Origin of the sequence: Marinococcus halotolerans DSM 16375, from assembly GCF_000420725.1 — a bacterium.
Taxonomy (GTDB): Bacteria; Bacillota; Bacilli; order Bacillales; family Marinococcaceae; genus Marinococcus; species Marinococcus halotolerans.
The window spans coordinates 171,430-227,156 of sequence record NZ_ATVM01000004.1; the positions used below are offsets into that span (position 1 = coordinate 171,430).

The window sequence follows — 55,727 nt, forward strand, 5'->3', positions numbered from 1 at the left end:
CTGTAGCTCTCAAAGTCATCCGGCTGCAGTGGGCGCAGAATTAAACGCTCCGTTTTTCTATTTCTTTGCTGAAGCTTCATTTTATACCTCCTGTTGCTCATGCAGAAATATTAAAGTTCTCACGATTGAAATGAAGGTAAAAGAGAGAGGGAAATAGTTCGATTTTATTATATTAATATATTTTATTCTCTGTGTTTTTCTATAATGAAAAAGCCCCGTCTCTTGGAGCGAAGAGAGGAGCTTAAGGATGCTGTGAATTTAATGAATATGTTTGACGCGTCCTACCTGACCGTCCTCAAGCCGGACTTTAATACCGTGTGGATGGCTCGGAGAATTGGTTAGTAAATCTTTAACGGTTCCACGGGTCAGCGCACCGCTCCGCTGATCTTTTTTTAATACAATATCTACTTCTGCTCCCGGGGTAACATCTTTACGCTTTGTGCCGTCCATAACATGTCCTTCCTTTCAAAGGTGATGCTTTATTATAGCAGACAACCGAAAAGAGAAAACAATAAATTCTCTTTTCCGTATTGCTGCACCACCGGATTAAATAAGAATGCCGAGCCATACGGCACTTAGCATGGCAATCAGCAACAGAGTCTTTTCTACAGCTGATACGTGCTCGGGATTGGAGTTATCCATGCGGAGGACCAGGATAAGAGATACTGCCATAAGTACAGCAAGCCCTGCTGCCGCCCAAAAACGGTCGGTGCCGAGCCAAAAGATAGTGAGCCCCGAAATCACTAAATAACATACAGCAGGCATGTGAGCGTAAGGTGAGCCAAATTTACGGGTGAACCAGACTACAGTGGTACGCTTTTCGGGAGAGGCCTGCATGTCCGCTTTTCGGTCCGGAATGTGATGGACCATCACCCAGGCCAGGCAGATCATGGCATTTATAAATGCGTTCTGCAAAGCCCATTCCGGAATGGTGCCGAGCGCCAGCCAAGCCCCGCCGAGACCGAGCGAAAATATGGAGGGAAACAGACTCAGCCATTCTCCGAGAAATGGTTTGTAGCTGAGGCTGAGCGGCAGGGAATAGGAAGCTGCTGCCCAGACGCCTATAACAAGAAGCACGCCTACTTTGATATAACCAAAGATAAAACAAAGTACGGCGGTGCCAATCAATGCAATAGCGAGCCATTTTCCCACCAGCCATAACGATTTTAACGACATGGCATTGGTCTGCAGAACGCGGCTCCCTCCGGAAAGAATAGCAGGACTGTGTTCATCCGTGCCTGAAAGATAGTCAGCATAATCATTAAAAGCGTGGGTGAGAAGCCCATGAATAAGAAAAGCGCCAATGGCGAGGAGAATAAAAATAGCTGTCAAATAAGAAGCAGAGAGAGACGAGTATAAAAAAAGCGGAAGCATGGTAGATACAATTGTAGCGATGCTTGAAGATATAACAGCAATGGCACGAACAAGCATCCACGCACTGCGCAGCGTCCCGGCGAACTGATTGGCCATTCACATCTTTCCTTTCTGATTCCTGAGGATTTCAATTTTTCTGGTACCAGTATCCCATTTCCTGGCGGTTTCGTACAGCATCCAGGGAAGAGAAGCCGGCTGAGAGCAGAAAAAAGGCGCTGTTCTATAAAAGAACAGCGCCTGCGGCTGCGCCGCTGACAACGATTACCCACGGCGGAAGCTTCCAGAAGGCAAGCATTGTGAATAGAAAAGCAGCGAGTATAAAATCAAGCGAAGTCGTAATGGATGACGTCCAGATTGGATTATAAAAGGCAGCCAGAAGGATACCTACTACAGCAGCATTTACCCCGGTCAATACGCCTTTCATATGAGTATTTTTACGGAGCAGAGACCAAAACGGCAGCGCCCCGATAATTAAAAGAAAAGCCGGTAAAAAGATGCCCGCAGAGGCCACCAGGGCTCCCTGCCATCCGGAGAGGACCGTGCCCAGGTAGGAAGCAAAGGTGAATAAAGGTCCCGGCACAGCCTGAGCCGCACCGTAGCCTGCGAGAAAGGTCTCTTCACTCAACCATCCGGTCGGGACGAACTCCCGCTCCAGCAGAGGAAGAACAACGTGACCGCCGCCGAATACGAGTGACCCTGCGCGGTAGAAGCTGTCAAACATGGCTACGAAGGTAGAACCGGTCCACTCCCGTAGAAGCGGCAGCGCAGCGAGCAAAACAAAAAAGAGTGCCAGGCAGAAAACACCTGTTTTGCGCGAAACGGTTTCGATGACCGCTGTATTATCTGCCTCCTGGACCGAGCGGTACAACACCCATCCAGCACCGCCGGCTGCGAGTATGACGAGTACCTGGGCAAGGGATGTCTGCCATAAAAGAGTACCGCTCATGGCGAGAAGGGCAATGGTGCGCCTCTGAAGATCAGGTGTGAGCTTCTGGGCCATGCCCCATATCGCATGCGCAACAACTGCCACAGCAACAATTTTCAGCCCCTGGAGCCAGCCGGCATCGCTGACGTCGAGGCCTTCAAGTGCGAGGGCGAAGATTACTAAAGCAATAACGGAAGGGAGGGTGAATCCGAGAAAGGAAATAAACCCTCCAACGAGACCGCCCCGGACAATGCCTATCCCTATACCGACCTGACTGCTGGCAGGGCCGGGAAGAAACTGGCATAAGGCGACCAGATCCGCATAGCTCTGCTCGTCGAGCCACTTTCTGCGTCGTACGTATTCTTCATGAAAATAGCCTAAATGGGCGATAGGGCCGCCAAAAGAGGTCAGTCCGAGCCGCGTGGAAATCAAAAATATTTCCAGCCATTTTTGCCCCAATGTTTTTTCCATGGCGTTCTCTCCTGTCTTTACTTGATTTCTTTAAACAACTCATAGGCTTTTGCGCGGGCTTCCTGCAAAATTCCGGCGCCTTTATCTGTAGTCGTGTAATATTTGCGGATTTTTCCGTTCACATTTTTATTTTCTTTGTGTAAAAGGCCGTCTTTTTCCATAGCATGAAGAATGGGGTAAAGAGTGCCAGCGCTCATGGAATAGCCGTGTTCCTGCAGTTCCTCAAGCATCCATTGCCCGTATACGGGATGCTCGGAGGCATGGTGCAGAATGTGAATGTGAATAAAGCCTAAAAAAAGCTTTCGAAGCGTTTTATCTTCCATGATCAATCATCCTTTCGGATTTCGATATCGAAATCCGATATCGAAAGAATAACAATTAATTTTTATTATAGCAAGAGGGGAAAAGAAATTTGAAACCCTGCCGGGAAAATGAAAAAACGGCTCCGCTGGCTGGCCGGCGGAGCCGTTTTATGTGCTTAAAGACTGTTGCTCTGCTCGAGTTCTGCCTCTACAATGTAACGGTCAGGAGCGCTGCCGATATAGTCAAATGGATAGCAGGTGGTGAGCGTAAGCGTTGGTTCATCTTTGTCTACAATGACAGAACGGTCCTCTGCGTCGGTTACCCATGTTTTCTGCAGACGATAAACGTACTGCGTGTTTTCATACTCGACAATAAGAGAGTCCCCATCTTCAAGCTCATCAAGCCCGGTGAAAACCGTGTCACGGTGACCGCTTAGCACCGTGTGGCGGGACTCGTCGGGAGTGGTCGTCCATTCGCTGACATACATACCAACGCCCTGGTCAAGCGCTTCATCATCTGTACCCCAGTAGACGGAATAAGAGTTTCCAAGCTCCGGAATTTTTAATTTGGCTACATTTTCGCCTTTATCCCATTGATCTATTTCATCGCTCATTACCGCCGAATCCCTGCTGTTTTCGGAGGAAGCTTTGTCCGGATTCCTGTCTGTATCGTTTCCTTCAGGCAGCGTATAGGCTTCTGATTCCCCGGCGGCTTCCACACTGGAAGAATCACCCTGCTTTTCGGAATTGTTTTTTTCCGGAGCCTCCGCTGAGTCATTGGCAGAATCAGTAATAACGTCTTCTTCGTCGGTGGAAATTTTATCTACTCCTGCTCTGGCGTCGAACCACTGGTATCCGAAGTACCCCGTAACACTCAGGCCGATAACAATCATCGCAATAAATACTTTTTCCATAGATGCTCACTCCATTAAAAGGACATAACAGACCACAATAGACATTACTATTATTTCCATAATACACGGCTGATGGAGAAAAAAACAACCTTCACCAAAGAGGTGAAGGCTGCGTGATTGAAAGGTTATTATGCCTGCTGGCGGCGTCTTGTCCAAAGCAGGGCTCCGCCGGCCAGGCCGGCAAGGGCCAGGCCGCCAGCCATATAGGCAGGCTGGGCGCTTGCTGTTTCAGGCATTTCTCCGCCTTCAGCGCCTTCTTCCATTGAAGCCTCGTCCTCGGCCATACCTTCTTCAGGCATGTCTTCCATGCCGTTCATCCCGTCCATGCCTTCCATTTCGTCCATTGGTACCGCCTCATTCATGACTTCCTCCGGTACAGTAATGTCACCGACGCTGTTGAAATTGGAATAGGTGGAATCGGCTGTCAGGTTCATATCTGTGGTAATCTCTTCCATCTCATAGGAAGCATCCAGATTAATGGTGCTCGCTGTCATGTAATGAGTTTCCTTGTCCACGGTCAGGCTCATGGATACGTCCTGAATGTCGATCATGCTCCATGTTTCCTCCATCATTTCCTCATCAGCCATACCGCTGCCCATATCCGACTGCATCATTTTACTGGCTGCTTCTTCTATCTCTTCACCGCTCCCTTCGTAAGTGAGCACGTAGGAGTCCTCTGTCTCTTCTACGTCCATTTCGTCAGCAAAGGACTCTGAAGCTCCCATATGCATACCTGGGTTTGTGGTCATCTCTTCCATACCGCCCATCATGTCACCGGGCATCATCGTCCAGCTGCCATCCGGCATTTCTACATAGTAGCCGTCTTCTGTCCAGTACATTTCTGTGGATACTTCTTCACCGCTGACCGGGTCGACTGTATTAGTTGTCTGGTGGAGGGCGAAAGGATCCATCGTAATATCCTGTTTAGAGGTGGAGCTGTTCGTTATTGTTTCCCCTTCGCCGGCGGCGTTTGTAATTTCCTGTGAAATTTCGGTAGTAGCAGAATAACTGTCGAGCCCGGCCATAGTCTCGTTTGACTGCTGCAGAACGTCCCCTGCGTTCATTTCCTCTGCCTGGGCGGGTACGGCGATTACACCGAGAGCTAAAAAACCGGCACTGCTTCCTGTTATCCATTTTTTCATCATTATTCGTCCTTTCTTTTCTTTCATGTATTCGGCAAAAGCTTATGTGGTAAACCACTGGCTTCTGGTATTCTATGGTAATTTTACCTTATAAATGTCGGAAATAAACGCATTTTTTAAAAATTTGTGAAAAAATATGAGAAAAAAAGCCCATGCAGCCATATTTTGTAGGGGCTTCGGGCTTAAAAACAGGCGGAAGCTTAAGCATGCCGGGCACGGGGGAAATGTCTGCTTTTTTTCGTGCGGCGGCTATTTTTCACATGAAGAAGAATAAGCCCGGAAATGACTAAAAATAAGCCGGCAGCTTTCATCCATCCAAATGATTCCTGAAAAAGCAAAATGCCCGCAACGGCTGTTAAAGCCGTGCCAAGACCTGCCCATACAGCATAAGCCACAGATAACGGAATCGATTTTAAGGCGAGACTCAGGAAGAAAAAAGCCCCAATAAATGCTATAAAAACGGTCAGAGAGGGAATAAGGATGGTAAAACCTTCTGAAAGCTTTAAGGACGTAGAAGCAATAACCTCAAATAAAATCGCAGCAAACAGTAGAAGAACAGCACGCATAAATTGTTCCTTCCTTTCATCCTAAATTCATCATAAGAATACCAATCACCAGGCAGACAATACCTAAAGTGTTCGTTTTATTCATTTTTTCCCTAAAATAAAAAACGCCGATGAAGGTAGTTAAAATAGTGCCAAGGCCGCTCCACGTAGCATAAACAACACCGAGCGGAAGGGCCTGGAGAACGAGCGACAGCAGGTAAAAAGCAACGCCCATACCAACTGCAAAACCAAGAGACGGAAGCAGTCTGGTAAAGCCATACGAAAGCTTGAGCATGGAGGAAGCAAATACTTCGCATATGACAGAGATAATAATGAGCACGTAAACCATTACACTTCTCCTTCGGCAAAGCGCCCCAAAAGATTTTGAAGTAAGTTCTCAGCCTGTGAAAGGGGCATCGTATTAATTTCAAAAATATGTGAAAACCATATGCCGTCACTCAACAGCCGGATCATCGAGGCTTCATCAGTACGAAAAGCGTCGGAAGCAAAAAGCTCCTGCCAGCGTTCATTGTATTCCTTCCAAAGACCGAGCACCTCTTTGTGATCGGCAAGAGTAGCAAGCAGGCTCGCATTGATTAAAAAATTGCTTCCCGAGCGAAGCTCTTCGAGTGTTGCTTCCGCGTAAGCTTTAATATAGCTGCCTGAATCGCTTCGTTTTTCTTCGATTAATTCATGAAACCGGGCCAGCGCATAAGCGTTCATTTCATATACGAGCTGTTCTTTATTTGGAAAATGATAAAGCAGACCACCTTTACTCACTTCTGCTTCGTCTGCCACAGCGTGCAGGGCAAGGCGGTTAAAGCCGTCTCTGCGGATGATGCGGGCGGCAGAATGCATAATTTCCAGTCGTTTACTCATCATTGATTCTCCTTTATTAATTAACAGTCTGGACGGTATAGTAAAAAGTGTAACAGAGGAATGGACAAAAGGCGAAGAGAAGTCAGCTTATCCATAACTGGTATAAAGGGCTGTACAAAAAAAGATTGAACCGCGGAGCGCAGATGCGCAGACGGGGCCTGAATGGTGGGAGGAGGGCCGTGGTGTTTAGTCAACTTTTTGTTAATTTAACTATTTTAGTAACGTTCCTTTTTTTTTATTACCAGGTGTTCCGGGAGCATTCCTTTTCGCGGGTAACCTCTATACCGATGAGGCTGTTTACCGGTGTACTGTTTGGAGTGCTCGGCATGGTATTAATCGGGTTTGGCATCAGAGTTAACGAGTACACCCTGATCGATCTGCGTCATATCCCAATTATGCTCAGCGCTTTGTTTGGCGGGTGGATACCTGCAGTAACGGCTGCGGTCATTATTTCGTTTTCCCGTCTCGCCCTTGGTGGAGGAGTCATTGTTTTATACCCGATCAGCATGATTATTTTCAGCACGGCGGTGTATATTTTTATTGCCCGGCTGGTTCGAAATCCGTGGCTTGCCGCATTTTATATGCTTCTATGCTCCAACACTTACTTTCTCATTATTATGGTATACCAGTTGAATACTGCGACTCTTTACACGGAAGTGACACTCAGCTATTGGTTTGTTTCGTTTGCCGGAGCATTTGCCGCAGTATATATGGTGAAGCGGCTGACTTATTCCAATCAGCTGCTTCATAAGTACCGGGCGGAGTCTTTAAAGGATCCGCTTACGGGCCTTGATAATCCGAGAAGCTTCGCCTATTCGTTAACAAAAAATCTTGAACAGGCTTCGAAAATGAAGCAGGCGGTCGCATTGCTCATTATCGATATCGATCATTTTAAAGATATTAATGACCGTCACGGGCATGCAGCCGGAGATGATATTTTACGTCAGCTCGGAGCTGTACTGCTTGAAATGGTCCGGCCGGAGGATTCGGTATACCGCAAAGGCGGAGAAGAATTTACAGTTATATTGTCCAGCTGTCCAGCTTCTAAAGCATTCGATATCGCTGAACGGATACGGGAGCGCGTGGAAAAATATCCTTTTCTCACAGATCATCAGACGTTGTATATTACTGTGTCGACCGGGGTATCCATATTTCCTGAGACAGCTGTAGAAGAAAGAGAGCTGTTTAAGCAGGCAGATGATGCTTTGTATCAGGCAAAAAACCAGGGTCGTAACCAGACATGCATGTATTCTAAAAAAGACCTTATAAAATAGGTCTTTTTTATTGTTTATAAATAATTGAGTCTTTTTTATAAATATGTATTACAAAAAGTGTTTTTAAAATAGCGTATTGGGTATAAAGTATTAATATAATATAATAAAAAAGAACTAGAGAGGTAAACACTATGCAAAAAACAAAAAATAATGAGCAGGTTTTAGACGCTTCCCAGGTTTTACGTGCGTTGGAACAATCGCTTGCCATCATTGAATTCGATCTCAATGGAAGAGTGCTGTGGGCAAACCACCATTTTGCTGCGGCGATGGAGTATCATGAAGAAGATATGGCAGGGATGCATCATCGGCAGTTCTGCACTCCGGATTTTGCCTCAAGCCGGGATTATGAAAGATTCTGGCAGGATCTGCGCGCGGGAAGATCCTTTCAGGATAAAATACAGCGGATGACGCGAAGCGGTAAGCTTGTAAGGCTTGAAGCTACGTACATGCCTGTGCTCGATGACGCTGGGAATGTACACGCGGTGTTGAAGGCAGCAACAGATATTACCCTCCGGGAGGATGAAATGACTAAGGTGTCAGATTCTGTGCAGAACATGTCTGAGGAGCTGTTAAAGAGGGCGGAAGATGGTATGACAAAAAGCCGGGAGATTACTGAAAACTCCCGGCAGGTAGTAGAAGAGGCAAATAACAATCTTTCGATTCTGGAGTCATTGGAGCGGCAGGCGGATTCTATCCGGGGAATCGTAAAAACGATCCGTGAGATTGCCGACCAAACAAATCTTTTAGCTTTAAACGCAGCAATTGAGGCTGCAAGAGCCGGTGAGCAAGGGCGGGGGTTTACAGTAGTGGCAGATGAAGTGCGGAAGCTGGCAACGAGGGCCCATTCCTCTATTCAGGAGGTAAACAGTCACGTCGAGGGAATAACTGGAGAAGTGAGTAAGATTAGTGAGGGCACAATTCGTTCCCAAAAAGGAATGGAAAACAGTCAGGAACACATCAGGCACGCGGTAAAAGAGTTCGAACACATTGGTGCAGCAGCGAAAGGCCTGGAAGAAAAGGCAAAGCAATTCCGGCACATTTTATAAAAGCAGTGGATCACAGCATCCCTGCTTTTTTATTTGTGTAAAAGTAATGTAAAACTTTAGATTTGGTTCAAAAGAACTAACTCAAAATATACGCCGTGATATAATAAATACATTTCCAATTAATTGTATTAAACATTGTAGTAAGGAGAGAGCACATATGGCGGTACGTCCTGAATTACTTATGCGTCTTCGAATCGAACAGCCTATTATTCAAGCCGGGATGGCCGGCGGGGTCACCACGCCGGAATTAGTGGCAGAAGTCACAAAAGCAGGCGGGCTTGGGACTATAGGAGCCGGATATATGACCGCAGAGAATCTTCGCTCTGCTGTTCAACTCGTAAAAAAGCAGACATCGGGGCCGTTTGCGGTAAATGTCTTCGTGCCGGAAGCTCCGGACGTAGTTTCTGAAGATGTACATGCCGCCAATGAAAAGCTCTCCCTGATTCATAAAGAATTAAAATTGACTGCTCCATCGGTGCCGGAAAGGCTGCCTTCTTTCTTTGAAGAACAGCTTGAAATTATTATAGAAGAAGAAATTGCGGTTTGCAGTTTTACCTTCGGGATTCCTTCTGCTCTGCAGATTGAGCGGTTGAAAGCCCACGGCGTCTTTTTGATTGGCACTGCCACCACAGTTGAAGAAGCCGTTCAAAATGAGCAGGCAGGTATGGATGCGGTGGTCGCCCAGGGGAGTGAAGCCGGCGGGCACCGGGGAACCTTTGCAGAGTCCTTTGAAAAAGCGATGATCGGAACGATGGCTTTAGTGCCCCAGGTCGTGGACGAGGTCGACATTCCTGTGATTGCAGCTGGTGGGATTATGGATGGACGCGGTATTTTGGCGGCTCATGCCCTGGGAGCAGGAGCGGTTCAGATGGGTACTGCTTTTTTAACAAGCAGGGAAAGCGGCGCCCCGCAGGCCCATCAGCAGGCGGTGTTGATAAGTAAAGAAACAGACACCGCTGTTACTTCGATATTCAGTGGCAAGCCGGCCAGGGGAATTACAAACAAAATGATGATATGGATGGAGGAACTCGAGCACAGGTGGCCGCCGTATCCGATTCAAAATATGCTTACACAGCCGATTAGAAAAGAAGCGGCCAGGCAAAACGAACCTGCATTTATGTCTCTCTGGAGCGGCCAGGGAACGCGTATGAGCGTACAGGAGCCGGCAGGGGCCATGATTAAGCGCCTTATGGAAGAGGCGGAAGAAACGTGGGAAAGCCTTTAAAAAGACCTCATCTGCTCTGTTTGTTAAAATAAGAATATCAAAAAGCAAAGGAGCAGAACGAATGGCGTCATCGAAGGAATATAACGAGAGGCTTGCCGGGGAAAAAGAAGGACTAACGTACCGCGACCCTGTTGGTGAATTGATTCGGGAGCACGAAAAGAAGGGCGGCTTTGACAATCTGCCGGGTCGCGGCAGGCCGCTCCCTAAGGAGTATCTGCAAAGCGACACCTTCGACACTCTTTTAAAGCGAAATGGATTTGTGCCTTCGTGGGTCCGGCTGCAGCGGGAAATCCGGGAGGCTCTCGGGCAGGTGCTGAAAGAGCAGACGGATGAAGCAATCTCTGAGCGCCGTATAAAAAAAGAAATCAGTAAAATCAATAAGAAAGTCCGCCGGTACAACCAGCTTTGTCCAGCGCCAAGTCTGCAAAGGTGTTTAATAGAAAAAGAGAGCCTGTATAGACAGTATGAAAGCTGGCGTTAAAATTTACCGGAAAAACGTGGGTCAGTTCCATGTGAAACATCGGTTTGGATTATAGTATTCTGTGCTTTTAGTCTCCGGCCACTGGCGGGGGCTTTTTAGTTATTCCAACGCTTAAAATACCTGGAACTTTGAACCCTCTTCCATTAAAAACAGGAAAAGAAGATTATTGTTATACTCAAGAGGGTAAACGGGAATGGATTATAAAATTTTTAAGATTCCATGTTATGGGTTGTGAACAGACGGAAGGAGTCAATGCTTTATTACCGCTACTCTATCAATTGTTGCATTTATACTCTCTGCTGCAGTTTCAGTGTTTTCAGCTGTGAAATTGTCAGGCTACGCAGATATCATCAGCAGAAATACGAAGATTGGCGGGCTGCTCGCGGGCACTATTCTGCTTGCCGTTGCTACCTCTCTTCCTGAATTGACCGCAACTATTTCGGCAAGTGTGATCGGCAATGCCGATATTGCGGTAGGCAATGGACTCGGAAGTATTATTTTCAATATTTTCTTTTTGTTTTTATTGGATATTTACTTTCGAAACAAACGGCTGTTTCTTAAAGTATCAGACGATCATCTCTATACGGCTGTTATCGCGCTTTTGCTTTGTGTGGTAACTGCTGGCGGACTAATGCTTCATTACCCGCTTTCCTTTTTTGGCATAAGTGTTATCAGCTTGCTGGTAGTTGTTATTTATGTCGGCGGTATGTTCTATATATCAAAAAAGCAGAATGATGCGGCCGAAGAAGAGGGAAAAAAAGCTTCGCCGGACGAGAATGTGAATATCCGTCGCACCTTGATTAAATTTATTACGTTTGCTGCGATTATCTTTGTATCGGGAAGTGCGCTGTCTATATCCGGAGATGTGATGTCAAATACTACAGGTATCAGCGCTACGGCAGTCGGCAGTATTCTGGTCGCAACCGCCACCTCCCTGCCGGATGCTGTCAGCGTATTTGTAGCGCTTCGGCTGGCCAATGTGAATATGGCAATCGGTACGATTCTTGGGAGTAACATCTTTAATGTACTTGTAACAGCGATCGGGGACGTATTTTACCGCGACGGCAGTATTTGGATGGATACAAGCGATCAGACCACCATTATCGCCATTGCAGGGTTTGTGCTCACGGGGCTCGTGATGATTATTGTGAAAAGGGATAGGACCAGAAATGCGTTCACCTACATGGTGCCCTCACTTGTAGTCGTGCTCGGTTATATTATTATGATTGCTTCCATTTTATTTTATAACGGAAGCACGTAGAAGCAGGCAGCCGCCTGCTTTTTTTAGTACCAGAAGAGCATGATCAGGCATATTAGTTGCATGTGCAACTAATTATTTATATGGTAGATAGAGTAAATTCAGACAAAGGAGTAATCAAAGTGTCTCAAAAACTGGCCATTTTATCCATTTCATTGATTACCGTTATGGCAGGAGCTACTATTTCTCCGGCGCTCGGTTCTATTTCTGAAGCTTTTCCGGACGCCAACGAGACTTCAATTAAACTAATCAATACCCTGCACGCATTGTTCATTATCCCGTTTACTTTTATATCAAGCCGTCTCACGAAACGAGTGTCCAAAAAATCTGTTTTAGCAGCCGGGCTCATCCTGTATGTTATTGGAGGTTTGGGGGGAGCTTTTGCTCCAACGCTTTGGCTGCTGCTCGTTTCAAGAGCGGTGCTCGGTATTGCCGTCGGGTTGATCATGCCGATATCGACGAGCCTGATCCCGGATTTTTATGAAGGTAAAGAAAAAACAGTCATGATGGGACGGGTAAGCGCCTCCAATCAGCTGGGCGGTATTATCTCCATTGTGCTTGCGGGCATACTGGCAGGTATTTTATGGAGGCTGACGTTTGCTGTTTACGGCCTGGCCCTGCTGGTGTTCGTGCTGGTGCTGCTTTTTCTTCCGAAACAGAAGCCTGAAGCAGTATCAGCGTCAGATGGCAGCGCATCGCGGGGAGTGGAAAAGCAAATTTTTGCTCTTGCCGGCGGTATGTTTATTGTGTTCTTATTCTTTTATTCCATTCCGACGAATATGGCAATCTTTCTGCAGGAAAACAATATTGCCTCTGCTTCCCTTGCTGGTGTAATGATTGCTTCGTTAAACGTAGGAGGGTTTGCAGCAGGCTCCATGCTCGGCAGTATCACAAGCCGGCTGGGGAGATGGACAGTGCCTCTGCAGCTGGCGGTAACCGGCCTCGGTTTTATTCTTATCGCTTTTGGCGGGCAGGCAGTATTGATTACGCTAGGCATCGTTTTGATAGGTATTGGACTTGGCACAGTTATTCCGCTGATTTTTGACCGTGTGACGAAAGTGTCAAGCGCTGTCCAGATGTCTTTGGCAATGGCAGTGGTGCAGAGCTGCATGTATTTCGGACAGTTTATGTCGCCACTCGTGCTGGATTTTGTCGGCCGTCTGGCGGGTGGTTCGATTGGTACTAATCAGTTCATATATGCTTTTTCCGGCATCACGGCTCTTGTAGTGGCAGCCATGGTTTTTCTGTTTAAAGCTTTCGGGAAACGTAAAGCTCTGGAGGAGGAAAAGTAGTATGACTGTTTATTCTGTTGGTAAATGGGCGGCGGTTATTCAGCGTTACACTCACCAATATATTGAGAAACGATTCAATCATTTTGGTTTAGGGAATACAGAAGTGCTGGTACTTTTAACGTTATACGATCAGGAAAATGTGCCCCAGGAGTACATCACCAGGCAGATAGTGATGGATAAAGCTACAATTACGCGCGCTATGAAACGCCTCGAAGAAAAAGGGTATCTTTACCGAAAAGAGAGCGCCGTGGACCGGAGGGAAAAGATCGTTTTTCTTACTGAAGCGGCCAGGAAAATAGAAGTGGAGATTTCAGAAGCGATGCGGGAATGGACAGATATTATGACAAAAGAGTTTACAAAGGAAGAAAAACAAACGCTTCTCAGGCTCATGGAAAAAGCAGCAGATGGGGCGAGGGACGAAGTGGAGCCCAGGTAGAGTGTTTGTGACAGCAGGAAGCTCATGGTAGCATAATAGTATATACTTCGTACAATTCTATTATTCCCCCGGCGTTTATTGCCCTTCATCGTTATTCTTAATTAATTTCCGTTTGTGTATATTCCATATATAGGAGGTGTATAGCTACTTGCGAAGAGAAACCAAATTTTTATTTTCTTTTATGCCTTTTACTACCTACGATAAAGAAAAAAGCCGTTTGAAGGAGCAGCGTCAAAAAGGATGGCAGGTTCAGGACTGCTCTCTTCTCGGCTATTCTTTGTCGGAAGCCAGAGAAGAAGAAAAGGAATATCAGTTTATCATGTCGAAAGATTACCAGGGATTGCGGAAAATTTCTGAAGAGGAATGGACACTTCTGTGTTCCTCTCCGGTACTTCACGTATTTGAAGGGGATAAAGATGCTTTGTCCTTTCAGGACCACTGGACGCTTTATTTTTTGGAGGAATACCGAAAAAAGTGCCGGAGGTGGGGAATTACAGCTGCAGTAAGTGCTATTTTGTTTATAGTATTTCTGCTTTTAGTGATAACTGAGATGAACCTGCCGGTTGTGGCGGTGAATTTCGCCTTTTTTATGCTCTCATTGTTCACGGGAATAGTAGCCTTTACCGTGATCCGGTGGCTACGGACGCTTGCTGTTATCAGCCAGGCTAAGCAGATTGTCAGTACCGGCACAGAATGATATTTTATCCTGTACATGAAAGGACGGCCTTCATGGAAGAAGAGCTTCGTTATTTGAATGAAGAGGACAAAGAACGATTTAAGGAAATTCAATCAATGCTTGAAGGAAATATCTCGTATGAAGACCAGAAAAAGCTTGTGACAGAGCTGGCAATACTGCGTGAAAGAAATGAACTCAGAAAAAGATCCCGGCCCCAATAGGCACGGGATCTTTTTTTATTCATCCCTCTGGTTTAGTACATACAGCAATGCCGAGAGGGTAGTGAACCTCCGCACGGGCGGGACGTTCGAAGGCTACTCCCTGCTGGTAGTATAACTCCAGCTTTTCCCACGGCCAGTCTTCACTTGATAAGAGCTCTTCCCATTCTTCTGGCGTTAACTGGTGGTAATGAAAAGGGGAGTTGCTGGGCTTGTGTCTTCCCCGGCCGAAGGGCGTAGAGACGATGAGCGTACCGCCAGGGCGGAGCAGAGCGTACATGCGTTTCATAAAGATACGGTCATCGGGCACGTGCTCAATGGTTTCAAAGGAAACAACCGTATCGAACGTACCTATCTGCACGGGGATATTCTCATCAAGAGCATCTCCTGTCTGGAAGGAAAGCTTAGGATGATAATAGTGCTTTTGGGCAAAGACGATAGCTTCAGCGTCAATGTCGACGCCGAGTACATGGTCTACCTCCCGTTTTTTCCCTTTAGCTGTCATCTGAGCCCCGTAGCCGACTCCGCAGGCAATATCAAGCACACGGCCCCTTGCGTAAGGCATAGCAAAATAATAGCGGGCCAGATGCTCAAGCAGCATACCGTTGGTCGGTTTCATTTCTGAAGGGATGATTCGTTCTCCTGTGTCTTTTAACACGAATAGTCACCGCTATCTGTATAGTTTGGTCTTCTCATCATATAGAAAAAAAGAAGGAAATTGCAAGGCTAAAGGTGCCACGGGGAGGCAGCGGCTGCCGGAGCGCAGCATATGATAAGTGTTTGACAAACAGGAAAGCATCCTTTATATTTTTCATATACCCATTAGGGTAATATAAAGAGATAAAAGCAAGTAAATAAATACCCTTTTTGAAAGGAGGAGCCTTTCATGGAATATAATGATCAAATGAAAAACCGGGTAAAACGGGTAGAGGGGCAGGTCCGCGGCATTCTTCGGATGATGGAAGAAGAAAAGGACTGCAAAGAGCTTGTTTCGCAGATGAATGCTGCACGTACAGCGCTTGATCGCGCGATTGGTCTGGTAGTGAGTACGAATCTCGAGGAATGTGTGCGTGAACAGATAGAAAAAGGAGAAGACAGCGAAGAGCTGATCCAGGAAGCTGTTAATCTGCTGGTTAAAAGCAGATAATAAAACAGTGTTAATAAAGTTTAAAAGAAATAAGGGAGTATATTGAGCATATACTGAAAAAAAGAATAGCTTAAATCGTTTAATGACTAAAATCCGCGTTCTTCCATGAAGAGCGCGGATTTTTTAGAATGACGTGAAAATTCAACTGTATCCCAAGTGTAGGAAGCTTTCTACAACAGCTGTTTCACGTGAAACAGAGTTCGTGCCCTAAATAAATATTTTATCAATTTTGATCGTATCAAGAGGGAGATTCTTTATACGCTCCTTCATAATTTTAAAGAAATATTCCTTTTTTAAAATTTACTGTATGATCACCGGGTAAAAAGGGTATAGCTTTTAGGGCGATTGGCATAGGTTAAACTAAAAAATTAATAAAGGTGGCTTCACAATGCAGGGAGAGGACCGTGAAGTAGTATTTATCTCAGACAAGATCCATGCAATTATTCTTTTTTTGGATGATATTATTATTCAGGAGAAATACCATATGAAGGATATTGAAAAGCTTCAGCCTGAAACGATGGAATCTCAAAAGCATAAATCAGCGATTATCTTAAACATTATGGAACGCTCGGCAGAATTACTCCGCGGACGGTTTCCGGACTGCTGCGAGGCAGGGTCACAGGTTACTTACACCGTGAAAGATCTGGAGAAGGCGAGAGAAGATTTAAAAACAATTCACAACGATACATTTGAAGAATACGGAATTGTTAAGTCCACGTACGAACCGGGAGAGAAAAACGAAGACTCTTTTATTACAAAAACAGTCGTAGGTCTTGTGAACTACAATGTACACTTATTTGAGACGAAATTTCTGGACTATATAGACCCCCATGCTCTCTAGGCGAAAAGAGGGAGTTTGCCGGGAGATGGTTTAAATAACGACGGAATTGTTTATTAGGATAGCAGTAGCCAATAAAGGGAGGTTCTTATGAAACCGTTCGTTAGAGAATACACAAATGACGAAGCACTGCAGCAGGATGTTCAGCGCTTAGCTGAAAAGGGCATTGATAAAAGTAACGTGTACGTTATGACCCATGATAACGACCGTACCGGCCGTATCGCGGAGAATGCGAATGCCAATACTGTCGGAATGAAAGAAGAAGGCCTAAAAAATGCGGTAGGAAATATGTTCAGCAAAAAGGGCGACGAGCTCCGGAATAAATTGCAGGAAATTGGATTATCCCAGGAAGAAGCCCATGAGTATGAGGATGAACTCGATGAAGGAAAGATCCTTCTCATTGTGACAGATACTGAAGGCGTTAATACGATTATTTAACAATAATAGAATAGAGCCGCTCTCAAGCCGGGAGCGGCTTTACGTTTGTCGATTGACAAGCTTTTATAATAAGGAATAGAATGGTAATATATTTTCCTTAGGGAAACTTTTTTTAATAGAGTAAAAAGGAGATTATACTATGGAGTGGTTTGCGGAGCTTCATCCTACGCTGCAGGCGCTGATTGGTTCTTTGTTTACCTGGGGGATGACTGCAGCAGGAGCTGCGGTGGTGTTTTTTACAAACAGAAACAATCAGAAGCTGATGGATAGTATGCTTGCATTTGCCGGCGGGGTCATGATTGCTGCGAGCTTCTGGTCGCTGCTTTCTCCCGGCATTGATATGGCAGAGGAGCAGGGGCAGATACCTTATATTCCAGCTGTTATTGGTTTTTTACTTGGGGGCGTTTTTCTGTTGCTGCTGGACAGAATCATTCCTATGATGAACGAAGACACGTATTTTAAGGAAATAAAAGACAAGTATGCCAAGCATCGGACCACTATGCTTGTTTTTTCGATTACCCTGCACAATATCCCGGAGGGGCTCGCTGTAGGTGTAGCGTTCGGGGCACTGGCTTCGGAATTCAGCAGCTCCACGCTCGCCGGAGCAGTAGCGCTTGCGCTTGGCATCGGCATTCAAAATTTTCCGGAGGGAACAGCCGTATCGATGCCGCTGCGCCGGGACGGAGTGTCGAAAAAGAAAAGCTTCTTTTACGGTCAGCTTTCCGGTTTTGTTGAGCCGGTGGCTGCAGTGATTGGTGCTGCCGCGGTTATTATCATCCAGCCGCTGCTTCCATTTGCTCTCAGTTTTGCAGCCGGAGCGATGATATTTGTCGTTGCCAAAGAGGTCATTCCCGGTTCACAGGAAAAGGGCAACGTACGGCTCGCCACCTTCAGCCTTATGATCGGTTTCAGTGTCATGATGATATTGGATGTAGCTTTAGGGTAAAAAGTCGGCTGAAGCAGAGAGGTTTTTTCTGCTTCAGCTTTTTTTATCTCGCAGACTGTCTTTAATAAATTAGGGATAAAACCTATGCGCCCTTTTGTGATAAAGTAGCATAGATGAGCACCCGGACCGGGAGGCTGAATTTTATTTATAGTTTCTGGAGAAAATGGTGAAAAAGGAGCTTCGACATGTGGGCTGATAGACCGAAAAATGGGGCGGGTCCTATTTTTTACGGATGGGCCATTGTGGCATTGTCCGCGTTAAGTATGTTTTTTTCCGGACCGGGCCAGACCTATTCAATTTCTATTTTTATCGATTATTACATTCAGGATTTTTCGTATTCACGTTCCTTTGTTTCTGGTATTTATTCTGTTGGTACTCTGGCTGCCGGCATTACTCTTTTTTTCGTCGGTCGCGCAATTGATCGTCTTGGCCAGCGCCTGGTCATGGGGGCCGCGGGAATTCTTTTGGCGCTCGCTTGTATTTGGAACGCCTTTTTAACAGGTGCTGTAATGATGTTTATTGGTTTTTTTGCTATTCGACTGTTCGGCCAGGGATCGTTGACCCTGGTTCCCAATACGCTTGTGCCGCAGTGGTTTGTGCAGAAGCGTGGCCGGGCCTTAAGTGTCATGGCGATTGGCGGTTTCGTTGGCGCCGCTGCCCTGCCTCCATTGAATACATGGCTGATCCATATGGTTGGCTGGCGTGATACATGGTTAATTTGGGCCGGGTTGTTGCTTATTGTTTTCGTGCCGCTGGCCTTTTTAGTGGTGCGGAATCAGCCGCAGGATGTCGGCCAGGAGCCCGATGGGGGAGGGCCGGGGGCCCACGGGGATACACGGACGCAGCGGACAGCGATCCAGGAAAAAAGCTGGACCCTTCAGGAAGCCCGGAGGACCAGAGCGTTCTGGCTTATTCTTTTTTGTGTCAGCGTTCCGGCACTTGTAAACACAGGGGTTACCTTCCATTTAGTATCTATTGTAGAAGGCAAAGGTCTTTCGATTTCGCTTGCGGCATTAATTCTTTCATTAATGGCGTTTATCGGTTTTCCGGTAACATTTGCTGTAGGGTATTTGGTGGACCGCATTGCGGTGCATTATGTGCTTGCGATGACGTTTGGGGTACATATTGTTTCACTTTTGGTGCTTTTAACGGTAAATTCCTGGACAGGAGCTATTATTTTTGGAGTGCTGTGGGGCATAGCGCACGGCTTTGAGCGTATTGTGTTAAGCATTGTGTGGCCCAATTATTTCGGCCCCAGGCATTTAGGAAGTATTAAAAGCATTGCCCAGACAGTGATGGTTATTGGCTCCGCTCTCGGGCCGCTGCCGTTTGGTATTTTTTACGACTGGTTCAATAATTATACGGCCATATTATGGCTTATGATGCTTCTGCCGGCTACGGCTTTGGTTTTTGCTCTTTTGTCTCCGAAGCCCTCCTAGGTATTTCCTTACTAATATTTTTGATCCGCGGACTTATGGGTTCGCGGATTTTTTGCGCTAAAACAGGAGCAGGAAGTCTTTGCACATTAAACAAGGGTGAGAGATAATAAATACATATTAAGTAAACGTTTTCAGTAACATAAAAGCTTCTAAATAAATACGGTGGTGAGGATATGATTTCAAAATTCATGGCACCCGAGATCATTTTCGGAGATCATTCGATTCAGCAGACGGGTGAAAGCTTTTTACGCCTGGGGGCGCAGCGTGTACTGGTAGTAAGCGATCCGGGCGTCAAAGAAGCCGGCTGGACCACACAGGCTGTAGAAAATATACAAGCTTCCGGCCTTGATTATCACCTGTTTTCAAATATCAGTACGAACCCTGACACAAATCAAGTAGCAGAAGGTGTAGAGGCTTATCATGAAGCCCGGTGTGACGCCGTACTTGGCATTGGGGGAGGAAGTGCGCTGGATGTGGCGAAAGCGGTGGCTGTCATTGTGAGTAATGGCGGAAAAATCGAAGAATACGAAGGGATAGATCATATCCACAGCCCGCTTCCGCCGGTCATTATGGTACCGACAACGGCGGGCTCAGGCTCTGAAGTCTCGCAATTTTCCATTATTGTGGACCCGGTGCGGAAAAAGAAAATGACGATCGTTTCGAAATCGCTCGTGCCGGATATCGCGATTGTTGATCCGTTTGTATTAATGACCAAAGATCATCTGCTGACAGCAGCTACCGGTCTTGATGCCATTACCCATGGCATAGAAGCGTATGTAAGTGCGGCAGCGACGCCGCTGACGGATGTGCATGCGGTTAATGCGATGAAACTGGCGGCTGAATTTCTGCGGCCGTCGGTGGCCTCGCACACAAATGTGGAAGCCAAGCGTGCGATGGCGATGGCAAGCATGCAGGCGGGACTTGCGTTTTCCAATGCCATTTTGGGAGCTGTACACGCGATGTCCCACGCGATTGGCGGACGCTATGCTCTTGCGCACGGAGAGATTAACAGTATTTTGCTTCCGCACGTCATGGAATTTAATCTCATTGCCTCGCCTCCCCGATTTGCTGCTATCGGCGATATTTTCGGCGCTTCTGCGGACGGGGAAGAAATGGTTCGTGCCAGACACGGCATTCAGGCCGTCCGCGCTCTCGCAGATGATATCGGTGCTCCAAAGACTCTGCGCTCCGTCGGCCTGAGAGATCCTGATTTTGAAAGTATGGCCCGGATTGCCCTTGAGGATGCATGTATGATAACCAATCCCCGGGACGTGGCCCTGAAGGATATCGAAATGCTGTTCAAAAAGGCTTACGAATAAAGGAGCGTCTTTATGTTTACAGAAAAGGAAATGGTGATTGAAAAATTAACCGGGGTCCGTGCCTCGAAAAAAAGCTATTATACAGACCTGAAAGCAACGATTGCGGAGCTTGAAAAAAAGAACCGTAAGCTTGAAATTTTAAGTGAAGTTGCAAAGGGTTTTCAGGTTACGGGAACGATGGAAACGTCACTGCAGCATATTCTTGAAACCATTTATGAACTGTATCCGATCGACCGGGTAAGCTTATCGTTAATTGAGCAGGGAGCCATGTCGTTAAAAAGTGTCTATCCTCTTTACGCAGAGGATTCCGCAGTAGGTATGCATCTTCCGAGAAAAGAATCACTGTACTGGAAAGCAATCGAACAAAATATGATTGTGCTTCACGAATGGGATCCTGCTGATACGTATACGTTTGTGGAAGAGCGGACGCTTTCGGCTTTGAACCTTCACTATGTATGTGTGATACCGCTTCGGATCAAAGCGTCAACCATCGGTGTTCTCACCTTTGCCGCGGCTGAGAGGATCGAGTGTGACCAGTCGGATATCAGCTTCTTCCGGCAGCTTTCAGATCATATTGCTGTCATGATGGAAAACGCAAGGCTGTACCAGGAGGTGTATCAGGGCAGGAAGGAATGGGAGGAAACCTTTCAGGCTGTAGCGGACCTCCTGATATTAACCGATAATGATCACCGGATCGTTCGCTGCAACCAGGCCTCCTACAGCTTCTTTGATGTATCTCCGGAGGCGGTGGCCGGGCAGCGCTGTCATGACTTGTTGTTTCACGATACGGAGGAGTTCTGTCCCATTGAAGAAAGCTATAACGGCGAATCGATGAAAAACTACCAGATGACGTTAAAAAACGGGCGCGTGTGCGATATTCAGACGTATCCCGTCCGGGACGGCGACGGAGTAATGAAAGGACTGCTTATTTATATTAAAGATGTAACGGCGCGGATCAAAACTGAAGCTCAGCTCCAGCATTCCGGGAAGCTTGCGGCGATAGGGGAAATGGCGGCGGGGGTGGCGCATGAGTTAAACAGTCCACTGACCGCGGTGATTGGCAATACCCAGATACTGCAGCGGAGTCTGAAAGAGGAAGGACCACCGAGGGAATTGGCGGTGGCGATTGAAAGAGGGGGCCGCCGCTGCCAGACGATCGTACAAAACCTGCTTTCCTTCTCCCGGCCGGAAAAAGAAGAGAGCATAGAATGCGATATGAATGTTGCAGTTGAAGATGTGCTGAGCCTGATCGGCTTTCAAATCGAAAAAGAAAATATTGTGATTGAAAAGCACTACTCGTCCAGTCTTCCGCTTGTCAAAGCTAGTTCGCATCAGGTCGGCCAGGTGATTATTAATCTGCTCCTAAATGCAAAAGACGCGTTGAAAAACAGCGAAAAGAAAGATAAAAAAATTAAAATTAAAACCAGGGTTGTTTATTCAAACGTCGTGCTTGAGGTCAAAGACAATGGGTGCGGCATCGGCCAGCGTCAGAAAGCGTCGGTGTTTGAACCTTTTTTTACCACAAAAAGAAAGCAGAATGGAACCGGGCTGGGCCTGTCGGTAAGTAAAGACATTGCAGAGAAAAATGCTGGCCGGCTGACGTTTACAAGCGAAGAGGAAAGGGGAAGCACCTTTCAACTGAAGCTCCCGGTTTATGGAGGAGAGGAGAAATATGAAGATATTAGTCGTTGACGATGACTATGATATTGGCACGTTTTTTCGCTATCTGCTTGTAGAACAGGGCCATCATATTGATCTTGCCCACGATGGAAAAGAATATGAGCGTCTTTGCAGCCAAAATCATTTATACGAGCTCGCATTTATCGATTTAAAACTGCCTGACACAAATGGTTTGAAGCTGCTCGCAGACCTTAAGCAGGCGCAGCCCTCCTGCCGCTGTATTGTTATGACAGGATACAGCACGATCGATACAGCTGTGGAAGCAGTTAAGCTTGGAGCGGAGGACTATATTGAAAAACCGTTTGAAGATATCAGCATTATTGAAGAGAAAATACAGCAGCCGAAGGTGAACCGGGAGGCTTTAGACAACATTGAACAGGCAGCTGCAAGAAGCGGCTTGATAACCGGAGAAAGCGAAGCGATGAAGGAAGTCGTCCGGCTGGCTGCGCGGTTTGCGCCTAAGCCATTAACGATCTTAATCGACGGGGAGACTGGCACCGGAAAAGAGGTAGCTGCCCGCTTCATTCACGAACTTGCCGGACCGGGAGAGCGCTCATTTCTTGGAGTGAACTGCGGAGCCCTGCCGGAGCAGATGCTTGAAAGTGAGTTGTTCGGCCACGAAGCAGGAGCGTTCACCGGAGCGAGTAAAACACGGAAGGGGTATTTTGAACTGGCCTCGGAAGGGACGCTCTTACTCGATGAAATTGGAGAAGCATCACTTTCGACGCAGGTGAAGCTGCTGCGGGTACTCGAAACGAGAGAGTTTTACCGGGTGGGAGGTGAACGCCCGATTAAAACAAAAGCCCGCATCATCGCTGCCACTAACCAGGATCTGCACCTTGCTGCAGAGGCTGGAGAATTTCGTGAAGACCTGCTGTACCGGCTCGAGGTCGTCCGGCTGACTATTCCCCCTTTGCGGGAGCGTAAGGAAGATATCCCAGCGGTGGCCCAGGCGATTCTTCGCAAAGAAATGCCGGAAAGCACAGCGCTCAGTCCGGAAGCTTTGGATGCGCTGCAGGCTCACCACTGGCCGGGCAATATCCGGGAGCTGACAAACATACTGGTCCGGGCAGCCGCAGAATCAGACGGAAGGATTGAACGCCGTCATTTAAACATGAGGCCCCCGGGCCGGAAGACGACTGCCCGGGAGCGGATTGTTTCCGGGGACTGGCTCCGGGAGAAAAAGCAGGAGCTCGAAGAAACAAAATATTTATCGCTTGAAAGTACTGTCGAGGATATAAGGAGTGAGGAAAAGCAAAGCATTCAGGATATTATTGACCATGCTTTAATGCTGACACGTGGAAATCGCCGGGAGGCAGCAGAAATGCTCGGGGTTAATACGAGAAAGCTGCGCTACTGGCTGAATGAATAAATTCCGGCAGAACAACAAACAAAACCCGGCGGGAAGAGGAGCCCGTCCGGGTAATGCTTTGTGTAAGCGTTTCGGAAACTGCCGGAAATCTAGTCCTGAATTTTGAGTACAATCCTGCCGTTGATATCGCCTTTTTCCATTGATTCAAATACGTCGTTAATATCATCCAATTCCTTCGTTTCAATAATCGGGCGAATCTTTCCATTGGCTGCGAGCTCGAGACACTCCTGCAGGTCTTTGCGTGTACCGACAATAGAGCCTTTTACGTTTACTGCGTTTAACACCGTATCGAAGATTGGAATCGGAAGCTCGCCGACAGGAAGTCCCACAATAACTAAATTTCCGCCCCGTTTAACAGTGGAGTAGGCCTGTTCAAACGCTTTCGGGCTGACAGCTACGCTGATGGCTGCCTCTACGCCGTTTAATTTCTCCATCAGAACCTTGCCGGGATCCTCGTTCATGCTGTTGATCGTCATGTCTGCTCCCATGTCCTTCGCAAGTTCCAGCTTGTCGTCCCGTATGTCGACAGCTACAACGTTTAAGGCCATGGCTTTTGCATACTGGACGGCAACGTGCCCGAGTCCGCCGATGCCAAAAATCGCGACCCAGTCACCTGGTTTGGCTTCGGATACTTTAAGTGCCTTGTACGTTGTCACGCCTGCGCAGAAAAGTGGAGCTACTGTGTCAAAGTCCAGACTGTCCGGAATTTTTGTCACATAGTGGGCGGGAGCTTTGCAGTATTCCGCATAGGCGCCGTCCACGGAATAGCCGGCGTTCAACTGCTGCTGGCAGAGCGTTTCTCTTCCAGAGAGACAGAATTCGCATTCGCCGCAGGCAGAGTAGAGCCAAGGAATGCCGACGCGGTCTCCGGTTTTGATGGATTTGACGCCGTCCGCCACCTTTTCTACTGTACCCACGCCCTCGTGTCCTGGAACGAGCGGAAGCTTTGGTTTAACCGGCCAGTCGCCGTGGGCCGCGTGCAAATCGGTATGGCAGACTCCGCATGAATGAATTTTGACAAGCACTTCTCCGTAATCAAGCTCGGGCACCGGAATATCTTTAATCTCCAGTTTTTGATGAAATTCATTAACCACTGCTGCTTTCATAAGTGAACCCTCCTTGTAATTTTGCAGGATGCACTCTATGTATATGCAAGGAGCGTGCCAGGATTGTAAACGCAGCTAAAGGCTGATACAGGGGGACAGGTTATAAATAATTAATGAAGTAAGCCGAAATTTCGGCCCGATACGACAAAAAACGGCTCCGAAAACAAAAAACAACCCTGCTGTTTAAGCAGAGCTGTTTGGGAGTGCTTGTTATTCAGCTTCAGGAAGGCCGGCCATGACGAGCTGTGTTTCGCCGTCTTCGTTTTCCTGCGTGTCGAGCGTAACGTCCTGCATTAAGTCTGTAACGCGGTTGTCCACTGCTACTTTAATGCCGTTTGCTTCTACCACCTGGTCGTCCTCCTGTGGCTCCTGAAGAACAAGACCGATTTGAGAGGATTCTTCCATTTCTTCAACTGCCACGCGAAGGTGGTCCATGTTGTTTTCTTCCATCAGCGGTTCTAGTACTGCTTTAGCACCGTTTGTAATTTCCAAGGGTGAGCCTCCTTAATTTTTAAACCTGTATAGAATATATCTATACCTCTTTTTCTATTTCTGCAAACTGCTGAATACATTCCCTGCTCTCCGGAAGTGTAAACTGCCGGAGCCGGGCGCTGGATAATTATCATTTGCAACTCTGCCAAGGGTAACAACAATATAACTGTTATTCAACTAATTCGTACAGGAAACCTGGCGGGTGCTGATATCCTGCACGCAGAAGGCATCATATTTCCCGGGAAATGGCTGCTCCTTTCCGGTTAGCCGCCAATGATTAACAGCCATACATACAGACCGGTAAGAGTAATAAACAGCGTTGGGATAGTCAGAATGATACCGACCTTAAAGTAATACGCCCAGGAAATACGAAAGCCGAACTGCCGCAGCACATGAAGCCACAGCAGGGTAGCCAGTGAACCGATCGGAGTGATTTTCGGCCCCAGGTCGCTGCCGATCACATTGGCGTAAATAAGGCCTTCGCGCAGGGTGCCGGACACAGTTGTTTCTGAAATAGCCAGAGCATCAATCATCACCGTTGGCATATTATTCATGACAGAAGATAAAAGAGCAGCGATAAAGCCCATCGAAAGGGTACCGACAAACAGTCCCTCATCAGCAGCAGCCTGTATTACAATGGCCAGCTGCTCGGTAAGCCCGGCGTTCTGAAGACCGTAAACTACAACATACATTCCTACTGAAAAGAAAACGATGTCCCACGGAGCTCCTTTTAATACTTTGCCTGTTTCCACAGCCGGGCTGCGGTGGGCCATCAATAGGAAGAACAGGGCCACAATTCCGGCAATAACTGAGACGGGCACTGCTGCGAATTCGCTGACAAAATAACCGGTGAGCAGAACCGTGAGCACTACCCAGGAAAGCCGGAACATTTTTATGTCCCGGATCGCGTCCTTCGGAGTTTTTACTTTCGTGACGTCATACCGCCCGGGTAGATCCTTGCGGAAAAAAAGATAAAGAACAAGAAGACTCGCCCCGATGGAGAAAAAGTTCGGAACAATCATCCGGGTGGCGTATTCAACAAAGCCGATGCCGAAAAAGTCGGCAGACACGATGTTTACGAGATTACTGATAATTAAGGGCAGGGAGGCTGTGTCAGCGATAAAGCCACTGGCCATAATGAATGGGAGGATCATACGTTCCTTAAATTCGAGTGCTCTCACCATCGCAAGAACGATAGGCGTCAGTATAAGGGCAGCGCCGTCATTGGCAAAAAGTGCAGCAACAACGGCACCGAGCAGAATTATGTAAATAAACATCCGAAGGCCGCTGCCTCCGGCAATTTTTGCCATGTGCAGTGCAGCCCATTCGAAAAACCCTATTTTATCGAGAATCAGGCTGATAATAATTATAGCAACAAAGGCAAGCGTAGCATTCCACACGATTCCAATAACGGTTTCGACGTCCCCGAAGCTGACAACGCCTGCGATAAGAGCGATAATAGCGCCTCCGCAGGCAGACCAGCCAATATTTAAATTTTTCGGCTGCCAAATAACCAATACGAGCGTGATAAGAAAAATAATAACTGCGAGCAGAGTGTTCATATATACCTCCAGGCCGGGCCGAAAACGATGCGGCATCCGTTCTTTCTAATTTAATAATATAATTGCTGATTTTATTATATAAGCATATGCTAATATAAATGCATATAGAAGTCAAAATACGATTCAATACTTTTAGAAAAAAGTGTGATTGCTAGGGTAAAAGAGCAGAAAAAATGTATAATGAGGCTAGAAGATGAACGCAAAGGCGGTGAAGCTTGTGACAGGGGAACAGATGAATGTAACGGTAATATGCGGGAGCCTGCGGAAGGAATCCTATAACCGGAAACTGTTGGATTTAATGAAAGCAGAGTTTCCGGAGCATTGGGAGGTTGAAGAAGCATTTTTGCATCAAATTCCACTTTATCATGCCGATGTAGAAGAAGCAGGGGCCCCGGAAGCCGTGGTAGAATTGAAACGCGCCATGATGCGTGCGGACGGGGTCATTATCGTGACTCCCGAATATAATAATGGCATGCCGGGTGTGGTAAAGAATGCTCTGGACTGGGCCTCCAGCCCGCCCGCCCACTCCGCTCTGACCCATCGCGCTTTCGCGCTTGCCGGAGCGACTCCCGGGGGCGGAGGCACGGCTTTATCCCAGTACCAGGTCCGGCAGACACTGACAGCTGCTGAAGCCTATGTAATGCCCGGGCCGAAAATGCTGGTGGCGGGCGTGGCAGGAAAAATGAACAAAGAGCTGGATACGCTGGAGGATGAAAAAACTACGCAGCACGTAAAAAAGTTCGTGCAGGCGTTTAATAGCTGGATGCACCGTTTTGACGAATAAAGAAAAGGCACACAGGAGGAATGACAAATGAGAATCAGAGAACATGACCTGCCGGGGGTAGGAAAACGAGTGTCGTTTGAAAACCGGGACGGTATTACCACGGTCATGATCGTACACCATAGCGGTAAAAGAGAAATTTATTTTGTCGAAGATGAAGATGACGACGAGGCTCTTTTTTCAACTATATTCACATCCGATGAAGCAAAGGAGCTGGGTGCCCGTCTGCTTGGCATCCACGATGAACCGGTGGATGAAGAAAGCTTTGAGCGCTTTCGCCTGTTAAGAAAGAAAATGCTTGTCGACTGGATCAAAGTAAAAAAAGGCTCGCCGATGGATACGCGCTCAGTGGAAGAAGCCCAGACGTCAATCCCGGAAGGAGTTTCTATTGTCGGCATCATGAGAGATAAAGATATTCTTCCGAAGCCGGAGGATGATTTTATCATTCAGGCCGGGGACACCCTGCTTGTGGTTGGAAAGAAAGATATTATTGGGCGCTTTGAAGAAGTTTGTAAGGCGAAAGGATAATTCTTATGCCGGAAATGCCTGATCTGCTTGCTGCGGGATTGATGCTGCTCGTACTTTTTATCGGGGGATGGATGTCTTTTAAGATGCGGTTCCCCGAGGTCATCATCTATCTATTAATTGGAATTGTCGTCAGCAGCTGGCTGGCAGATTCTCACCTGCTGTATTTTGCCGGTGAAATTGGTATTGTCCTGCTGTTTTTTATGCTGGGGATGGAGTTTCCGGTCCGGCAGCTCATCCATGTCGCAACAAAGGTTTTTCGGGCCGGGCTTCTAGATATTGTACTCAGCTTCGGGGTCACCGTAGGTATTACGCTGGCATTTGGTCTTGGATGGCTCGAGGCCTTAATCATAGGCGGCGTCGCCTACGCCACAAGCTCTTCGATCACAGCCAAAATGCTTGAAAGCTCCAAACGTATGGCAAACCCCGAGTCTGAATTTATACTTGGCCTTCTCATTTTTGAGGATTTATTCGCTCCAGTGCTGGTGGCGGTGCTCGTAAGTATGACTGTAGGCAGCGGAGTTACAATTGGTACGCTTGGATGGACCTTCGTTCAAATTATTATACTGGTCGCAGGAGCGGTCCTGCTCGGGATATTTGTTTTCCGAAAATTGCGTTCATTTGTGGACCGCTATATGGACGAAGATTTTTTTCTGCTTTTTGTTTTTGGCATTGCGCTTACGTACGGCGGTATTGCTTTGTATTTGAATTTATCCGAGGTGCTGGGCGCTTTTCTGGCTGGAATTATCCTTGCGGAAGTGAAACGCAGCGACGTGCTCGAAGGCCTGGTCGTGCGCTTTCGGGATTTGCTGCTCCCAATGTTTTTTGTTTATTTCGGCACTACCATTGAGGTCGGGGAAGGAGTGCCGATGATACCGATGCTTCTCGTACTGCTTTTCTGGTCAGTGGCTGCGAAAATAATCGTCGGGTTTGCAGGCGGAAAACTGTACGGCCTGTCATCCAAAGTAGCTCTGCGCGCAGGCTTATCTTTAACCCAGCGCGGGGAATTCTCAATTATAATCGCGGCACTTGCTACGGGAACCCTGCGAACCTTCAGCAGTATTTTTATTCTTCTTTCGGCTCTCGCCGGAGTATATTTGTTCCAGAAAGCACCTGAGCTTGCCACAAGTATTTACGGAAAGAAAAGAAACAAAAAAACAGCATAAAATAAAGCTTTGAGGGCTGCCTCATAGATGAGCAGTCTTTTTTATATAATTTTACGAAGGCTTTATTTTTAATCATCTCTACGGTATGTTGAAGCAAGAGAAGGAGGAGTGTTATATGCTGACTGGTATTTTTTTATTTATTCTGGCAGGAGTTATGGAAATCGGCGGCGGCTATTTGGTCTGGCAGTGGATAAGAGAGTCGCGTCCGGTGTATTACGGCCTTTTCGGAGCAGCAGGGCTTGTAATGTACGGGGTAATTGCGGCTTTTCAGGTGTTTCCGGCATTTGGAAGAGTTTACGCAGCATATGGCGGTATATTTATAATTATGTCCCTGCTCTGGGGCTGGTGGATCGACGGCTGGCGTCCGGACACATACGATTGGGTGGGGGCTGCCTTTTGCATTATCGGTGTAAGTATCATGCTGTGGGCGCCCCGCGGGGCATAAAAAAAGCCCGCCGGAGAGCGGCGGGAGGAATTTACATGGACGGAATCGTCCGGTGGGGAAGCTTCCATTGAAAGCGGTAGGAGCATACACGGCCGGAAACGAGTAAAACAAATAGCAAGAACAGGCCCAAGCCGCCGGTAACCCAGCCCATACCGATAAATAAGCCGCCGACCAGCGCCCACAGGGCGTAGACCTCTGAGTGAAGCACCATCGGTTTTCGGTTGGCCAGCACGTCACGGATCAGTCCACCGCCGCTTCCCGTTAGTACCGCAGCCACGATGACGGCGCTGAGCGGGTGCCCCATTTCTACCGCAAAGAGGGCCCCCTGCATCGCAAAAGAAGCAAGGCCGATGGCATCAAAAAATGACCCCCAGCTGTGCCAGTGCTTCATTAAAATGTTTGGAAAAAGTACAAACAGCAGAATAGAAAAAAAGGAAACCTGGAAAAACAGTCCCTGGCTCCACAGCTCTGACACGGGGACCCCGATCAGAATATTTCGAATCGCTCCTCCCCCGAACGCTGTGATAAATCCTAAAAACAACACCCCAAAGATATCAAGGTCTTCTTCCATAGCGACAATCGCCCCGCTGATGGAAAACGCAATGGTGCCTACCACTGTCAGCATATCCCAGGTCATACAGATCCCCCTTTCCCGGTTGATACGTCTTCATATAAAAATCGCTGCCGGAAAGGCAGCGACGGTGTATACACTTTTAGTCCGAGAACGATTATAAGCTGTAACTGGAAAAATAGCAACCCAGTGCCGGTGTAAAGAGACAGGAAGAATATTTCTGTTGCGATGGTGCAAAGAGCAGTTAATGTTTCAGCTGCCGGGGGAATCATATATAAAATAGAGACGAAAAATAATATTTATACAAAAAGAAGGGGCCCTATGAATATAGAAAACATACATACAAAAGCTTACGCGAAAAAACTGGATGAAGGTGATGAACTCCGGAAGTACCGCCGAGAATTCTACATGGGAGAGACGATTTATTTGGATGGAAATTCGCTCGGCCTGCTGTCGGAGCGGGCGGAAAAAAGCGTCCAGGAAATTATGGATATGTGGAAGCAGCTTGGCATTGAGGGATGGACAAATGGAAGCCATCCCTGGTATTACCTGTCGGAAAAGCTGGCCCAGGCCTCGGCTCCGCTGCTTGGGGCAAAAGAGACAGAAGTGATTGTTACCGGTTCAACGACCGTAAATATTCACCAGATGCTTGCTACCTTTTATCAGCCTGCCGCCAAACGGTACAAAATACTTACAGATGATACGGCTTTTCCCACCGATATTTACGCATTAAAAAGCCAGCTTCATCTGCGCGGCCTGGGAGAAGAGGCACTGGTTCAGGCCCCGAGCCGGGAAGGGATGCTTGATGAGGATGAGATTATCGACAGGATGAATGAAGGTACTGCTCTATTGTTTCTTCCGGGCGTATTGTACCGGAGCGGCCAGGTGCTCGATATGGAGCGGTTAACGAAGGAAGCACAAGCCCGAGGCATTATGGTCGGTCTCGATCTTTGTCACTCGGTCGGCTCTGTACCGCATGAGCTTCATGCGTGGGGCGTCGATTTTGCTGTCTGGTGCAATTATAAGCATTTGAATGGAGGGCCCGGAGCTGTTGCAGGGCTGTACGTTCATGAAAAGCACTTTGGGCAATCACCGGGACTTGCGGGCTGGTTCAGTTCAAAAAAATCCGTGCAGTTTGATATGAAGCATACCCTCGAGCCGGAAGAATCAGCCGGAGCTTATGAAATCGGGACCCCGCATGTGCTGAGTATGGCTCCTTTGATCGGGTCTCTGGAAATGTTCGGGGAAGCAGGGATAAAACGAGTACGGGAAAAATCTCTGCGGCTAACCGGCTATATGATCGATCTGATTGACTCTGGTGTTGGCAGCGGCCTGAAGGTGGTAAGCCCGCGAAAGCCAGCTTTGAGAGGCGGGCATGTGCTTCTTAAGCATGAATACGCCGCCGGCATCTGCAACGCATTGAAAGCAGAAGGCATCGTGCCTGATTTCCGGTCGCCGTCATATATCCGGATGGCGCCGGTGGCGTTGTACAATACGTATGAAGAAGTACGGCTGGCGGTAGAAACGCTGAAAAGAATTATAGATAATGAAGAATACCTGCAGTTTTCAAATGAACGCGGAACGATTGCCTGAGAAAGGTGAGACAAAGTGAAAGGAGGAAGTCCGGAGATGCAAACAGCTATTATTGTTCTGCTGGGTCTGTTAATTGCTTTTATCGTTTTGGTGCCTGCAGGGCTGGTGCTTTGGATGTACGTTAAGGACCGACGGCAGAGGCAGCACGCTATTTTAAAAAATTTCCCGGTTCTCGGGAGGATGCGTTATTTAATTGAAAAAACGGGACCGGAGTTTCGGCAGTATTTATTTAACAACGATCTTGAGGGAAAACCCTTTTCAAGAGAGCAGTTCATTTCTACGGTCAAAGCCGGTAAATACAAAACACGCATGCTTGGCTACGGTTCGAAGGAGGACTTTAATACGAATGGATATTATATCGTAAACGACATGTATCCGACGCTTGAAGAGGAGGTGCGCCGGGACAGGAAGGCAGAAGCCGTTCCGTCCAAGGTGTACGAAATTGACAATGACCGGTTGTTTACAAGGCAGGAGCACCGGGTGGAGGAATCGTTCGATCCGTTTCTGCTTGATGAGCAGGACATTCTTACGCTTGGAAAACATAGCGGGGTCAAGCACCCTTTCCGTGTGAAGGGGCTTATCGGCCAGTCAGGCATGAGCTACGGGTCGCTCGGAGACCGGGCGATCGAAGCATTGTCCACAGGAAACGCCCGGGCTGGCGGGTCCTGGATGAACACTGGGGAAGGGGGACTGTCGGACTACCATCTGAAGGGCGGAGCGGACATTATGTGGCAGATCGGTCCGGGACTGTTCGGGGCAAGAGACCGTGCCGGCAATTTTAACCGGCAGCTGTTTCAGGAACAGGCAGCTTACGATGAGGTAAAGGCTGTAGAGATCAAGCTGGCTCAGGGAGCTAAGCAGCGCGGCGGCCATGTCGACGGGGCTAAGGTTACCGAAAAAATTGCCGCTGTCCGGAATGTGGAGCCGTGGAAAACGATAGACAGTCCGAACCGGTTTAAAGATATTGAAACAACAGGAAAGCTGATGTCTTTTCTTGAAGAACTGCGGCAGCTGAGTGAAAAGCCGGTCGGCATCAAAATCACTCTTGGCTTAAGACAGCACGCCACCAAGCTGGCGGAGGAGCTGAAGACCTCGGAGATTCTTCCCGACTTTATCACGCTGGACGGCAGCGAGGGAGGCACCGGGGCTTCCTACAAAGAAATGGCGGACAGTGTAGCCCTCCCGCTCTTTTCAGCGCTGCCGATGCTTGAAGAAGCGCTGCTTGAAGCAGGGATTAGAGACAAAATCACCATCATTGCCTCAGGGAAGCTGCTAACGCCGAACAAGGCAGTCACAGCACTGGCCCTTGGCGCAGATTTGATCCATGTGGCGAGAGGATTCATGGTCAGCGTCGGCTGTATCATGGCGCAGGTGTGCCACACCAACGAGTGCCCGGTCGGAGTGGCCACGACCGATCCGAAGCGGCAGGAGGCTCTGGATATTGAAGAAAAATCCTACCGCGTCACCAATTTTATTATTTCTATGCGCGAAGGAATGCATAATTTAGCGGTGGCGGCCGGTCTCCATTCGCCGACGGAATTTAATCGGAATAATCTTATTTATAAAGATATGGATGGCCGTACGTATTCTGTCGAAGACATTGTAGAAAGAAAAATGGAACGTACGCAAAGCTTAAGAAAATTTTAAAAGGCCGCAGAGAGGAAAGTATTTCCCGGGAAATAAACGGCTTCTGCCGTACGCTTAAAGAAAAAACCGCCGAAGTGTATGCTCACTTTGGCGGTTCGTTTAATTATACAGAAAAATATACCTGGATTTTTTCCGGCTCGAGAATGTTTCCGACATAAAAGGCTCCAAAGTCGCCGTAGCGGGCAGAGACTTCGTCAAAACGCATTTCGTATACGAGCTTTTTAAACTGCAGGGCGTCATGAGCAAATAAAGTGACTCCCCATTCCCAGTCATCAAGACCGGTGGATCCGGTAATAATCTGTTTTACTTTTCCGGCATACTGACGGCCGGTCATGCCGTGTGCTTTCATTAGTTCGCGGCGTTTATCGATCGGAAGCGAATACCAGTTGTCTTCGCCTTCCCGTTTTTTATCCATCGGATAGAAGCAGAAATGCTCCCATTTTGGCAGGATAGGGTAAATACGTCCGCGGATCCACGGATTATCGAGAGGGTCGCTCCCGTCTTCCGGGGGCAAGTAGTTTCCAAGCTCTACGATGGAAACGTATGAGTAGGCAGGAGTCGTGTAAGCCGCGAGCCCCGATTTATCGAAAGCGAGCTCAATATCGTGAATCTCTTTCATGGTTTCACGGAGCACCATGATAACAAAATCGGCTTTTTGGCCGACAATCGTGTATAAAGCATGGCTGCCCTGTTCAGCCTCTTCCACCTGCTGAAAACCTTCAATCATACGATGAAACTCGTTAACCATCTGGTCGCGCTCTTCGCTTGGCACCTGCTTCCATGCATGCCAGTCAAAGTGGCGGAAGTCATGCAGGCAATACCAGCCGTCGAGTGTTTGAGAAGCTTCGCTCATCCTGATTCCTCCTTCATCTAAACCTTCCGTTGCCCACTATACCACAGTACAAGAGCGTCCAAAACGAATATGATTGAGCAATTTGTGACACGTGCATGATGGTCGTTGAAAAACGATCAGCCCTTCTGCATCAGGAATTAAGGGGGCAAAAGTGTGAAAATTTACAAATCATTGAATTTATTCGTCCCGGTTTATTTTTCCTGACAGAAGGAGTATGCTAATGTATGAAAACTGTGCAGGTATTTTCACAATGAATAAACGAATGCTTCTCTGCAGAAGCTTCGCTAATTATCTGAAGAACTACTACAATGGAACCAACACCATATACACTTGTTTACAATATTTTGAGGAGGAATTTTGTTGAGCGATCTTTTCGCATCCATCTATGATCAGGTGAAAAAAGAACATCCTTCCATCGTACTGCCGGAAGGAGACGATGACCGCGTCGTCCAGGCAGCCTCACGTCTCGGGGAAGAAAATGTGCTTACCCCTATTCTTATCGGAGACGAACAGGAAATAAAAGCGAGGGCACAGAATTTAGGCGTTCCTCTCGAAAACGTTACTGTCTTCAACCCGAAAACGTATGAAAAAATGGACGAGCTTGTAGCCGCTTTTGTTTCCCGTCGGAAAGGAAAAGAGACAGAGCGCACAGCAAGAGAAAAGCTGACAGACGTCAATTATTTCGGAACAATGCTTGTATATATGGATTTTGCAGACGGGCTCGTCAGCGGGGCAGCTCACTCTACCGGTGACACCGTACGTCCGGCGCTTCAAATTATTAAAACAAAACCAGGTATTCAAAAAACGTCCGGCGTATTTATTATGGTGAAAGAGGATCACAAATTCGTGTTTGCGGATTGTGCCATCAATATATCTCCAAGCGCTGAAGAATTAGCAGAAATAGCTATTTCCACCGCAGAAACGGCAAAATCATTCGATATCGATCCAAAAGTAGCGATGCTCAGCTTTTCTACAAAAGGTTCGGCCGCTTCCATGGAAACGCAGAAGGTATCCGAAGCGACAAGAACCGCTCAACAGACCCGTCCGGATCTTGTTATTGACGGGGAGTTCCAGTTTGATGCCGCGTTTGTGCCGGCGGTAGCTCAAAAGAAAGCTCCGGATTCACCGCTTCGCGGCGAAGCGAATATATTTATTTTCCCAAGCCTGGAATCCGGGAACCTTGGCTATAAGATCGCCCAGCGTCTCGGCGGCTACGATGCTATCGGACCGATTCTCCAGGGCCTGAACAAGCCGGTAAATGATCTCTCGAGAGGGTGCAGCATAGATGATGTGTATAAGCTTTCTCTTATTACGGCCAAGCAGGCTATCACTGAACGCGAAGCAGTAGCAAATAAAGAATCATAAATAAAAAAGACCTTTCGGATAAAAGCTCCGAAAGGTCTTTTTTGTGCTATTGCCGTGTGTCGTGCGTCTGTGTTTCTGGTACAGCTACGGTATCAAAGTTGTCTGCAAGCTTTTGAAGTCCATCCTGCAGCGCGCTTCCGCGAACCGGCATGCCGTGGCCGGTGATTGCAGCGGCTGGCTCGAGCTGGTTTAGTTTTTCAACAGAGCTTTTAGCGTCGACCCAGTCCATTGTTAAATATTTCGGTGGGCCGTGGATTTCGAGCTTTTGGGTCGTAACACGGGAGAGGGACTCCTGTTTTACGGTAACAAAAGCATCACCGGCGATGAGCGTCCGGTCGTTTTCACGGAAAAGGGAAATGTGTCCGGGAGTGTGTCCGGGGGTGTGCAGCCATTTCCATTCGCCGAGCTCAGGAACAGAACCGTCGGACGGAAGCGGCTGCACGAAATCCCCCAGATTGACCGGTTCGTTTGGAAACCGTGGCGACATCTTCGCAACAAGGCCGCGGTCTACAGAGCTATCTGCCTTTGGATATGCTTTCTTTCCGGTCAGGAAAGGCATTTCCTCCGGGTGCGCATAAACGGGAACATTCCATTTTTTCACGAGCTCCACCACTGTGCCTACATGGTCAAAATGACCGTGCGTGAGTATGATGGCATTTGGTTTATTGTTTGTGCCGTATAAATCCTCGACAGCCTGAATCACTTTATCCGAGGATTTAGGCATGCCGGTATCAACCAACACCCAGTTGTTATTATTATCATGCTGCTCGATAGTACAGATATTAACGATTTTATTTGTATATGCGTGTACTCCCCGGGCTACCGTATGCTCTTTGCCGCTTTTCACCGACGTCATCGGCAGATACTTGTCTGCCATTGGATTATACAGCTCTTCGTTCGTTTCTTCGCTCATTATTTTCCTCCTTTAGAAATAAGCATGTATGACACGTATTTCCGCACCCTGAATAATTAAAACCAGAAAAAAGACGGACACTGCCACGAGCGCCCGTCTAAAAAGCTTTTACGATTTGGAGGACAATCCTCCGCGAAGGTCTTTTTCGATATCTTCGAGACTGCGTCCTTTGGTTTCCGGAATAAACCGCAGGACGAATAAGAAGGCGAGAACGCCCATGAAAGCAAAGATAACGAAAACCCAATTGATGCCTATAGCGCCTAATAGAATAGGGAACGTTAAGGAAACAATTAAGTTAGCCAGAGACAGCACGAGCGTTGTAATGCCAGTAGCTGCACCGCGGGCTTTCATTGGGAAAAGCTCTGGGAGCATCACCCAGACAACCGGCCCCCAGGTAGCGGAGAAAAACATGATAAATACGCCAAGGAAAACCACAATCAGCCAGGCAACAGTAGTGGTGAGTTCAACGCTGAATAAAATAATGGCTAACGTTGCAAGACTGCTGACCATACCTACGTTTCCAGCCAAAAGCAGCTTTTTCCGTCCCAGCTTATCGATCGTTGCAATTGCCACGAGAGTCATTAACACGTTTACTGTACCGATACCAACTGTTCCAAGAATTGAAGCGGCATTACCGAGCCCTGCTTCCGTAAAAATGGTCGGCGCATAATAAATAACGGAGTTAATACCAATCAGCTGCTGAAAGGCAGCGAGCAGACAGCCGACTACCAGCATTGGCCGCAGCCATTTCGCCTTCAGTAGATCGCCGGTGCCTTCTTCAATGTTTTCAATTTCCTTCATCTGTTTCATTTCATCTTCGATTTCTGACTGGTCGCGCGTTAAGCTCATTATGTTCCGGGCTTCCTGTTCACGGTTTCTTTTGATCAGCCAACGCGGGCTTTCCGGCATAAAGATTACGCCGATCATAAGAAGAATCGCCGGCACGGCTGCGAGCCCGACCATCCAACGCCATCCTTCGATTGGAGTGAAGGCGTAGTTGACGATGTAAGCAAGTAAAATACCAAGAGTAACCATCAGCTGATTTAAAGACGAGAGAGCGCCGCGCTGACTTGTCGGAGCCATTTCCGACAGGTAAACCGGCACAAGCGCCGTTGATCCCCCGACTGCAAAGCCGAGAATAATACGACCGGTAATAAGTACAGCTGCATTTGGAGAAAATGCAAGAACCAGGGAGCCGATTAAGTAGACGAGAGCGATTACAAATACGACCCGTCTTCGGCCGAACTTATCCGATACATAGCCGCTCAAGCCGGCACCAACAATAGCCCCTGCGAGCAGTGAACTGACGACGACACCCTGCAGGAAGCTCGAAAGAGGAATGTCCTGATTAATAAAAATGAGAGCGCCGGATATTACACCGGTTTCATAACCGTACAATAAGCCGCCAAGGGCACCAAAAAAGTATATCCAGCCCTTGCTCAAGCCGTTAGACATAATATACCCACCTTTAATTTTTTGTCTTGACAGGATTCTTCCACGTTTAGGATTATCCCAAACATTTCCATGCAATAAAACCATAAGAAAACAGCCGCAAACAATACCTGTTTTAGGCTGTGTAAAGTTTTCCTATGAGCGTGGCTGGGTCGCTTTTTTGTTTCTTGCAAGCACCCTGTCGTAGAAATGCGCAAAACGGGACTGCTCATCCTCTGTAAGCTGGTCATCATACACAGCAGCACCCAGGCGCTCTGCTGTCTGCTGGATTCGCCGGTTGATATCCTGAATGGAAAAGGCGGTGCCATAAAGCTCTTCGAGCGAAGTCATCACAGAAGGAACAACAGCCGGCCAGGTGATCTTTGTATCTGCCTGATCACTAGCGGCATGCTCGTAGAATTTCCGTAAAATTTCTGCACGGGCAGCGCCGCTTTTGGTAACGGCCAAATAAATCTGCACTGCTACCCCGCCTCTGATACGGCGCTGCGAAATTCCGGCAAATTTTTTCCCGTCGATGCTTAAATCGTAGGAGCCCGGACAGTACGAGCCGACGATTTCGTAAGCATCAATTTTTCCTGGACTGTCGTCAAATACTTCCTGCATAAATGACCACATCCATTCATATCCGGCATGAATAGAAGTCCCACGTTCTTCTTTAAAAATGAGGGACAGATTATAAATTCCTTCATCAAGCACCACAGCAAGACCGCCCGAATTGCGTACAATAACTTCATATCCCTGCTCCCGGAGATATTTAAGCCCGTTGGCCGCATTCGGCAGCCGGGTGTCCTGAATACCCAGGACAACAGTGGGGGCATGGACCCAGGCACGCATAACAGAAGGGGAAGAACCCTCTCCGAGACTCACACAAAAATTATCATCAAAGGCAAAAGATTGCAATGGATCCATATTAATCCCTGTTACTGAATGATCAATCCATCGCCAATTTTTGTCGACAAAAATATCTTTCATTTCCATTTTATGTACCCCGATTCTATTCATTTTCAATTTGACCGGTCTTATTATAACACTGCTGTTTCCATGTGAGATATTGCACGCTACTAAATAGTAGAAGAAACCAGGATTTTTCCTTTCCAAACAGGATAATGAACAGTATAATTACGGTATCTGCCTGAGAGTTTTTTAGTGGAGGGGCCCGAAAAACAACATAGAGAGAATATTCATAATATTTATATTTGAAAAGGGGGACCTTAACATGAACAAGAAATTGACGATTTGGATTTTAATCGCGCTTGTGGCGGGTGTGATCGCAGGGATCATTTTAAGCTTTGGACCGGACAGCGTCTACAATCCGTTGGATACATACGTGCTATATCCTGTCGGCGAAATTTTCCTTAATTTAATTACAATGCTCGTAGTACCAATTGTGTTCGTTTCAATTACGCTCGGGGCCGCAGCTTTAAACCCGAGAGATCTCGGACGGATCGGCGGCAAGACGATTGCGTTTTACCTTGTTACGACCGCGATTGCCCTGACTATCGGCGTTATTGTTGCTTACGTGCTTCAGCCGGGAGCCGGCGGGGATTTTGATATTCAAAACGCCAGCTATGACGCAGAAGAAGCGCCTTCCATTACAGATACCCTGCTCGGAATTATTCCGGATAACCCTGTACAGGCAATGGCGGAAGCAAACATGCTCCAAATTATTGCCTTTGGTATCTTCATCGGTATTTCCCTCGCTATGCTCGGAAGTAAAGTATCGATGGTAACAAAATTCTTTGAACAGCTGAATGATATTCTCATGTTTTTGGTTACGATTGTAATGTACACAGCTCCGTTTGGCGCATTTGCGCTGATCGCTTCTGCTATTGGGGAAGCGGGGCTCGATGGCCTTCAATCCATTCTCATGTACGCTCTCGCAGTTATTCTTGCTCTCGTGCTGCAGGCAGCTATTGTGTATACTCTTGCGATCTCTTTACTCGGCAAGGGTAATCCGCTCACGTTCTTTAAAGAATTCTTCCCGGCGATGGCCGTGGCCTTTAGTTTATCGAGCTCCAGTGGGACGCTGCCGATTTCGATGAGAATGGCCCAGGAACGACTGAAGGTAAGCAAGCCGGTATCAAGCTTTGTGCAGCCGCTTGGTTCAACGATTAACATGGACGGCACAGGTATTATGCAGTCGGTGGCGGCAGTATTTATCGCGCAGGCGTACAGCATTGACCTTTCCTTTACCCAGGTAATCGTCATTATCCTGACGGCGACTCTGGCCAGTATCGGTACTGCCGGCGTGCCGGGCGTGGGACTTATCATGCTTTCGCTCGTGCTGACACAGGTGGGACTGCCAGTGGAGGGCATCGCCCTGATTATCGGTGTTGACCGTCTGCTGGATATGCTCCGGACCTCCCTGAACGTGACAGGCGACGCGGCATGCGCGTTTGTCATCGACCGTTCGGAGAAGCGGAAACGGGGAGAAGAAATAGAGCATATTGGAAAATAATAATTTCAACAAGTACCGGCGGCTTCTGCTGCCGGTATTTTTTTATGGCTGCTTTTTTTGCTAAGCCAGGAAAGAAATTGCTATAATAATAGTATTGGAATATACGATCAGCGGTTCCGCTGAAACAGAGACGGAAAGGAACGCTATGACCATGCCGGTTGGAAACAAAAAGCTTCCAGAAGAAAAAGTATTTAAGGACCCGGTCCACCGCTACATTCATATCAGTGATGAACTCATATGGGATCTGGTGGGGACAAAGGAATTTCAACGGCTGCGCCGTGTCCGCCAGCTTGGAACGACGTTTCTGACGTTTCACGGGGCGGAGCATACCCGCTTCAATCATTCCTTAGGCGTGTATGAAATCATGCGCAGGATTATTGAGGTGTTTGAAGGCCGTCCGCACTGGAATGGTGATGAAGGGCTGCTTTGCCTGAGTGCGGCGCTTCTTCATGATATCGGCCACGGGCCGTTTTCCCATTCGTTTGAAAAAGTGTTTAATACAGACCATGAAGAGTGGACGCGCCATATCATTTTAGGAGATACAGAAGTAAATACTGTTCTCCGACGGATGGGCGGGGATTTTCCCCAGCAGGTCGCAGACGTGATTGAAAAAACCCATCCGAATAAGCTGATTGTCAGCATGATCAGCAGCCAGATTGATGCGGACCGGATGGATTATCTGCAGCGGGACGCCTTCTACACCGGGGTCAGCTACGGTCATTTTGATATGGAGCGTATACTCCGGGTTATGAGGCCGACAGAAGACCAGGTGGTTATTAAGGCAACCGGCATGCATGCGGTCGAGGATTACATTATGAGCCGGTACCAGATGTACTGGCAGGTGTATTTTCATCCGGTAACAAGAAGTGCGGAAGTGATACTGACAAAAATCCTGCAGCGCGTTAAAGATCTTAAAAATGAGAGCTATCCGTTTAAATATCCCCCGGACCATTTTGAGAGCTTTTTCCGCGGGGCCATTACGCTCGAGGATTACCTGGACCTCGACGAGTCGGTCGTTATGTATTATTTTTTGATGTGGCAGAAGGAAGAAGATGCGATTCTGCAGGATTTGTGCAGGCGCTTTATGAACAGACGGCTGTTTAAATATGTGGAATTCGACCAGCACTTTATGATGAATGAATGGCTTCGTCTCCAGCAGCTGTTTGCAGAGCTTGGGATAGATCCTGCGTATTACCTTGTCGTCGATTCTTCGTCGGATCTGCCGTATGATTTTTACCGGCCTGGCGAGGAAGAAGACCGGGTGCCTATTCATCTTTTGATGCCGGACCGCCGTCTTCGTGAATTGTCGAGAGAGTCGGATGTGGTAGAAGCGATTTCGGGTAAAAAGCGGACCGATCATAAATTATATTATCCGTCAGAGATTCTCGAAGAGCCTGGGCAGGAAGACACGAAGCAGCAGATTAAGGACATACTTCATTTAAAATTAGGGAAAGTAGAACGGTGATTCCGCCGTCCTTCCGGTAAAGCCGGAAGATACATAAAGAAAGCAGCAGAAAGGGAGGGGGCGCGGCATTATGCTACCGGATCACGCTAAGATTATGGCCCTGCTTGAGGATACAAAAGAAGTTATTGGACGAAAAAAACTGCAGAAAATCGTATACATTGGAAAAAAGCTGAACCTTCCATTTCAGGAAAAATACACATTTCGCATGTATGGCCCTTATTCAGAAGAATTGACGCTCCGGCTCGAAGAACTGTGTGGTCTCGGCCTTATCACAGAGTGTAAAGAAACAAAATCCGGCTACTATCAGTACCGGTATGAGCTTTCGGAAGATGGGACTTCATTTCTAGAGAAGTTTCCGCTTGACTGGCCATCCGGGCGGGCAAAGCCTGTGCTTCAAAGTCTGAACAGCCAGAGCGCCCGGTTCTTAGAGCTTGTTTCCACGATGCTTTATTTTGATCACCTGTCCAAAGAAGCGGTGGAAGCCCGGGTGGCCGAGCTGAAAAAAAGCCAGAATTACCGCCCGGAAGAATTCGAGGAAGGCTGGGAATATATCGAATCGTTGCAGAATCAGTAAGAAAACAGGTACGATAAGAATAAGGAACGATTAAAGGAGGAGCTTTTTACGAATGAGTGAATTCAGTAAAGATAATAATAAAGGCGCTGAAAAGAAACGCGGCAGCCAGTTCAATATTCTAAGCGGGGACGCTACGAAAGGGGACGGCGGCTATAACGCCGGCGCCCTCAGTCTCGACAATGTGACCCCCGTCTTCATCGATCCGGCCGAAGACGCGGCATTTATTGACATGGGAGCACTGCACGCCAGGTCCGAACCGGAAAAACGGGTGAAATTCGGCCCGGATAAAAGCAATGTACCGGATGGCAAGCTGTACTGGCTCGTATGGGTGTCGACGGAGCAGGGTGAAAACGGCCCGTTTTACGCCGGCCTCGGCGCCTGCGAAATGCTCGTGGACAAAAAAGCCCGCCGTGCGTACAAAAGTATGCCGGAGCATGTGAACAATCTGGATAAAGCAATTAAAGGGCGCATCGCAATCGCGCACATGGATGAGCATTCCCGCTACATTCTGCAGGAATATTTAAAAGCGTTTAACCGGAACATGTGGGACAATTCGACAGAAGAGCTGTATGAGGCCTTCCGCGGAGCGGCGGAGCAATAAAAAACAGGGCGTGCGGGAATGTTTCCCGCACGCTTCGTCTGTGAAAAGAGGAGGAACGGCTATGGAAACGTGGTTTACAGAAAAACAAACGGAGCATTTCGGCATTACGGCCCGTGTTACAAAAACGCTGCATTCCGAGCAGACCGATTTCCAGCAGCTTGACGTGGTAGAAACAGCGGAATTTGGGAATATGCTGCTGCTTGATGGTATGGTGATGACTACAGAAAAGGATGAGTTCGTCTATCATGAAATGATGGCCCACGTGCCGCTTGCAGCGCATCCCGAACCAAAGCAGGTGCTGGTGGTTGGCGGCGGTGATGGCGGCGTTATCCGGGAAGTGCTGAAGCATCCATCGGTTGAGGCAGCTACACTTGTAGAAATCGATGGTCAGGTGGTGAAGTATTCAAAAAAGTATCTGCCTTCCATCGCCGGAGCGCTTGATGATCCGCGGGTAGACGTGCAGGTGGCCGACGGGTTTATGCATATCGCGGAAAGTGAAGCCGCGTATGACGTGATTATGGTGGACTCCACGGAGCCGGTCGGCCCGGCGGTGAAGCTGTTTGAAAAAGGCTTTTACGAAGGCATTCACCGGGCGTTAAAGGAGGACGGGCTCTTTGTCGCCCAGACGGACAATCCGTGGTTTCACGCGGACCTGCTTCGGACCGTCTACAATGACGTAAAGGAAATATTTACCCATACCGATGTATATACCGCAAATATTCCTACGTATCCGAGCGGTCTTTGGACGTTTACCATCGGTTCGAAGCAGTACAGGCCCAAAGAGGTGCATCGCAGCCGGGCAGAAGCGCTGGATACTCATTACTATACGGCGGATATACATGAGGCTGCGTTTGCGCTTCCGGCTTTTGTGCAGCGGGGCCTTGAGCGGAAGGGGGAGTGACAATGAACGCCTTCGATCCGGCTTATACTGGAAAGGTATTTATCGGCAGCTCTGCTTCCTATGAGGATAGCAGTGCAGTGCTGTACGGCATGCCGATGGACTGGACGGTCAGCTTCCGTCCGGGCTCCCGCTTTGGGCCGAACCGGATCCGGGAGACCTCTATCGGACTTGAAGAATACAGTCCCTATCTGGACAAGCATTTAGAGGATTGTTCGTATCACGATGCCGGAGACATGATGCTTCCGTTCGGAAATCCTTCCAAAAGCGTGGAGATTATTCAGGAGACGGCGGCGCGTTTGTTTGCGGATGGCAAATTTCCCCTCGGCATAGGCGGAGAGCATCTGATTACCTGGCCAATTATGCAGGCGGCCTATGCGCATGACCCGTCCGTTGCTTTCATCCACATTGATGCTCACACGGACCTGCGCGAGGATTATGAAGGGGAGCCCCTGTCCCACGCTACCCCGGTGCGGAAAATCTGCGAAAAAATAGGACCGGAAAACGTGTATTCCTACGGAGTGCGCTCCGGGGAAAAGGAAGAGTTCGACTACGCCCGTACGTCCGGCATGCACTTCTCCCCGTTTGAAGTAGCGGAGCCGCTGCGACGGGATTTAAAAGAGCTTCATGGGCGTTCGGTATATGTCTCGATTGATATCGATGTTTTAGATCCGGCGTATGCTCCGGGGACAGGCACGGCAGAAGCCGGCGGCATAACGTCAAAGGAGCTGCTCGAAGCCATTCATGTAATTGCCGCCTCAAAGGTTAACGTGATCGGAGCCGATATTGTAGAAATTTCACCGCCGTACGACAGCGGCGACCAGACCGCAATTGTGGCCGGAAAGTGCATTCGGGAAATGCTGCTTGGCTGGACGAAATAAAAGCTTAAGACCATCAAAAAGACCGGAAAGCCTCACGAGGCTTTCCGGTCTTTTATTTACGTCAGACGAACGGGAAGCTCCGTTAGTCCGCGCATGAGTATGCCGGGACGCCACTCCAATTCAGCAGGAGACGCATCCAACTGGAGTTCGGGGAAGCGTTCGAGCAGCGTATTCACGGCGACTTCAGTTTCAACTCTGGCAAGCGGTGCCCCGAGACAGAAGTGCATGCCTTTACCAAAAGCAAGGTGTTTGCTCTGGCCGCGGGTGATATCGAAAACATCCGGATCTTCGAATGCTTCCGGATCGCGGTTAGCCGCGTCGAGCGCGACGAGGACATGGTCTCCCCGGTTGATCGTTTTCCCCTGGAGCTCCAATGTTTCGGCGGCCCAGCGGTCGGTGCTGAATTCCACCGGCCCCTCGAAGCGGAGCATTTCTTCAATGGCCGGGCGGATGAGCTCGGGCTGCTGCTGTAACGTGCGCATCTGACCCGGGTGGGTCATCAAGGCAAACAGGCCGTTTGCGATAAGGTTTACCGTCGTTTCGTGGCCGGCGATAATGAGCAGCGAAACGACTCCGTAAAGCTCCTGCTCGGACAGACGGTCGCCTGCCTCTTCTGCCTGGATGAGCTTACTGACCATATCATCCTCCGGCTGCTCGCGCCTCTTGGCTATCCAATCCCGGAGATAGGCGGTGAATTCCTCCGTGTGCTGCTGAATTTTTTCGGCTTTTCCGGGGTCATTGGAGGCTTCGACGAGGGTATTGGACCAGGTTCGGAATTTGTCTCTGTCCTCGCTTGGCACGCCGAGCATTTCGCAGATAACAATGATAGGGAGCGGAAAAGCGAAATCATCGATAATATCAATCCGGGAGCGGTCCTGCATGTCATCGATCAGCTCGTTTGCGATCTCTGTAATCCTATCCCGGAGCTCTTCGATCATTTTCGGTGTAAACGCCTGCTGAACGAGTCCGCGCAGCCGTTTATGATCCGGCGGATCTGCAAAAAGCATGTTTTGGGAGAAAATATTCTTCTGTGCTTCGGCGCGTTCTTCTTCATTTAAAAAGACAGTGAAGTCCTTAATGAAACGAGTGTCCTTCAGCACAGTGACAGCGTCCTCGTAGCGGGTGACGATCCAGGCGTAATGGCCATCGGGCATTAAGGCCTGGTGCACCGGATCGTGCTGCTGAAGAGAGTGAAAGGCGGGATACGGGTTCTGGTTAAAGGCGTGGGTGAATAAGCCGGCGTCTTTGCTGCTAAAATCATTATTCATGGTAATCGGCTCCTTTATAATAGGCTTGAGAAGGAAGCACCCGCGCTTTTAAAGAAACGGGGACAGATTAATGATATTCCCGTTTTTTCGAAAGCGTCATCATTGTTGTTTGAAGAAGAAACAATTAGAATGTAGGAAATCCATCCTTTGCGGAGGTATAGCGAAATATGATCTATCATGAATGGAATCGTAAATGGAACGAACTCGAATGCCGCCGTCTATACCGCAACGATGATTTAGAAAAGGATAAGCATGGATACATTGCCTGGGAACGGGAGCTGCCGTTTTTTAAAAGCTACCGCAGCCGTGCGTTTTATGTTGCTGATACGTCCCGCTATATTGAACAGCGGGCTGCCGCGGAAGAACAAAAAGCGAAAGCACTCACGCGTCGTTTCCCCGAAAAATTCCGGGAGCAGAAAGAGGAAGCCGACCGTCTCATCCGGGCAGATTACCGGCTGCTGCTTTACCGTCGCCTGTATGAAGGAAGGGTGCCGTACGTATTAATGTCCACGCGGCAGATGGATGCATGGCTGCAGAAGGAAGAAGCATTTCAGCTGCAGCTGACAGCGTTGAACAACGAAGAGGGCCCGCTTCAGAGCCTTTCTTTTTTGAAAAAGCAGATGGGACACAAAAACTACCGTAAATGGTTCGCCCAGCGCCGGAAGGAATGGGAAAAAACAAAGAAGCAGGACGCCATGGATCTGCTGTCCCTCTCTCCATACCGGTCGCGCCAGCGGGAAGAAAAGAAAATATAGCTGCAGGCAGCGTCCTGTTTAAATATACGGAGCAACGGCTTCGCGGTGTGTGTGCACGTCTACGCTGCTGCCGGAAACGATGAGGACGGTAGGGCCGTTAACGGTTATAAGCCCGTCTAAAAGCGCGCCGGCGCCGACAGCGGCTGCTCCCTCGACGACCATTTTATGCTTATCGTATAAAAAAGCCATGCCCCGGGCGATTGTGTCTTCATGCAGCCGGAGGCGCTGATCGGCGTAGCGCTGGACCATGGAAAACGTATATTGATTTTCGAGACCGATACCTCCTAGCAGGCTGTCGGCAAGTGTTGGTGCCTCCGGAACGATCGTCGGCTTGCCAATATTCAGGCTCTCATCCATAGCAGCTCCTTCCCGGAGGGACAAACCGATAAGCTCAAGATCAGGAACTTGTTCCTTCAGGGCAAGACCGAGGCCAGACAAGAGGCCGCCGCCGGAAAGGCCGGTGAGCACGTGCTTCACGGAGGGCAGATGCTCGATGATTTCGAGTCCCATCGTTGCCTGTCCGGCGATGACGGAAGGATGGTCAAAGGGAGGGATAAGAGTTAGTCCCTCCTCTTCGACGAGACGGGCGCTGACTTCTCCAGCTTCGTCCTGGCCGTTTCCTTCTACATGCAGCTCAGCGCCGCTTGCTTTGAGCGCCTCGACTTTATTTGCCGGTACGTTTTCTGAAACACATACGACAGAGCGGATGCCGAGCAGGGCTGCTGCTGTCGCTACGGCAAAACCGTGATTACCGGTGGAAAATGTGACCACGCCCTGGGTCCGCTGCTCCGGAGACAGAGAACGAATCATGTTAGTCGCTCCCCGGAGCTTGAAGGAGCCGGTAACGTGCATTTGTTCGAGCTTTAAGTATACGGGCTGGCCTGCAATATTTGTCAGCGGCTGGGAAAAAAGGAGCGGCGTTTCCGGAAGGACCGGACGTAAACGCTGTCTTGCTTCCCAGGCATCCTGAAGTGTTAACATAGAATCATCTCCTGCATTTATAATTATACTTATTTAAACATAGGCAAAGAAACGAAAACAATACGATCTGGCAGACGTTTGCCAGACGGCGGATAGGGAACAACCAAATAGAAGCGTGCGTAGAAAGGATGAATGAGTGTGAGAGTTGGATTTATTGGAACAGGAATTATGGGCTCAAACATGGTAAAAAATTTAATGGACGCCGGAGAGAAGGTTACGATTTACAACCGGACCAAGCAGAAGGCGCAGCACCTGCTTGATGCAGGAGCAGGATGGCGGGAAACGCCGAGAGAGCTGGTTTCCAAGGTGGACGTTGTATTCACTATGCTGTCGAACCCCGAAGCAGTAGAGGAAATAGCAAACAGCGTGGACGGCCTGCTTGCCGGCGAAACGAGCCGGAAAATATGGGTGGATATGAGCACGGTTAACCCCGGGTTTACTCGGCAGATGGCTAAAACTGCAAAAATGAAAGAAATGCGCCTCGTAGATGCGCCGGTATCCGGATCTAAAGGTCCCGCTGAAAAGGGAGAGCTGGTGTTTCTTGCCGGCGGCCGTGAGGAGGATGTGCAAAAAGTACAGCCGCTTCTCGAAATTATGGGCAAAAATGTCCACTACATGGGAGGCACCGGGAGCGGATCCGCGATGAAAATGTCCGTCAACTTAACGCTGATGCATGCCATGACCAGTTTATCGGAAGGGCTGCATGCAGCCGAAGGGCTGGGACTTGATAAGGAGCAGGCGCTTGATGTGCTGCTTCAGGTGCCTACAACGGCACCTGCGGTGGCAGGAAAGCGGGACATGCTTCTGAGTGGCAGCTATGAAACCCAGTTTCCGCTGAAGCATGCCTACAAGGATTTACACCTGCTCGAGGAATCAGCCTATCAGGCAGGAATCTCCCTGCCGGTTACCGGCTCCGTGCGGGAAGCTTATGCGCTCGCGAAGCAGTACGGTATGGGTGATGAAGATTTTGCGGCTGTATATAAGCTGCTCTCCAAAGGAAGCGAATAAAAAATACCCCGTTGGGCCTGAAAAAATGGCCTGACGGGGTATTCTGCTATTTAGCGGGAGCGTTGCTCTGCTGTTCTTCATTTGCCTGGCGGGTCATTTCCTTTTCTCTTTTTGGAGAGCTTAAGAAAAGAGAAAGAATCAGGGCTACAAAGGCAAGAGCAGTGCTTCCCATGAAGGCCCACTCAAAACCGGCTACCTGCGCCAGCTGTGGCGCGGCCTCTGCGGAAGTCGAGGCATCAGGCTGATACTGCTGGGCGCCTAAGGCGACAAATGTCACTAGAAGGGCCGTACCGATGGAAGCCGAAATCTGCTGCAGCGTATTTGCCATAGCCGAGCCGTGGGCGTACCATTTCATCGGCAGCTGGTTTAACGCTGACGTCATGACCGGCATCAGCGCGCAGGCGAGCCCGAACATACGGATCGCATATACAATGGTTAAATACGTAAACGACGTTTCAAGCGAAAGGTTCGTAAACATAAAGGTAGTGATGGTGACAATGGAGAGGCCTGTAATTGCGAGCCATTTTGCGCCGAAGGCATCAAACAGACGGCCTGTAATCGGCGACATAATCCCAATCACAATTGCACCCGGCAAAAGCATTAAGCCGGATTCAAGCGGTGTAAAGCCTAACACATTCTGCATGAACAGCGGTAGGAGCGTTTCTGCTCCTATTAATGAAATCAACACAGCCATAGTGATACCAATGGCGAGGCTGAATATCTTAAACTTAAACACCCGGAATTCGAGCATCGGCGACTTTAACGTAAACTGACGCCAGACGAATAATCCGATAATCAGGGCACCGACAATCACGGCGGTGAGAACGACCGGGCTGCCCCAGCCACTTTCGGAAGCCGTGCCGAAGCCGTACAAAAAGGAGCCGAACCCAAAGGAAGAAAGAATGATGGACAATACGTCGATCTTCGGGCTGCCCAGTTCGGTTACGTTTTTCAAGAAGATGGCCCCGGTAATAATCGTCAGCGCAACGATTGGGAGCACGGTAATAAACAGGGCTCTCCACGGAAAATGCTCGAGTAGAAAACCGGAGAGCGTCGGGCCGATAGCGGGACCAAACGAAATAACGATCCCGATCATGCCCATCGCCGTGCCGCGGCGCTCCACTGGAATAATGGCCAGAAGCACCGTCATCAAAAGCGGCAGCATAATGCCGGAGCCGGAAGCCTGGATGACACGTGCAAAAAGAAGCACCGGAAATGACGGAGCAATGGCAGCAACAGCTGTACCAATACCGAATAAGCTGATAGCGGTCAAAAATAATCCCCTGGTAGTAAAGCGCTCAATTAAAAACGCGGAGATTGGAATCATAATGCCGTTTGTCATTAAAAAGGCTGTCGTCAGCCACTGAACGGTCCCCTGGGTGACCCCGAGGGCCTCCTGAATTGAAGGCAGGGCGGTGGCGAGCAGTGTTTCGTTAATAATTCCCATAAAGGCGCCAAGCAGCAGGGCAGTAATCATAGCTGCCTTCTGCCCGGTAGGGATGTCCCAAGATGAAGAACTCATAGTACGTGTTTCTCTCCTTTCCATGCGCTCCATTTTGCACTCAGCTTCTGTGTGTGCGTATGAAGATCCGCGTGGTGCTGCAGCTGATGCAGTAAAGCATCAATCAAAAATTCTCTCGGTATTTCTGTTTTGAGCTCTTCGTAAATCATTTCCGTAGTCTGAAGCGTTTTTTCAGGCAGTTCACCCTGCGTGTGCCGGGCCTTTACAAATAAAAGCAGTGCCTCGGCTTCGCAGCGGATGCTTTCCATGCCCTGTACGGGCTCGTCTCCTCCGGCCCAGCCTCTCGGGAGCTGGGGCCAGAGGTCACTGTCATCTTTAACAATGGAATGAAGCCTCTCTACGATGAATGCAGACAGCTGGTTCAACGGAAGGGCGGAAACATGCCAGGTCATAAGGGTTAGATAGGAATGCATGATTCCTTCGAGAATGACAGCCAGATCACTGACGTACGGACGCACGCGGGGACCGAAGGCTTCCAATAGCGATTGTTCATGCCATTCCTGAAAAAAGCGGCGCATACGGTTTAAGTAGTTGGAAATTTTGTTTTCCGTATGAGGAGGAAATTCTGTAAAAAGCATCTGAAACAGCGGGCGGTACTCCGTGAATTTTTCCAGTTCGATGCGTATTTTGCCCTCAAGCCGCTTGAGCTCGGGCTCATGCTGCGTTCCCTGATAGTTTTCGGCCTCATAAAGCATGTTTTCATGCACTTTGCGGAGCAGCTCTAAAAGCATCGTTTCCTTGGAATCGAAATGCTTATAAAAGCCGCCTTTGGAGATGCCGCAGGCCGCTGTGATGTGCTGGATGGAAGTGGAGTGAAATCCCTGCTTCACAAATAACTGAAGAGCAGCTTCCAAAAGCTCATCTTTACGCTCTGTCATGCAGTTTTCGGCCTCCTTTTGACTATGTGGTTACTTTTGGTGAACGTTTAGTCACAAAGTGTATCGTAGCATTTGCCATGTAGAGAATCAAGTAATGAGCTTAGAGCTTCTGGCATAAAAAAGCCTGCCGGCGGTCCGGCAGACTCATGGGTCCAAATAATCAACGCCCCGCTCTGTGAGCTCTTTTGTGCCATGGCGCAGATGAAGATATACGATCAGCAGAGCAAGTCCTGCAGCAGACAGCATTCCTCCCGCGCCCAGCAGGCTGATCCATCGCCACGGGGCTGTGTTCCATAAAGGAAGAAAAGCGGGCTCAGGTCCACTCCATTTTGACTGAAGGGAAAGACCGGCACTTAAAAGCATCCAGGTGGGGATGAAAAAAAGCAGAAGGTACAGAACGTTGACAAAGAAGGAGACGACTCCTGTATCGAACCGCACCCGTTTTTGCGGATTTTTTTCGTCGTATGTTCCGCCGGCTGCCCCGGCCCAGACGCCTGAAGCCGCGGCAACAGCTGTCAGGGAAAGCGTCAGCACAAGTCCGGCGAAAGATAGTACAATGCTCCACCCAAAGAGCAGAAAGGTGATCAGCTCAAGTGCTGCAATGGCCGCTCCTGTCATCATCCAGTGAGCCAGAAACTTCCCCAGGACAATCTGCCGGGGCTCTATAGGAAGCGCCCGCAGCATCCAGCGGGACTCCCCCTCCCTTCCAAATGCAGCCGCAGCAAACTGCTGCAGGCCGAGCAGAATAGCCGGGCCGAGCATCACGTGCACACTGCTCCAGGCGGAGGCAGGATTCGCCCAGGGCGCAGCAAGCGCCGAGCCGCTGCCAAAGAAATTAATGAACATTAAAATAAGAATAAGGGCGAATGTGAAGCAGGTGGTCCATTCCTTAGGGTTTCTCTGCACGGCCCGCCATTCTTTAAGGGCAATGGCATAGGGAACAGGACGGGCTGCCCCGGGCCGGGTCGATTTGATTTTGTTTCCCACGGGCTCGGTGGCCCGTTGCCAGGAGGAGAAATAGTGTTTTTCCACGAACCAGAGAGAGGCTACGCTTATGACCACTAAAGCTCCGAGGCAGGCAGCTGTATAAATGGCCCCTGTACCTTCGCCCTGAAAGGAAGCAAAAAGAGCGGCTGCCACCGGCTGCGTAGGCAGCCATGCAGGAGCTGCTTCAATGGTAAGAGAGGTGCTGTCGTTTTGCATAATGATGTTTGGCATTTGGGCGGCCAGAACAAACAGGGCTGCGGATATAAAACCAATTACAGTAGTCAGCTGCTGGGCCCGCTGGGCGGGCAGAATATAAACAAAAAACAGATTCAATAGAAATGCGAGGCCTGCTCCAAAGACAGACAGGCCGAAAAAAAGAAGAACAGCCGCCGGATAAAACAGAAGGTGGGCCCCAGAAACCGCTCCGATAATAATGCTAAGCCCGGCTAATAATAAAAAGGAAAGCAGAGGGAAGCCGGCCCATCCGGTGAAAAACTGCATGGCAAACAGGTGTCTCGAACGAATGGGAAGGGTGAATAAGAACTCAATATCCTTTGAGCCAAACAACAATTGAAAGGTGCGGGGCATGGTTACAAAGGTAATGACAGCAAGGGTACTCAGCAACAGGTAAACGATGGCCGCACGTAAGCTTTCGGGGGAGAAAGCGTCCCCGGCTGCAGCTATGCCAAGGCTAAAGGGCATCATAATCAACAGGGCCAGGGCTGTAAGAGTGATGTATAATGCTTTGCGCCCGGAAGGCAGTGCCTCGTACTGATGGCGCATGGTTTTTTTCTGATAATACCAGAGCGTTTTTATCACGGAACCTCCCCTTCAGGGCCTTCGGCTTCGTGCTGCTCTGTCATGCGCAGAAAGACATCTTCGAGAGTGCCTCCGGCATGACTGGCATGCTCCTGTTTAAGCGCCCCGGGGGTGCCCGTCTGCAGGAGCCTCCCCCGGTGAATGATGCCGACCCGGTCACAGAGCTGGTCAGCGACGTCGAGCATATGAGTGGAGAAAAAAACAGCAGTGCCCTCTGCTGCTGTTTCGCGCAGAATGGCCCGGAGGTCACGTGAGCTCTTCGGATCGAGCCCCACCGTAGGCTCGTCCAGAAAAATAACGGACGGCTGATGAATCAGGGCTCCGGTTAAAGCTATTTTCTGCTTCATGCCATGGGAATACGTCTCCATTAATTTGCCGGCGCTTTCTGTTAAATCAAACCGGTGCAGCAGCCTGGTTGCATGTTCTATCCATATGTTTTTGTCGATTTTAAATACAGAAGCAATAAACTGGAGAAATTCCCACCCTGTGAGCTTTGGATAAATATCTGGTTTATCGGGCAGATAGGCAAGCTGCTGCTTTGCTTCGAGTGCCTGATTTTTAATCGATTTACCGTGAATGTATCCATCCCCGCTGCTCGGTTCAAGGAGGCCGGCGAGCATTCGCATCGTCGTGGTTTTACCGGCTCCGTTTGGTCCGAGAAAGCCGAATATTTCGTGAGCATGGACCTCGAAATTCATTGGGTGTACAGCAGTGGCTCCTTTAAAGTGTTTTGTCAGCTCGTTTACTTCCACTGCGGGAGAATCATGCATGTCGGTCCCTCCTTTGTATGATATGCTGTGAACAGATGAAACACATGTTCATCATAAATGATATGGAAAATAATGGAAATGATAAAAGAATGTACTGTGTAAGGAGGCAGAGGGCTGCTATGACCTATGAAGAACTGGCGGATAGACTGGACCGTACGTCTGACGGTGAAATGATTGGTTTTTTGATGGTACCAAAAGCGCACCGGAAGCAACAGAAAAAAGTAAACAGCTATTTAAAGGAACGCTACGCTGCATCTGATTCCGATTCCTTAAAGGACATCGTGGAGCATTTTTGTGAAGAAAACCTGGAACCCGGGGAAAGCCGGGAAATTGAGTTTTATCCAACGGAAAAATTAACATAGCCAAACGGGGGAGACGCATTGAAACCAAAAACAGTGATGAATCTGGCCACGCTTATTAACGGCATTGGCGTCTTTTTATTTATTTTGGCCAGTGTACCAAACTGGATTCCCGCAATTTTATGTTTGTTTGGGTGCACGCTGCTCGTGTTTCGCAAGCAGGCAGCAGACTGGTGGAATAAAAACATTACTAAAGAACCCGAGCAATGAAGGCAGCTGCGCTTAAACGGCTGCCTTTTAGGTTCGCGCTGCACGGGCGTAGGTCCATTTGCGCCATAAATATTCCATCGGCCCCTGAGAAAACTTCTTCAAATACCAATGGCTGCCGGCGAGCTGCAAAAGATAAATGATTAACGCTGCAGTAAACCCGCCAGTAACGGAAACCTCTCCGAACAGCCCCAGGCCGTAGCCATGAAATAGGAGAACCGCAATGACCGTCTGCAGAAGGTAGTTTGTTAGAGCAAGCCTTCCCATCGAGGCAAAAGGAAGGAGAAGCCGGCGCAGACCTGGTTTTCCTGCGGCGAGCACAAAGGACGACACGTAAAACAGCATCAGCACCGGTCCGGCGATGTAATTCAGGCCATCTCCGAGCCCGGTGCTGATGCCGCCGGGCAGGGCTGTCCATTCCTGTTTAAATGCTGTCACAACAGCATTCAAGGCAACTCCGAGCCACAGGCTGTGCAGCCAGAGACGCTTCCATGCCTTTAAATGAGACGCGGCTTCTGTAAACATGCTCAGGCGTCCAAAATAGAGGCCGAGGAGAAACAGCCCAAGGATAAATGGGATAGAAAATGGAAGCTGGAGCAGAACGAATACGACTTCATTACTCAGCCGGTAGGATAAAATATCGACGTAGGAGCCGTCTGCCATGACAGAAATGCCGGAAGCAACAGACTGCCTGGCGGAAGATCCGGGAGCCATTGAGGCAGTACCCGCGGAGGCTGCAGTTAAGAGAAGTGTCATAAAAAACCCCGAGGCAAGGATAAGCCCGAGGGCCCACGCTAAAACTGCCTTACTGCTTCTATGGGTGAACATAAGCAGAAAGAAGCCGGTCACCGCATATAAATGAAGAATATCGCCTGACCATAAAAAAATGAGATGAATCATGCCGACAAGCAGCAAAAAAAGAAGCCGGCGCTGAAAAATCCGGTTAGCGGAAAGGTTTTTTTCTATAAGCCGTTTATAAAACATATAAAATCCGAGTCCGAATAAAAAAGAAAACAGGGGATAAAATTTTCCAATCACAAAAAAATCCAGCAGCGTATTAATAGTTTGATCGGCTGCGGTAGTTTCCGTCAGGCTGGTATTTACCATGTCTGCGTATTGGCTGAAGCCTAAAGCTTTAAAGGCAGCCATGTTTGCCAGTATAATGCCTAGCAGGGCAAAACCTCTTAG

Annotated in this window: 60 protein-coding genes (2 of these 60 only partly in view); 34 read left to right on the plus strand and 26 right to left on the minus strand. The window is 48.5% G+C overall.

The window, feature by feature from the left end; all coding sequences use genetic code 11:
* From G548_RS0104795 to G548_RS0104840, 10 genes are all read right to left on the minus strand, one after another.
* Positions 1-80: the beginning of a GNAT family N-acetyltransferase gene (locus G548_RS0104795; RefSeq protein ID WP_022793010.1), read on the minus strand. Its footprint begins 469 nt before the window's first position; 80 of the gene's 549 nt are visible here — the first part of the coding sequence; it begins with the start codon at positions 78-80; its stop codon lies off the left edge, out of view.
* 178 nt (positions 81-258) lie between these two features.
* Positions 259-450 (minus strand): YwbE family protein, encoded by a 192-nt coding sequence (locus G548_RS0104800; protein WP_022793011.1) that lies wholly within the window; start codon positions 448-450, stop codon positions 259-261.
* A gap of 96 nt (positions 451-546) precedes the next feature.
* Positions 547-1,470, minus strand: coding sequence for a prenyltransferase (locus G548_RS0104805; protein ID WP_022793012.1), 924 nt, complete (start codon positions 1,468-1,470; stop codon positions 547-549).
* 124 nt (positions 1,471-1,594) lie between these two features.
* Positions 1,595-2,770 (minus strand): chromate efflux transporter, encoded by a 1,176-nt coding sequence (gene chrA / locus G548_RS0104810; RefSeq protein WP_022793013.1) that lies wholly within the window; start codon positions 2,768-2,770, stop codon positions 1,595-1,597.
* Between the two features lie 17 nt (positions 2,771-2,787).
* Positions 2,788-3,093, minus strand: coding sequence for a PadR family transcriptional regulator (locus G548_RS0104815; RefSeq protein WP_022793014.1), 306 nt, complete (start codon positions 3,091-3,093; stop codon positions 2,788-2,790).
* A gap of 155 nt (positions 3,094-3,248) precedes the next feature.
* Positions 3,249-3,986, minus strand: a complete 738-nt coding sequence (locus tag G548_RS0104820; protein ID WP_022793015.1) for a class D sortase — start codon at positions 3,984-3,986, stop codon at positions 3,249-3,251.
* Positions 3,987-4,114: 128 nt separating this feature from the next.
* Positions 4,115-5,128: a DUF6612 family protein gene (locus G548_RS0104825; protein ID WP_022793016.1), complete on the minus strand. Its 1,014-nt coding sequence runs from the start codon at positions 5,126-5,128 to the stop codon at positions 4,115-4,117.
* Between the two features lie 200 nt (positions 5,129-5,328).
* Positions 5,329-5,694: a DMT family transporter gene (locus G548_RS0104830; RefSeq protein ID WP_022793017.1), complete on the minus strand. Its 366-nt coding sequence runs from the start codon at positions 5,692-5,694 to the stop codon at positions 5,329-5,331.
* Positions 5,695-5,710: 16 nt separating this feature from the next.
* Positions 5,711-6,022 carry a DMT family transporter gene (locus G548_RS0104835; RefSeq protein ID WP_022793018.1) on the minus strand — a complete coding sequence of 104 codons (312 nt, stop codon included), beginning with the start codon at positions 6,020-6,022 and terminating at the stop codon, positions 5,711-5,713.
* Positions 6,022-6,552 carry a TetR/AcrR family transcriptional regulator gene (locus tag G548_RS0104840; protein WP_022793019.1) on the minus strand — a complete coding sequence of 177 codons (531 nt, stop codon included), beginning with the start codon at positions 6,550-6,552 and terminating at the stop codon, positions 6,022-6,024. The genes G548_RS0104835 and G548_RS0104840 overlap by 1 nt, the downstream gene beginning before the upstream one ends.
* Before the next feature lie 182 nt (positions 6,553-6,734).
* On the opposite strand from G548_RS0104840, the gene G548_RS0104845 reads away from it, so the two are divergent.
* From G548_RS0104845 to G548_RS19135, 9 genes are all read left to right on the plus strand, one after another.
* On the plus strand, positions 6,735-7,826 hold the full coding sequence (locus tag G548_RS0104845) for a GGDEF domain-containing protein (protein ID WP_022793020.1): 1,092 nt from the start codon (positions 6,735-6,737) through the stop codon (positions 7,824-7,826).
* Between the two features lie 131 nt (positions 7,827-7,957).
* Positions 7,958-8,872, plus strand: coding sequence for a methyl-accepting chemotaxis protein (locus G548_RS0104850; RefSeq protein WP_022793021.1), 915 nt, complete (start codon positions 7,958-7,960; stop codon positions 8,870-8,872).
* A gap of 157 nt (positions 8,873-9,029) precedes the next feature.
* Positions 9,030-10,097: an NAD(P)H-dependent flavin oxidoreductase gene (locus G548_RS0104855; RefSeq protein ID WP_022793022.1), complete on the plus strand. Its 1,068-nt coding sequence runs from the start codon at positions 9,030-9,032 to the stop codon at positions 10,095-10,097.
* Positions 10,098-10,158: 61 nt separating this feature from the next.
* Positions 10,159-10,578, plus strand: coding sequence for a DnaJ family domain-containing protein (locus tag G548_RS0104860; RefSeq protein ID WP_022793023.1), 420 nt, complete (start codon positions 10,159-10,161; stop codon positions 10,576-10,578).
* Between the two features lie 277 nt (positions 10,579-10,855).
* A complete protein-coding gene (locus G548_RS0104865) occupies positions 10,856-11,839 on the plus strand; it encodes a sodium:calcium antiporter (RefSeq protein ID WP_040880654.1) in 984 nt (327 codons plus the stop codon).
* A gap of 119 nt (positions 11,840-11,958) precedes the next feature.
* On the plus strand, positions 11,959-13,128 hold the full coding sequence (locus G548_RS0104870; RefSeq protein WP_022793025.1) for an MFS transporter: 1,170 nt from the start codon (positions 11,959-11,961) through the stop codon (positions 13,126-13,128).
* Position 13,129: 1 nt separating this feature from the next.
* Positions 13,130-13,564: a MarR family winged helix-turn-helix transcriptional regulator gene (locus tag G548_RS0104875; protein WP_022793026.1), complete on the plus strand. Its 435-nt coding sequence runs from the start codon at positions 13,130-13,132 to the stop codon at positions 13,562-13,564.
* Positions 13,565-13,712: 148 nt separating this feature from the next.
* On the plus strand, positions 13,713-14,261 hold the full coding sequence (locus G548_RS0104880; protein WP_022793027.1) for a DUF2812 domain-containing protein: 549 nt from the start codon (positions 13,713-13,715) through the stop codon (positions 14,259-14,261).
* Positions 14,262-14,293: 32 nt separating this feature from the next.
* Positions 14,294-14,461, plus strand: coding sequence for a hypothetical protein (locus tag G548_RS19135; RefSeq protein ID WP_022793028.1), 168 nt, complete (start codon positions 14,294-14,296; stop codon positions 14,459-14,461).
* A gap of 19 nt (positions 14,462-14,480) precedes the next feature.
* Here G548_RS19135 and G548_RS0104890 read toward each other — a convergent pair whose 3' ends face one another.
* Complete coding sequence (locus G548_RS0104890; protein ID WP_022793029.1) at positions 14,481-15,116, minus strand: class I SAM-dependent methyltransferase; 636 nt, start codon at positions 15,114-15,116, stop codon at positions 14,481-14,483.
* Positions 15,117-15,344: 228 nt separating this feature from the next.
* Between G548_RS0104890 and G548_RS0104895 the strand changes: the two genes are divergently transcribed.
* The 8 genes from G548_RS0104895 to G548_RS0104930 all read left to right on the plus strand — a co-directional run bounded on the left by G548_RS0104895 (position 15,345) and on the right by G548_RS0104930 (position 23,637).
* Positions 15,345-15,605 (plus strand): metal-sensitive transcriptional regulator, encoded by a 261-nt coding sequence (locus tag G548_RS0104895; protein ID WP_022793030.1) that lies wholly within the window; start codon positions 15,345-15,347, stop codon positions 15,603-15,605.
* Positions 15,606-15,993: 388 nt separating this feature from the next.
* Positions 15,994-16,446 (plus strand): hypothetical protein, encoded by a 453-nt coding sequence (locus G548_RS0104900; RefSeq protein ID WP_022793031.1) that lies wholly within the window; start codon positions 15,994-15,996, stop codon positions 16,444-16,446.
* 87 nt (positions 16,447-16,533) lie between these two features.
* Positions 16,534-16,881 carry a YflT domain-containing protein gene (locus G548_RS0104905; RefSeq protein WP_022793032.1) on the plus strand — a complete coding sequence of 116 codons (348 nt, stop codon included), beginning with the start codon at positions 16,534-16,536 and terminating at the stop codon, positions 16,879-16,881.
* Positions 16,882-17,020: 139 nt separating this feature from the next.
* Complete coding sequence (locus tag G548_RS0104910) at positions 17,021-17,827, plus strand: ZIP family metal transporter (RefSeq protein WP_022793033.1); 807 nt, start codon at positions 17,021-17,023, stop codon at positions 17,825-17,827.
* A gap of 185 nt (positions 17,828-18,012) precedes the next feature.
* A complete protein-coding gene (locus G548_RS0104915; RefSeq protein ID WP_022793034.1) occupies positions 18,013-19,266 on the plus strand; it encodes an MFS transporter in 1,254 nt (417 codons plus the stop codon).
* 173 nt (positions 19,267-19,439) lie between these two features.
* Positions 19,440-20,585, plus strand: a complete 1,146-nt coding sequence (locus G548_RS0104920) for an iron-containing alcohol dehydrogenase (RefSeq protein ID WP_022793035.1) — start codon at positions 19,440-19,442, stop codon at positions 20,583-20,585.
* A gap of 12 nt (positions 20,586-20,597) precedes the next feature.
* A complete protein-coding gene (locus G548_RS17380) occupies positions 20,598-22,277 on the plus strand; it encodes a GAF domain-containing sensor histidine kinase (protein WP_022793036.1) in 1,680 nt (559 codons plus the stop codon).
* Positions 22,258-23,637: a sigma-54-dependent transcriptional regulator gene (locus G548_RS0104930; protein WP_022793037.1), complete on the plus strand. Its 1,380-nt coding sequence runs from the start codon at positions 22,258-22,260 to the stop codon at positions 23,635-23,637. The genes G548_RS17380 and G548_RS0104930 overlap by 20 nt, the downstream gene beginning before the upstream one ends.
* Before the next feature lie 89 nt (positions 23,638-23,726).
* Here G548_RS0104930 and adhP read toward each other — a convergent pair whose 3' ends face one another.
* From adhP to G548_RS0104945, 3 genes are all read right to left on the minus strand, one after another.
* The gene (gene adhP, locus G548_RS0104935; RefSeq protein ID WP_022793038.1) at positions 23,727-24,743 is read right to left on the minus strand and encodes an alcohol dehydrogenase AdhP; all 1,017 of its coding nucleotides are present in this window, start codon (positions 24,741-24,743) and stop codon (positions 23,727-23,729) included.
* Between the two features lie 210 nt (positions 24,744-24,953).
* On the minus strand, positions 24,954-25,235 hold the full coding sequence (locus G548_RS0104940) for an iron-sulfur cluster assembly accessory protein (protein WP_022793039.1): 282 nt from the start codon (positions 25,233-25,235) through the stop codon (positions 24,954-24,956).
* Positions 25,236-25,498: 263 nt separating this feature from the next.
* Positions 25,499-26,797 carry an arsenic transporter gene (locus G548_RS0104945; RefSeq protein WP_022793040.1) on the minus strand — a complete coding sequence of 433 codons (1,299 nt, stop codon included), beginning with the start codon at positions 26,795-26,797 and terminating at the stop codon, positions 25,499-25,501.
* A gap of 193 nt (positions 26,798-26,990) precedes the next feature.
* Between G548_RS0104945 and G548_RS0104950 the strand changes: the two genes are divergently transcribed.
* The 4 genes from G548_RS0104950 (at position 26,991) to G548_RS0104965 (ending at position 29,714) form a co-directional block, all read left to right on the plus strand.
* Positions 26,991-27,581 (plus strand): NADPH-dependent FMN reductase, encoded by a 591-nt coding sequence (locus tag G548_RS0104950; RefSeq protein ID WP_022793041.1) that lies wholly within the window; start codon positions 26,991-26,993, stop codon positions 27,579-27,581.
* A gap of 27 nt (positions 27,582-27,608) precedes the next feature.
* Positions 27,609-28,106, plus strand: coding sequence for a cation:proton antiporter regulatory subunit (locus G548_RS0104955; RefSeq protein ID WP_022793042.1), 498 nt, complete (start codon positions 27,609-27,611; stop codon positions 28,104-28,106).
* Between the two features lie 5 nt (positions 28,107-28,111).
* Complete coding sequence (locus tag G548_RS0104960; protein ID WP_022793043.1) at positions 28,112-29,269, plus strand: cation:proton antiporter; 1,158 nt, start codon at positions 28,112-28,114, stop codon at positions 29,267-29,269.
* 115 nt (positions 29,270-29,384) lie between these two features.
* Positions 29,385-29,714: a YnfA family protein gene (locus G548_RS0104965; protein WP_022793044.1), complete on the plus strand. Its 330-nt coding sequence runs from the start codon at positions 29,385-29,387 to the stop codon at positions 29,712-29,714.
* A 31-nt stretch (positions 29,715-29,745) separates the two neighbouring features.
* Here the strand turns inward: G548_RS0104965 and G548_RS0104970 are convergent, their stop codons facing one another.
* Entirely contained in the window at positions 29,746-30,351 is a 606-nt protein-coding gene (locus G548_RS0104970) for a trimeric intracellular cation channel family protein (RefSeq protein ID WP_022793045.1), read from the minus strand.
* Positions 30,352-30,606: 255 nt separating this feature from the next.
* Here G548_RS0104970 and kynU point away from each other — a divergent pair, with 255 nt between their 5' ends.
* Entirely contained in the window at positions 30,607-31,878 is a 1,272-nt protein-coding gene (gene kynU, locus G548_RS0104975; RefSeq protein ID WP_022793046.1) for a kynureninase, read from the plus strand.
* Positions 31,879-31,914: 36 nt separating this feature from the next.
* Positions 31,915-33,525 (plus strand): FMN-binding glutamate synthase family protein, encoded by a 1,611-nt coding sequence (locus tag G548_RS0104980; RefSeq protein WP_022793047.1) that lies wholly within the window; start codon positions 31,915-31,917, stop codon positions 33,523-33,525.
* A 103-nt stretch (positions 33,526-33,628) separates the two neighbouring features.
* Here the strand turns inward: G548_RS0104980 and hemQ are convergent, their stop codons facing one another.
* Entirely contained in the window at positions 33,629-34,378 is a 750-nt protein-coding gene (hemQ, locus tag G548_RS0104985; protein ID WP_022793048.1) for a hydrogen peroxide-dependent heme synthase, read from the minus strand.
* Between the two features lie 360 nt (positions 34,379-34,738).
* On the opposite strand from hemQ, the gene pta reads away from it, so the two are divergent.
* Complete coding sequence (pta, locus tag G548_RS0104995; RefSeq protein ID WP_022793050.1) at positions 34,739-35,743, plus strand: phosphate acetyltransferase; 1,005 nt, start codon at positions 34,739-34,741, stop codon at positions 35,741-35,743.
* Positions 35,744-35,789: 46 nt separating this feature from the next.
* Here the strand turns inward: pta and G548_RS0105000 are convergent, their stop codons facing one another.
* The 3 genes from G548_RS0105000 to G548_RS0105010 form a co-directional block, all read right to left on the minus strand.
* Positions 35,790-36,656: an MBL fold metallo-hydrolase gene (locus G548_RS0105000; RefSeq protein ID WP_022793051.1), complete on the minus strand. Its 867-nt coding sequence runs from the start codon at positions 36,654-36,656 to the stop codon at positions 35,790-35,792.
* A gap of 108 nt (positions 36,657-36,764) precedes the next feature.
* Positions 36,765-38,111, minus strand: coding sequence for a sugar porter family MFS transporter (locus tag G548_RS0105005; RefSeq protein WP_022793052.1), 1,347 nt, complete (start codon positions 38,109-38,111; stop codon positions 36,765-36,767).
* 132 nt (positions 38,112-38,243) lie between these two features.
* Complete coding sequence (locus G548_RS0105010) at positions 38,244-39,086, minus strand: lipoate--protein ligase family protein (RefSeq protein WP_022793053.1); 843 nt, start codon at positions 39,084-39,086, stop codon at positions 38,244-38,246.
* Positions 39,087-39,324: 238 nt separating this feature from the next.
* Between G548_RS0105010 and G548_RS0105015 the strand changes: the two genes are divergently transcribed.
* From G548_RS0105015 to speB, 6 genes are all read left to right on the plus strand, one after another.
* Positions 39,325-40,566 (plus strand): dicarboxylate/amino acid:cation symporter, encoded by a 1,242-nt coding sequence (locus G548_RS0105015; protein ID WP_022793054.1) that lies wholly within the window; start codon positions 39,325-39,327, stop codon positions 40,564-40,566.
* A gap of 151 nt (positions 40,567-40,717) precedes the next feature.
* A complete protein-coding gene (locus tag G548_RS0105020) occupies positions 40,718-42,031 on the plus strand; it encodes an HD domain-containing protein (protein WP_084687283.1) in 1,314 nt (437 codons plus the stop codon).
* Between the two features lie 70 nt (positions 42,032-42,101).
* On the plus strand, positions 42,102-42,605 hold the full coding sequence (locus G548_RS0105025; RefSeq protein WP_022793056.1) for a YwgA family protein: 504 nt from the start codon (positions 42,102-42,104) through the stop codon (positions 42,603-42,605).
* 52 nt (positions 42,606-42,657) lie between these two features.
* Positions 42,658-43,206: a YwhD family protein gene (locus G548_RS0105030; protein WP_022793057.1), complete on the plus strand. Its 549-nt coding sequence runs from the start codon at positions 42,658-42,660 to the stop codon at positions 43,204-43,206.
* Positions 43,207-43,267: 61 nt separating this feature from the next.
* On the plus strand, positions 43,268-44,107 hold the full coding sequence (gene speE, locus G548_RS0105035) for a polyamine aminopropyltransferase (protein ID WP_022793058.1): 840 nt from the start codon (positions 43,268-43,270) through the stop codon (positions 44,105-44,107).
* Positions 44,108-44,109: 2 nt separating this feature from the next.
* On the plus strand, positions 44,110-44,985 hold the full coding sequence (speB, locus tag G548_RS0105040) for an agmatinase (protein WP_022793059.1): 876 nt from the start codon (positions 44,110-44,112) through the stop codon (positions 44,983-44,985).
* Between the two features lie 56 nt (positions 44,986-45,041).
* Here the strand turns inward: speB and G548_RS0105045 are convergent, their stop codons facing one another.
* The gene (locus G548_RS0105045; protein WP_022793060.1) at positions 45,042-46,253 is read right to left on the minus strand and encodes a cytochrome P450 family protein; all 1,212 of its coding nucleotides are present in this window, start codon (positions 46,251-46,253) and stop codon (positions 45,042-45,044) included.
* Between the two features lie 167 nt (positions 46,254-46,420).
* Here G548_RS0105045 and G548_RS0105050 point away from each other — a divergent pair, with 167 nt between their 5' ends.
* Positions 46,421-47,008: a hypothetical protein gene (locus G548_RS0105050; RefSeq protein ID WP_022793061.1), complete on the plus strand. Its 588-nt coding sequence runs from the start codon at positions 46,421-46,423 to the stop codon at positions 47,006-47,008.
* Positions 47,009-47,026: 18 nt separating this feature from the next.
* Here the strand turns inward: G548_RS0105050 and eutB are convergent, their stop codons facing one another.
* Positions 47,027-47,989 carry a hydroxyectoine utilization dehydratase EutB gene (eutB, locus tag G548_RS0105055; protein WP_022793062.1) on the minus strand — a complete coding sequence of 321 codons (963 nt, stop codon included), beginning with the start codon at positions 47,987-47,989 and terminating at the stop codon, positions 47,027-47,029.
* Between the two features lie 138 nt (positions 47,990-48,127).
* Here eutB and G548_RS0105060 point away from each other — a divergent pair, with 138 nt between their 5' ends.
* Positions 48,128-48,997 carry an NAD(P)-dependent oxidoreductase gene (locus tag G548_RS0105060; protein WP_022793063.1) on the plus strand — a complete coding sequence of 290 codons (870 nt, stop codon included), beginning with the start codon at positions 48,128-48,130 and terminating at the stop codon, positions 48,995-48,997.
* Between the two features lie 46 nt (positions 48,998-49,043).
* On the opposite strand, the gene G548_RS0105065 is transcribed toward G548_RS0105060, so the two are convergent.
* The 4 genes from G548_RS0105065 to G548_RS0105080 all read right to left on the minus strand — a co-directional run bounded on the left by G548_RS0105065 (position 49,044) and on the right by G548_RS0105080 (position 53,973).
* A complete protein-coding gene (locus G548_RS0105065; RefSeq protein WP_022793064.1) occupies positions 49,044-50,519 on the minus strand; it encodes an MDR family MFS transporter in 1,476 nt (491 codons plus the stop codon).
* A complete protein-coding gene (locus G548_RS0105070; protein WP_022793065.1) occupies positions 50,516-51,397 on the minus strand; it encodes a TetR/AcrR family transcriptional regulator in 882 nt (293 codons plus the stop codon). The genes G548_RS0105065 and G548_RS0105070 overlap by 4 nt, the downstream gene beginning before the upstream one ends.
* Before the next feature lie 144 nt (positions 51,398-51,541).
* The gene (locus tag G548_RS0105075) at positions 51,542-53,203 is read right to left on the minus strand and encodes a putative ABC transporter permease subunit (RefSeq protein WP_022793066.1); all 1,662 of its coding nucleotides are present in this window, start codon (positions 53,201-53,203) and stop codon (positions 51,542-51,544) included.
* On the minus strand, positions 53,200-53,973 hold the full coding sequence (locus tag G548_RS0105080) for an ABC transporter ATP-binding protein (RefSeq protein WP_022793067.1): 774 nt from the start codon (positions 53,971-53,973) through the stop codon (positions 53,200-53,202). Before G548_RS0105080 ends, G548_RS0105075 begins: the two co-directional genes overlap by 4 nt.
* A gap of 119 nt (positions 53,974-54,092) precedes the next feature.
* Between G548_RS0105080 and G548_RS0105085 the strand changes: the two genes are divergently transcribed.
* Complete coding sequence (locus G548_RS0105085) at positions 54,093-54,335, plus strand: hypothetical protein (protein WP_022793068.1); 243 nt, start codon at positions 54,093-54,095, stop codon at positions 54,333-54,335.
* 18 nt (positions 54,336-54,353) lie between these two features.
* Positions 54,354-54,542: a hypothetical protein gene (locus G548_RS0105090; protein WP_022793069.1), complete on the plus strand. Its 189-nt coding sequence runs from the start codon at positions 54,354-54,356 to the stop codon at positions 54,540-54,542.
* Positions 54,543-54,569: 27 nt separating this feature from the next.
* Here the strand turns inward: G548_RS0105090 and G548_RS0105095 are convergent, their stop codons facing one another.
* Positions 54,570-55,727 carry the 3' portion of a DUF418 domain-containing protein gene (locus G548_RS0105095; protein ID WP_022793070.1) on the minus strand. Its footprint extends 48 nt past the window's final position, so the window shows 1,158 of its 1,206 coding nt (coding positions 49-1,206); its start codon lies beyond the right edge, outside the window; it ends in the stop codon at positions 54,570-54,572.

What these genes read in the sequence shown, in the direction of transcription:
- G548_RS0104800 (WP_022793011.1), bottom strand. Translation starts at nt 450, where the DNA reads ATGGACGGCACAAAGCGTAAAGATGTTACCCCGGGAGCAGAAGTAGAT.
- G548_RS0104805 (WP_022793012.1), bottom strand. Translation starts at nt 1,470, where the DNA reads ATGGCCAATCAGTTCGCCGGGACGCTGCGCAGTGCGTGGATGCTTGTT.
- chrA (WP_022793013.1), bottom strand. Translation starts at nt 2,770, where the DNA reads ATGGAAAAAACATTGGGGCAAAAATGGCTGGAAATATTTTTGATTTCC.
- G548_RS0104815 (WP_022793014.1), bottom strand. Translation starts at nt 3,093, where the DNA reads ATGGAAGATAAAACGCTTCGAAAGCTTTTTTTAGGCTTTATTCACATT.
- G548_RS0104820 (WP_022793015.1), bottom strand. Translation starts at nt 3,986, where the DNA reads ATGGAAAAAGTATTTATTGCGATGATTGTTATCGGCCTGAGTGTTACG.
- G548_RS0104825 (WP_022793016.1), bottom strand. Translation starts at nt 5,128, where the DNA reads ATGAAAAAATGGATAACAGGAAGCAGTGCCGGTTTTTTAGCTCTCGGT.
- G548_RS0104830 (WP_022793017.1), bottom strand. Translation starts at nt 5,694, where the DNA reads ATGCGTGCTGTTCTTCTACTGTTTGCTGCGATTTTATTTGAGGTTATT.
- G548_RS0104835 (WP_022793018.1), bottom strand. Translation starts at nt 6,022, where the DNA reads ATGGTTTACGTGCTCATTATTATCTCTGTCATATGCGAAGTATTTGCT.
- G548_RS0104840 (WP_022793019.1), bottom strand. Translation starts at nt 6,552, where the DNA reads ATGAGTAAACGACTGGAAATTATGCATTCTGCCGCCCGCATCATCCGC.
- G548_RS0104850 (WP_022793021.1), top strand. Translation starts at nt 7,958, where the DNA reads ATGCAAAAAACAAAAAATAATGAGCAGGTTTTAGACGCTTCCCAGGTT.
- G548_RS0104855 (WP_022793022.1), top strand. Translation starts at nt 9,030, where the DNA reads ATGGCGGTACGTCCTGAATTACTTATGCGTCTTCGAATCGAACAGCCT.
- G548_RS0104860 (WP_022793023.1), top strand. Translation starts at nt 10,159, where the DNA reads ATGGCGTCATCGAAGGAATATAACGAGAGGCTTGCCGGGGAAAAAGAA.
- G548_RS0104875 (WP_022793026.1), top strand. Translation starts at nt 13,130, where the DNA reads ATGACTGTTTATTCTGTTGGTAAATGGGCGGCGGTTATTCAGCGTTAC.
- G548_RS19135 (WP_022793028.1), top strand. Translation starts at nt 14,294, where the DNA reads ATGGAAGAAGAGCTTCGTTATTTGAATGAAGAGGACAAAGAACGATTT.
- G548_RS0104895 (WP_022793030.1), top strand. Translation starts at nt 15,345, where the DNA reads ATGGAATATAATGATCAAATGAAAAACCGGGTAAAACGGGTAGAGGGG.
- G548_RS0104900 (WP_022793031.1), top strand. Translation starts at nt 15,994, where the DNA reads ATGCAGGGAGAGGACCGTGAAGTAGTATTTATCTCAGACAAGATCCAT.
- G548_RS0104905 (WP_022793032.1), top strand. Translation starts at nt 16,534, where the DNA reads ATGAAACCGTTCGTTAGAGAATACACAAATGACGAAGCACTGCAGCAG.
- G548_RS0104910 (WP_022793033.1), top strand. Translation starts at nt 17,021, where the DNA reads ATGGAGTGGTTTGCGGAGCTTCATCCTACGCTGCAGGCGCTGATTGGT.
- G548_RS0104915 (WP_022793034.1), top strand. Translation starts at nt 18,013, where the DNA reads ATGTGGGCTGATAGACCGAAAAATGGGGCGGGTCCTATTTTTTACGGA.
- G548_RS0104920 (WP_022793035.1), top strand. Translation starts at nt 19,440, where the DNA reads ATGATTTCAAAATTCATGGCACCCGAGATCATTTTCGGAGATCATTCG.
- G548_RS17380 (WP_022793036.1), top strand. Translation starts at nt 20,598, where the DNA reads ATGTTTACAGAAAAGGAAATGGTGATTGAAAAATTAACCGGGGTCCGT.
- G548_RS0104930 (WP_022793037.1), top strand. Translation starts at nt 22,258, where the DNA reads ATGAAGATATTAGTCGTTGACGATGACTATGATATTGGCACGTTTTTT.
- adhP (WP_022793038.1), bottom strand. Translation starts at nt 24,743, where the DNA reads ATGAAAGCAGCAGTGGTTAATGAATTTCATCAAAAACTGGAGATTAAA.
- G548_RS0104945 (WP_022793040.1), bottom strand. Translation starts at nt 26,797, where the DNA reads ATGAACACTCTGCTCGCAGTTATTATTTTTCTTATCACGCTCGTATTG.
- G548_RS0104950 (WP_022793041.1), top strand. Translation starts at nt 26,991, where the DNA reads ATGAACGCAAAGGCGGTGAAGCTTGTGACAGGGGAACAGATGAATGTA.
- G548_RS0104955 (WP_022793042.1), top strand. Translation starts at nt 27,609, where the DNA reads ATGAGAATCAGAGAACATGACCTGCCGGGGGTAGGAAAACGAGTGTCG.
- G548_RS0104960 (WP_022793043.1), top strand. Translation starts at nt 28,112, where the DNA reads ATGCCGGAAATGCCTGATCTGCTTGCTGCGGGATTGATGCTGCTCGTA.
- G548_RS0104965 (WP_022793044.1), top strand. Translation starts at nt 29,385, where the DNA reads ATGCTGACTGGTATTTTTTTATTTATTCTGGCAGGAGTTATGGAAATC.
- G548_RS0104970 (WP_022793045.1), bottom strand. Translation starts at nt 30,351, where the DNA reads ATGACCTGGGATATGCTGACAGTGGTAGGCACCATTGCGTTTTCCATC.
- kynU (WP_022793046.1), top strand. Translation starts at nt 30,607, where the DNA reads ATGAATATAGAAAACATACATACAAAAGCTTACGCGAAAAAACTGGAT.
- G548_RS0104980 (WP_022793047.1), top strand. Translation starts at nt 31,915, where the DNA reads ATGCAAACAGCTATTATTGTTCTGCTGGGTCTGTTAATTGCTTTTATC.
- hemQ (WP_022793048.1), bottom strand. Translation starts at nt 34,378, where the DNA reads ATGAGCGAAGCTTCTCAAACACTCGACGGCTGGTATTGCCTGCATGAC.
- G548_RS0105000 (WP_022793051.1), bottom strand. Translation starts at nt 36,656, where the DNA reads ATGAGCGAAGAAACGAACGAAGAGCTGTATAATCCAATGGCAGACAAG.
- G548_RS0105005 (WP_022793052.1), bottom strand. Translation starts at nt 38,111, where the DNA reads ATGTCTAACGGCTTGAGCAAGGGCTGGATATACTTTTTTGGTGCCCTT.
- G548_RS0105010 (WP_022793053.1), bottom strand. Translation starts at nt 39,086, where the DNA reads ATGGAAATGAAAGATATTTTTGTCGACAAAAATTGGCGATGGATTGAT.
- G548_RS0105015 (WP_022793054.1), top strand. Translation starts at nt 39,325, where the DNA reads ATGAACAAGAAATTGACGATTTGGATTTTAATCGCGCTTGTGGCGGGT.
- G548_RS0105020 (WP_084687283.1), top strand. Translation starts at nt 40,718, where the DNA reads ATGCCGGTTGGAAACAAAAAGCTTCCAGAAGAAAAAGTATTTAAGGAC.
- G548_RS0105025 (WP_022793056.1), top strand. Translation starts at nt 42,102, where the DNA reads ATGCTACCGGATCACGCTAAGATTATGGCCCTGCTTGAGGATACAAAA.
- G548_RS0105030 (WP_022793057.1), top strand. Translation starts at nt 42,658, where the DNA reads ATGAGTGAATTCAGTAAAGATAATAATAAAGGCGCTGAAAAGAAACGC.
- speE (WP_022793058.1), top strand. Translation starts at nt 43,268, where the DNA reads ATGGAAACGTGGTTTACAGAAAAACAAACGGAGCATTTCGGCATTACG.
- speB (WP_022793059.1), top strand. Translation starts at nt 44,110, where the DNA reads ATGAACGCCTTCGATCCGGCTTATACTGGAAAGGTATTTATCGGCAGC.
- G548_RS0105045 (WP_022793060.1), bottom strand. Translation starts at nt 46,253, where the DNA reads ATGAATAATGATTTTAGCAGCAAAGACGCCGGCTTATTCACCCACGCC.
- G548_RS0105050 (WP_022793061.1), top strand. Translation starts at nt 46,421, where the DNA reads ATGATCTATCATGAATGGAATCGTAAATGGAACGAACTCGAATGCCGC.
- eutB (WP_022793062.1), bottom strand. Translation starts at nt 47,989, where the DNA reads ATGTTAACACTTCAGGATGCCTGGGAAGCAAGACAGCGTTTACGTCCG.
- G548_RS0105065 (WP_022793064.1), bottom strand. Translation starts at nt 50,519, where the DNA reads ATGAGTTCTTCATCTTGGGACATCCCTACCGGGCAGAAGGCAGCTATG.
- G548_RS0105070 (WP_022793065.1), bottom strand. Translation starts at nt 51,397, where the DNA reads ATGACAGAGCGTAAAGATGAGCTTTTGGAAGCTGCTCTTCAGTTATTT.
- G548_RS0105080 (WP_022793067.1), bottom strand. Translation starts at nt 53,973, where the DNA reads ATGCATGATTCTCCCGCAGTGGAAGTAAACGAGCTGACAAAACACTTT.
- G548_RS0105085 (WP_022793068.1), top strand. Translation starts at nt 54,093, where the DNA reads ATGACCTATGAAGAACTGGCGGATAGACTGGACCGTACGTCTGACGGT.